Origin of the sequence: Mycobacterium sp. 852002-51613_SCH5001154 (assembly GCF_001667425.1) — a bacterium.
Classification (GTDB): Bacteria; Actinomycetota; Actinomycetes; order Mycobacteriales; family Mycobacteriaceae; genus Mycobacterium.
In genome coordinates, this window is the sequence record NZ_LZII01000006.1 from 171,150 (window position 1) to 227,937 (window position 56,788).

Consider the following 56,788-nt stretch of genomic DNA (forward strand, 5'->3'; position numbering starts at 1 on the left):
CAGTGCCACATCCCGGTCGTAGTGCCGCGGATCGGGCGGCCGTTCCGACGATGGCGAAAGCGACCAGGCCAAGCGCGAGGCGGCCACGACGGGCAACTTGTAATCCGAGAAGCGAAGGGCCAGCTCAGGTGTGGTGATGACGGCGACCGGCCGCAATGTTGCGAGCTGCGATGCCAACTCCTTATCGGCGGCCCGTGGGTTGAGCGGCGTGTAAACCCCACCGGCACGCCAGGTCCCGAACAACGCGGCCACCGTGCCGGCATCGTTGGGCAGCATCGCCGCGACGACTTGTCCGGACACCAAGCCGGCTTCGGTGAGTATCGCGGCCAGGCGATCTGCGCTCGCCACCATATCGTCGCGCGAGACATCGGCGGTCAACGTGTGCACGGCCGTGTCGGGCAGGTCGGCCAGCAGTTCGGCGAGACTCACGAGTCCGCTTCCAGTGGTTGCCAATCCGGTGTGCGCTTGTCTGCGAACGCCCGTGGCCCCTCGTTCTGGTCGGGATGGCCCCACATCGACGTCAAGTGCTTGGCGCCCGCTCGGCACGCATCCGTCAAGCCGTATTCGAGCGCGCCCCACAACGCGCGCTTGGTCGCCCGCATCGCGGCGGGCGAGTTCAACGCGATCTTCTCGGCGAGTTCCTGCGCGACGTCGCGGAGCTTGTCGGGAGGGTCGACGATCTGGCTGATCATGCCGAGCTGGTACGCGCGTTGGGCCGTCAGGCGTTCGTGGCTGCCGACGAGCGCCATCCTCAACACCGCCTCGGCGGGCATCTTTCGCATCAGGGCGATTGTCTCCAGCGCGCTGACCTGGCCGATGGAGACGTGCGGGTCGACGAAGGTCGCATCGGACGACGCGATGACGATGTCGGCGTCGGCGACCCAATGCAGTCCGCCACCCGCGCACACCCCGTTGACGGCCGTGATGACGGGCTTTCCCACGTTGCAATGCCAGCCCGTCAACTTCAGGTCGAGCGTGCGCATCGACTCCTGGAACTGCCGCACCGCCTCGCCGTCGAGGTCCTCGACGTCGGCGCCAACCTGAAACGCCCGGCCGTTGCCGGTGTGCACGATGACGCGGACAGCGGGATCCGCGTCCAATTCTGCCCACGCCTTGGGGAATTCCTCACGCATCGTCGCGTCGTACGCATTGAGTCGGTCGGGCCGGTTGTTGATGATCCAGCCCACCGGGCCGCGCCGCTCGACGATCAACCTTCGATAGCTCATGAAACCTCCGCGGGGTCCAGCGGCCGCCAGCGCGCGGATCGCTTGTCACGCCAGGCGCGTGCGCCCTCGGCGTGGTCGGGGTGACTGCGAAGCCGCCAAATCTCCTCGCTGGCAGCGTGTTTGGCTGCGGACAGGCCCACTTCGAGGGAATGCCACAATGCCTTCTTGGTGGCGCGCATCGCGGTGGGGGAGTTCGTTGCGACAGCGGCGGCCAGCCGGCCGGCGGTCGCCCGAAGCTGATCGGCTGGCACGACATCCGAGACGATGCCCAATTCGTATGCCCGTTGGGCCAAGATGCGCTCGCCCGTACCGCTCAACGCCATTCGGGTGATCGCCTCCATCGGCGATTTACGTAGCAGTGTGATTGCTTCGTATGCAACTGCTTGCCCGACCGAGACATGCGGGTCGACGAACGAAGCCTCCTCGGCGGCGATGACGATGTCGGCGTCGGCAACCAAGTGCAGACCCCCGCCCGCACACACCCCATTGACCGCCGCGATCACCGGCTTCCATACCCCGCAATGCCACGACGAAATCTTCAGCTCGGCGTCCCTGGTCCGGCGCGAGTGTCGCCGCATGGCCTCCTTGTCGCGAGCCACCTGCACGACGTCCATACCGGTGCAGAACGCCTTGCCGTTGGCGGCATTGACGATCACATACACGTCGCGGTCGGCATCCAACTCGGCCCACGCGGCCTCGAGTTCGTCGAGCATCAGCGCGTCGAACGCGTTGCCGGCATCCGGCCGGTTCAGGATCAGCCAGCCGACGCCGTCGGACTTCTCGACGATCAACCGCTCGTAGCCGGTCACGAGCGTGGAATTTCCTTCCAGGGCTTACCCTTCCACGGATCCGGCTCCTTGGCCAGACCGAGCACGCGCTCGCCGAGGATGTTTTTGTTGATGTCGCTCGTGCCGCCCTCGGTGGCGTTGGCCAGGCTGCGCAGCATGCCCTGCACCTCTCGGGGCAACGCGTCGGGATCGCCGGTGGCAGGCCAGGCCACCGCAGCGGTACCCAGCAAATCGGCCATCAAATTTTGGATCTGTTGGTTGAGCGTGGCCTGATGGACCTTGCCGATCGAGGACGCCGCACCGGGCGACTGGCCCGCTGAAAGCGCCTCGCGCACTCGGGCATTGGTCCAACCGCGGATCTGCTCCTGCGCCCACAGGCGCATAACCTTGTTTCGCACGACGGGGTCGGCCCAGCGCCCGGTTTCTCGGGCCAGGGAGATCAGGCGCTCAGCGCCAGAACCACCGAGGCGCCCCATACCGCCCGATCCCGATCCGGAAACCATCTGCCGTTCACTGGACAGGGTCGACGCGCTGACCCGCCAGCCGTCATTGATCTCCCCGACCCGATGCTCGTCGGGCACCCGCGCGCCATCGAGGAAGACTTCGTTGAACTCCGCTTCGCCGGTGACCTGGCGCAGCGGTCGCACGTCGACGCCCGGTTGGTGCATGTCGAGCAGGAAGTACGTGATGCCCTTGTGCTTGGGCTGGTCCGGATCGGTGCGCGCCAGTAGGATCGCGAAGTCCGCCTCGTCGGCCCACGTGGTCCACACCTTCTGTCCGGAGATCACCCATTGATCGCCGTCGCGTTCGGCTCGGGTCGCCAATGACGCGAGATCGGAGCCCGCGCCAGGTTCGCTGAAAAGCTGACACCACTTCTCTTCGTTGCGGACGATGGGCGGAAGGAAGCGCAGCCGCTGTTCCTCGGTGCCGTGACTGAACAATGCCGCCGCGGCGTTGTTGAGCCCCAACGGATTCAACCGGGTGAGTCGGAGCGGAGCCAGGACCATCTCAATCGCACGTGCAATGTCGTTGCCGACGCCCAGGCCACCGTGCTCCGGAAGCCAGGTCGGTGCGACCAGTCCCGATTCGGCGAATGTCGGATACCAATCCCGGTAGTCGGCCGCGGTGCGGACGGCCCGCAGGGCCGCGGGCCCTTCGGCGGCGGCCGAGCGCCACGCCGCGGGCACCTCCGCGGCAATCCACTGCCGCACCACCTCGACGGCGTCGATCGCGGAGGTGTCGGGGGTGATCGGCAAACGCATCATGAGCCCGTCAACGGCCTTGGAACTTCGCGTCGCGTTTGTCACGGAAGGCCGCCAGACCCTCCTTGAAATCGTCGCTGCGGCTTGATAACTCCAGCGCCATGGCCTCGTTCTGGAGATGGCGGTCGAGGTCGAGTCCGTTGCCGCTGTGCAGCAGCCACTTGGTGAGCCCTAGGGCAACCGTGGGCGCCTCACCGAGTTTGGTGACAAGTTCCTCTGCGGCAGCGTCCAATTGAAAGGGCGCGCACGTGTGGTGGATGATGCCCCAGTCGGCCGCGGTGGCGCCGGAGATCTCCTCGCCGAGCATCAGCAGCTGTCGGGTGCGCACCATCCCGATCAAGCGGGGCAGCAGCCAGGCGGCGCCACTGTCGGGTGTGAAGCCGCGGGCCATGAACGGTTCCCAGAAGCGAGCGTCATCGGCGGCCACGCAGAAGTCGCAAGCTACTGCGATGTGGAACCCCAGGCCGGCCGCCCAGCCGCGGACCACGGCGACGATCGGCACCTGGGTCTCCAGCATCAGCGGGATGAGCCGGTTGGCCTTGTTGGGGAGTCGGCGCTGCGTACTGCCCACTCGCGGTTTGCGCTCGGATTTCGTGTTGTTCGCGATGAGATCCGAGCCCGCGCAGAAGTCCGGACCATCGGCGTCGATGCGGATGACGCGCACCGCCTCATCGACGCCTGCGGCGGCGAGATGTCCGATCAGTGCGTCCAGCATGGTGTCATCGACTGCGTTGCGCCGCTCGGCGCGGTCCAGGGTGAGGCACAGAACCGGGCCTTGCCGCTCGGCCCGCAGTCCGGGAACGCTCGCATATGTCACGGCAGCTGTCATCGTCCTGCGAATTCAGCTGATACGACCGTGAGCAGATCCGCCAGGTTCGCCGCTCCGCCGGGCGGGTCGGGCAGCCGGACCGGGCCGCGGTCCCGGCTGGGTAACAGGATGGTCGCGTGTCCCGGTGCCGTGACCTCGTTGCGGTGGTTGGTCGCCGCGAGTTCGACATCGACCGCGGGGCGCTCGCCTTCGGCAAGGTACTTTCGAGTCACGGTGCCGGTGATGGTGTGCAGATCGCCCACGTAGTTGAACAACCGGAACTCACAGTCCAGCTTCCACAACCAGGCGTCGTCCCCCATCCAGTCCGTACACAGATGGATCAACCACGTCTCACGCATCCGGCCGTAATCGAAAGTGGTCGGGTTGCCGGCATTTCGGGCCGCATCCGGTTCCCAGTGCACACGCTGCTGCGCATCGGGCACGCCGTGGTCGTTCGGGGTGTAGAAGCGGGGAATGCGTTGCCGGTTGCGCCACGCCAACCGCAGGGGACGCACCCCGTACATGCCTGTGCCCATGCCGACATGCCAGCAAACCATGTCGGTGACGGTGAGCGGCCCCTTGGTCAATGTGCCGATTGCTTCGCCCTCGTTGAGGTCTTCCCACCACCGCGGTTCGGCACCACGCGGGCATTCGCGCGCGTAGCTTTCGTCGATCTCGGCGATCTCCTCGGCAGTCCAGTTCTTGAGTTCGATCGACTCGTATTTCTTGCGGCCCCGGGCCTTGCTGCGCTCGGTGCGGATCATGTTGCGGTATTGGCCGCCGAGGATGGTGCCCTCGTCGTCCCGGAAGACTTGCGCCGACCACTCGTGAATCGCCCGTCCGGCGAACTCACTGCTTTTGTCGAGCGCGGCGACCAGCGCATTGCGCCTAAACACTCGGTGGTTGGCGCGCAGCGGAGCCCACCACTCTCGTGCGGACGACGCGTAAAACGCATGCACCCCGCGCAGCGGGTCGCCCTTGGTCAGGGCCCGATCCTCCTCGGAGAGCTCGGTGACTTCGTCTTCGCCGATCAACGTGTCACCACCGACCAGTGCCGGCGGCGCGATCGACTCACCCCACACCGACTTCGCGGCGTAGTCCGGATCAGCCCACATGGGATTGGCGTCGCCGTAGGCCTCGGCGACGTGGCGGAAAGTGTCCTCGTTGGGGCGGACGTAGTGCGGTGGCTGGGTGTGCGGAACGGCGATGCCGATGGTGGCACGCAACCTGGACAGCCCCTCATCGGTGATTTGGCCCGATTGAGAGGAGCGGGTCATGGCACGCCTCCTCAGTTCTGGCGAATATCGTGGCCCGGTACGAGTATGGAAATTAAGATACCCGAAAAGCGGAAACGCCGTTAACGGCAGGGGTGAGTGAGTTGAGCGAGGAGCAGCCAGGGATCCTGGAGGCCGTTGGTGCGGACGGTGTTTGCCGCATCACCATCGATCGCCCCAATGTGGGAAATTCGTTGTCACCGTTGGCTCGTGACGCGCTGATCGACGCGTTCCAACGCGCCGGCGAAAATCCAGCGGTGCGTGCGGTGTTACTGGGCGCGACGGGGCAGCGGCACTTCTGCGCCGGGGCCGGCTTGCCTGGATCGGCACCCCGGCCACCGGCGGGCGACAAGCGGTCAGGGGACGTCGCTCGGATGCTGCAGAACGGCTGGCAGCGCTTGGTCTCATCGATCCTCGATTGCGATAAGCCCGTGGTCGCTGCGGTGAAGGGCACCGCGGCTGGCGCAGGAATCAGCCTGGTTCTCGCCTGCGATCTCGTCGTGATGTCCACGGAGGCAAAGCTTGTCGCGGCATTCGTGCACCGCGGTGTGCTTCCCGATTCCGGCGCCATTCATCTGCTGACGAGGATCGTGGGGCTGCGCAAGGCCACGGAGCTGTTGATGCTCGGCGAGCCCGTCGACGCCGCCAGCAGTGAGCGGCTGGGGCTGGTCAACCGCGTGGTCGGACCGGACGCTACCGATGAGGTCGCCGGGGAGCTGGCCGCCCGGCTTGCGGCCGGACCGACAGTGATGCTCGGGCACACCAAGCGACTGCTCTTGGTGTCCTCGGAGTCCGGCCGTGACCGAGCTTTCGAGCAGGAGGCATGGGCACAGGAGGCGGTGTCGCGCACCACCGACCTTCAGGAGGGCCTGCGGTCGTTCGCGGAGCGCCGCGAACCGCGATTCTTGGGCCGCTGATTCTCACTCCTTGACTGGCCCACCGCGGATCGTGAACGTCGCGGCGTCATCGATCTCGTCGATCGCCTCGGCCACGGATTCTGCAGTGAGCGAGGTGTTCTCGATCCCTTTGGTCACGCCGATGAAGACCCGTGAGACCTTGCCCGCCCCGACCGAATAGATGTGGGCGGTGCGGTCGCAGTCGCGGTGCGACAGGTAAACCACGACCGGAGTCACCAACTCAGGGTCCATCGCCTTACCGGCTTCGCCCATAATGGTCTCGGTCATGCGCGTCCGTGCGATGGGGGCGACAGCGTTGATCGCGATGCCGTTTCGCGCTCCCTCGATGGCGAGCACGTGCATCATGCCGACGAGCCCCATCTTGGCCGCACCGTAATTGGCCTGCCCGAAGTTTCCGAACAAGCCGGTACCCGAGGTCGTTTGGACTATTCGTCCATAGTTCTGCTCGCGCATGACCGGCCATACCGCGCGGGTGACGTGGAACGCCCCGGACAGGTGAACGGAAATGACCGCTTCCACCTGTTCGGCGGTCATGTTCTTGAATGCCGCGTCACGCAGGATTCCCGCGTTGTTGATGAGAATGTCGACCCGTCCGAATGTGTCCGTCGCCGCCGCCACGATGGCCGCGCCGCCCTCCTCGGTAGCGACCGAGTCACCGCTGGCGATCGCCGTGCCGCCCGCCGACGTGATCTCGTCAACCACTGCCTGCGCGGCCGATATCGATGCACCGGTGCCGTCCACTGCGCTGCCCAGGTCGTTGACCACCACGCGCGCCCCCCGGCGGGCGAGTTCGAGGGCGTGACAGCGGCCGAGGCCTCCGCCTGCACCGGTGACGATGGCAACCTGATTATCGAAATTCATTGACGGCATGGTGAGAGGTTACATTTACTCTCAGTGAGAACCATCGTTTGCATCGGAGGACATCCATGAGCGGCGCGCCCGCGCTGCTGCAGTGTGCGCAGCGGCGAGCCGTGGCATTGCGGGACCGATACCGCGAGGCGGGGTTCTGGTCGGACCAGCCCGCCGACGTCGTTCGTGCCGCCGCGGCACGACATCCGGAGAAGCTGGCTCTGCGCGCCCGGGGGGCGGAGCTCAGCTATGCCGAACTCGACGCGCGCATCGATGCGGCCTGTGGCGCTTTGGCGGCTTCGGGCGTCGGAGCGTCGACACCGACCGTTGTGGTCGTGGGTAACGACGTGGATTCAGTGGTTGCCGTCCATGCGACGTTGCGCCTCGACGCCGTCGTCCTGCTGGTCGCTCGTAGCGCCGGCGAGGCGCAGGTGGCCGACATCATCGCGCGCACGGGAGCGCAGTTCGGTGTCGCGCCGAATTGGCCTGCGGCCCCGCGGAAGGGGATGTCCGCGCAATTGGCCTGGATCTCTTTGGACGCCGATTGCACACCGCAGACTGCGTACGCATCCCGGCGTGCGGCCGACGAGCCCTGCCTGGTGCTCTACACGTCGGGAACCACCTCGGCGCCCAAGGGGGTCATCCACTCGCAGAGCACGCTGATGAAGGCGTCGTCAAATTACATCGCGGCGGCCGGACTCGGCCCGGCCGACCGGATCTTTCTCATCAGTCCGCTCGCGTCGGTGACCGGAGCGCTGCAGGCGTTAATCATCGCGCCGATGCTCTGCGCGCCCGTCATCCTCGAGGACAACTGGGATGCCGCCGAAACCTGCGAGCTGCTGGTCTCGTCGGGCGCGACGTGGTACGGCGGACCCGATCGCTTGCTGGACCGGCTGCTCGACGAGTCGGTGACGCGCGGGCTGGACGTGCCGCTGCAAGCGGTTTATTTGGGCGGGACAGTGCTGGATCGGCGGATCGTCACGCGCATCGAAGACGATTTCGGGATCATTGTGATGCGCGCCTACGGTTCGTCCGAAGTGCCAGTGAGCACCTCTGGTCTGCGGTCGGAGACTGCGGGCGTGCGTCACGCCGACGACGGTGTCGCGCTGCAAGACGTCGAGGTGAGGATTGGATCCCCGGGGGATCCGACCGAGTGCTGCATTCGGGGCCCGCACACGTTCCTCGGGTACACCGACGCCGACGACGACGCGCGGGCGTTCGATGGCGACTGGTTCCGTACCGGCGACGTGGCCGAAATCTCCGAAGGCCGGGTGCGCATCGTCGGGCGCCTGAAGGACATCATCATTCGCAACGGTCTGAAGATCGCGGCTGTCGAGGTGGAGGAGGCCGTCGCCCGGATCGCCGGGGTCCGCGAGTGCGCGGCATACTCGGTGGCTGACGCCACGACCGGCGAGCGACTCGCCGTCGCCATGGTGCTCGACGCCGACGTCGACATGTCGCTCGCGAAGGTCACCGACGCGCTGATCTCGGCGGGACTGCCCAAGTACAAGTTGCCCGAGGAACTGGTGTTCTGGAACGAGCCGCTGCCGGTCAATGCCAGCGGCAAGGTCCAGCGCAACACGCTCGCTGCGCGCTCGGCGGGGCGGACGCGGGTGCTTGCAGACCGCCTCGCCGAAACTGGTTGAGCGTCAGCCGTCTGATTTGCCAGTCGTGTTCATGGTCAGCTTGCTCAAGTGAGCCTGCCAGTCAGACCCCTTGCCGTGGTCGTGCTTGGACAGCGCCCGGATGGAGACGTCGTGCCCTTCGGCGGACTTCCGCAGGGCGCCCACGGTGGCCTGTTCCCTAGCGATGTGAGAGGTGAACGGATCCCAGTGATACCAGCGCATCGCGTTCTGGTAGGTCATCTTGTTGACCTCGTCGTCGGGCACGTTGTTGCGCTGCAGCACCTCGTGCAGCTGTTCGGGGGCGCCGGGCCACATGCTGTCGCTGTGCGGGTAATCGGCTTCCCAGCAGATGTTGTCGATCCCGATCTCGTTGCGCAGCGCCACTCCGGTGTGGTCGGAGATGAAACAGGTCAGGAAGTGATCGCGAAAGACCTCGGACGGCTTCTGCTTACCGAAGTCCTGACCGGTCCAGGTGGAGTGCATCTCGTAGGTGCGGTCGGCACGCTCGAGAAAGTAGGGAATCCAGCCCGTCCCGCCCTCCGACAGCGCGATCTTGAGGTCCTTGTACTTCTTGATCGGCTTGGACCACAACAGATCCGCCGCGGCCTGCACGATGTTCATCGGCTGCAACGTGATCATCACATCCATCGGCGCGTCCGGGGCGGTGATCGCCAACTTGCCGGATGACCCGATATGGACGTTCATCACGGTGTCGGTGTCGACCAATGCTTCCCACATCGGTGTCCAGTAGTCGTCGTGAAAGCTCGGATATCCCATGGCCGCCGGGTTTTCCGTGAACGTCAATGCGTGCACACCGCGTTCGGCATTGCGGCGGATCTCCCTGGCGCACAGTTCGGCATCCCAAATCACCGGCAGCGTCATCGGAATGAATCGGGCCGGGTAGGCCGCGCACCACTCCTCGACGTGCCAGTCGTTATACCCCTGGAGGAGGGCCAGGCTGAATTCAGGATCCTCGGTGACGAACAGTCGGCCGGCGAACCCGGGGAACGACGGGAAGCAGATCGAGCCGAGAATACCGCCGGCATTCATATCTTTGATGCGCTCGTCGACCTGCCAGCAGCCGGGCCGAATCTCATCGAGACCCTGCGGCTCGATCCCGTATTCCTCCTTCGGCCTGCCCGCCACCGCGTTGAGCGCCACGTTTGGGATCACCACGTCGCGGAATCGCCAGGTGTCTGAACCATCGGGGTTGTGTACCAACCGCGGCGCCTCGTCCAGGTACTTCTGGGGCAGATGGTTTTTGAACATGTCGGGCGGCTCAACGATATGGTCGTCGACACTGATCAGGATCATGTCTTCTTTGTTCATCCCTATTCCTTTCCAACACCTGCTGCGACCGGCCGGAAGACCGGGACAATGAAGCCGTCACCGTCATCGCGAAAGGCGATGGTGAGTTCCATATCGGCGCAGAGGCTTTCGGCCGGGCAGTCTTCGAGGACCGTCATCAGCCGGGGCCCCTCGGTGAGATCCACCATTGCCACCACGTACGGCGTGTGCGTATCGAAGGGTGCCGCATTCTGGTGCACCACGGTCCACGTGTAGAGCCGTGCCCGCCCGGACGCCGGTGCCAGCGCGACGTCCTCGCTCCAGCAGTGCGGGCAGAACGGACGTACGTACAACGAGTTCCGGCCACACCCCGAACAGGCGTTGATCATCAGTCGGCGATCCTGGATGGCCTGCCACCAGGGTTGGCTGTCGCAGTCGATGGTGGGCCGGTTCGCGGCCACCGGCACGTCCATCATTGCCTCCCGAGGATCATCGTGGCGCTGTGGGTGAAGAATCCGCCCATCGCATGCACGCATGCCAGACGCGCGTGGTCAACCTGTCTGGGCCCGCATTCCCCGCGAAGCTGTCGAGTCGCTTCGACCATGAGGAACATTCCCCGCATACCCGGGTGGCAGGAGGCCAGACCGCCGCCGTCGGTGTTGGTCGGTAACGCCCCACCCGGACGCAGCGCACCCGATGCGATGAACTGTCCGCCGTCGCCCTTGGCGCAGAAGCCCAAGTCCTCCACCGTGAGTAGCACGGTGGAGGTGAACGAGTCATAAAGCTGACACACGTCGATGTCGGCTGGGTCGACGCCGGCTTGCGCGAACGCACGTGGGCCAGACAACGCGGCGGCCGACGTGGTGAAGTCGGCCCACTCGCTCATGCTGACATGTGATGTCGCGTCGGCGGCTCCGAGAATCCAGACGGGCTCCTTGGCGCAATCCTTCGCCACCCGCTCGCTCGCCAGCACGACAGCGCCGCCACCGTCGGTGCGCAGACACACGTGCTTGGAGGTGAAGGGATCGGCCAGCATCGGTGCTGCGGCGACATCGTCGGCCGTTATCCGGTCGCGCTCGAAAGCATCGTCGTTCATCGCTGCCCACTCGTGGGCCGCGACCGCGACTTCGGCTAATTGTTCTGCGGTGGTGCCGTATTCGATCATGTGTCGCCTGGCGGCCATCGCGTACTTTGCGATAAGGGTGGCCCCGTACGGAGCCTCGTACTGCATGGCGCCGCCGCTGCTCATTGCCGCCGCTGATGCTCGTAGGCGACGTTTCACGTCGGAGCGCGCCGTTGATCCGTACGTCAGCAGTGCCACGTCGATCGCGCCGGTGGCAATGGCATCGGCGGCGTGCCCCGCCATTACCTCCCAGGACGATCCGCCTACGTTGGTCGCGTCGACCCAGGACGGCCGCAGGCCAAGGTACTCGCTCACCTCGACGGGCGGCAGCAAAGTCCCATGGCCGCCGAAGCCGTCGATGTCGTCTTTCGTCAAACCGGCGTCGGCGATGGCGCGGCGCGAGGATTGAGCCATCAACGCCATCGCGGTCTTGTCGGGCGCCCGTCCACAATCCGACAGGCCGGCGCCCACGATAGCGACCCGCTTTGCTGACATACGTAATGGTTACCACATTGATAATGCCATTAACGACATGATGGAATGAACGTTCTCAGTGGGCTACCGTGAGCGTGTGCGGGAACCACTGCGGGAGGCGTTACGGGGCGACGGACTGGTACTTTGCCTGGCGCTGCTGAACGCGCGAACCCCCGATGTTCCGGCGATCGCGGCAGCATGCGGATACGACGCGGTCTACGTCGACCTCGAGCACACCTCCACGTCGCTGGAGACGGCGGCGATGCTTTGCGCCAGCGCATTGGGAGCAGGCATCTCGGGGCTGGTCCGGGTGCCGTCTCACGATCCGAGTGTCATCGCTCGCGTCATCGACAATGGCGCAATCGGAATCATTGTGCCGCACGTTAATTCGAGCGATGAAGCGGCAGCCATCGTCGATGCGGCTCGGTTTCCTCCCATCGGACACCGCTCCATCTCCGGGCCGAACGCAGTCAGCGGCTACCAACCGAGGTCACCGGCCGAACTCACCGATGTACTCGAGCGTCGTACGGTGGTCGCGGTCATGATCGAGACGCCGAAAGCGGTGGACGCCGCAGACGCGATCGCCGCTGTTGAGGGTATCGACATGATACTTCTCGGTCCGAGCGATCTGACGGCTGAAATGGGCATCCATGGCGACTATGAGAATGCCCATTTCCGCCATGCAGTAGAATCGGTCGCGGCGGCTTGTCGTGCACGCGGCGTGGCGCTGGGAATAGCCGGCATCAAGTCCGTTGACCTGCTGAAACGCTTCACAGATCTTGGTCTGCGTTTCATTTCGGCCGGTACAGACATCGGGATGATGACCGACGCGGCGACGGCCCGCGCACGCGCGTTGCGAGAGCTCGACAGCCGCCCCGCAGGTAGTAACCAAGGACAACGCCGATAGCCGAAAGCCTCGCCACCACAACAGGAGGACGGATGCCCACCGCGATCTACACCGAGCAAGTTGCCGACCCGATGTCCTGGACTGGCGACGACTTCTCGAGCAAGGATGATTTCGCTTTCGACCTATCGGCCCGCAATGTCGCTGCCTTGGAATCGATCTTGGCCAAGACGTCGAAAAAGGACCGCGACGACATTACCCCCCAGGATGCCCGCCACCCCGATCTTGACGACGATTTGGCGCGGCTATACCGGGATCTGATGTTCGGTAAAGGCCTGGCGTGCGTGCGCGGATTTCCGGTCGAACAACACTCGATCGAGGACCTCGAGCGCATCTACTGGGCGTTCTGTACCCATCTCGGCTACCTGGTGTCCAACAACTCGTTTGGGCACCGAATGGTTCGGGTCCAGGAGGAGGTGCTGCCGAACGGTGTGCAGCCGGCCCGGGGCACCAAGTCACGTGCGGAGCTGGCCATGCACAACGACGCCGCCGATATCCTGTCGCTTCTGTGCGTCTACCCGGCGGCCGCGGGCGGTGAAAGCCAGTTCGCGAGCGGTCCGGCCGCGCACAACCGGATTCTCCAGGAGCGACCCGACCTGCTTCCAGTGCTCTATCAGGGGTTTCCGCACCACCGGCGCAGCGAGCAGCCCGATGACCAACCGGACGTGACACCGTACGACGTCCCGGTGTTCTCGCAGATCGACGGCAGGATCTGCATCAACTTCACCTACAGCAGCATCCTGCCGGCGATGCACGCACTCGGCCGGGAGTTCACCCCCGAACAGACCGAGGCGATCGAACTGCTGCGCAACATTCTGATCGAGCAGCAGGTCGAGTTCCGACTCGAGTCGGGCGAGGCGGCCGTCGCCAACAACTTCGCCATGTGCCATTCGCGTTCCGACTTCGTCAGCAGCAACGATCCCAAGAAGGCCCGCTGCTTCTTGCGCGCATGGATGGAGGTGCCGCGCGAAGATCGGCGACTGCCGATCGGCCGTGAGTACTTCCATATGGAGAACAAGGACCTGCGCCTGGGATATGACATAGTCCCGGGCCGGGACGGCTCGATCGCGCGCAACGATTACAAGAACGTCAACCCCGAACTCGCCGACATGTTCAAGGCGGCACAGGCGAAGCCCAAGCTCAAGCAATGAGCGAAAGACCAACTGCGAAGCTCGTCTACGAGCGATGGACCGACCCCGTCGCCGGGGACATCCTCGAGGCGGGCGACATTGACGTCATCAAACTCGACCTGACGGCCTCAACCGAAGACAATTGGGCAACAATGGAATCCGCCCAGGGATATCAGGTCGCCACGCGCACCGATGTGGCGTCCGTTCCCGAAGGTGAACAGTGGTTGGTGGGGCCTGCTCTGGTCGAACGCTGCGAGCAGCTGCTGGCCGTCTGCTCGGCGGGCGCCGGCTATGACGTGATCGACGTCGAGGCGTGCACCCGGGCCGGAATCGCGGTGTGCAACAACTCCGGGCCCGGCGCAGAGGCCGTCGCCGAGCACGCGCTCGGCTTCATGCTCGATCTTGCCAAGAAGATCACCGTCGCCGACCGTGCGCTACGCAGCGGACCGCTCGGCGACCGCCTGGCCTTGCGGGGCAGTCAGCTGCTGGGAAAGACGCTCGGGGTGGTCGGTCTGGGCGCCATCGGCGGGCGCCTGGTGGAGTTGTGCGCGCCCTTCGGGATGGAGATCCTGGTCCACGATCCCTATGTCGACGAAGCGACCGCTCAGCAGCGGGGTGTGACCCTGGTGGAGCTCGGCGAACTGGTCGAGCGCTCCGACTTCGTTCAGGTCACCTGCCCGCTCACGGCAGAGACACGCGGCTTGTTCAGATCCGAACAGTTCGCCGCGATGAAGTCCTCCGCGTTCTTCATCACCACCGCCCGCGGCGCCGTTCACGACGAAGCCGCGCTGTATGACGCCCTGGTCACCGGAGGCATTGCAGGGGCGGCCCTTGATGTCTTCCATGAAGAGCCGCCGCGCCCGGACAATCCGTTGCTAGGCCTCGACAATGTCATCGCCACACCCCACGTTGCAGGCATCACCGTGGAAGCCGCCCATGACATCGCCGTCGCCACAGCGACCCAATGGCAAGCGATCTTCGCGGGCGGGATGCCGCCCAGGCTGCTGAATCCCGATGTCTGGCCGCGCTACTGTGAGAGATTCAACGAGATATTCGGATTTCGTCCCAGCGCCGCAACGGCTTTGGAGAAAGAGAGCCACAGCAGGTGACGGATTACGACACCCTTGAATTCGAGCGGCGGGGTCACACGGCGTGCGTGACGCTTAACCGACCCGAGGTACTCAACGCCATCAACGACGAGATGATCGCGGAGCTCGCCGAGGTGTACGCCGAAATCGAACGCTCCCAGGAGATCTGGACGGTCATCATCACCGGCGCCGGCCGCGCGCTGTGCGTTGGGGCTGACGTCAACAAGGCTGCCGACCACGACATGGAGAACGCAGCGGGGATCGACAACCAGGGGGAGCCCATCCTCAGCTCGATGCGGCAGTGGGATGCGCCGCAGGAGGCGACGCCACCCTGGCTTCAGATGACCAAACCGATCATCTGTGCGGTAAACGGCATCGCCTGTGGCGCAGGGATGGACTTGGTTACCACCGCCGACATCACGATCGCGTCCGAGCGTGCGACGTTGATGGATCCTCATGTCAGCATCGGCGTGAGCTCCGGACGCGAAGGAGTCAGGCTCGCCCGGATCCTGCCGCTGCCGGTGGCGATGCGGCTGATCTTGATGGGCAAGCACGAGCAACTCGACGCGCGGCGGGCGTACGACTTGGGAGTCTTCACCGAAGTGGTGGCCCACGACAAGCTCATGGATCGGGCGTGGGAGATCGCCAACATCGTGAATTCGAATGCGCCCCTGGCGGTGCGAGGTTCGCGCATGGCCGTGCGCAAGGGGTTGACACTGCCCATCTATGAAGCCGAGCTGCTCGCCGAGAACTACCGAATGAAGGTGGCCCTGACGAAGGACGCAATCGAGGGGCCGCGTGCCTTCCTAGAGAAGCGTCAGCCGGACTGGAAGGCACTGTAGCGCAACAATTACAGAGTGCTTACACCATGCCGAAAAATGTTTTGGCGTTGGTGGAAAGCACCTTTCGCTTGGTCTCCTCGTCCAGACCCTCCGTCGCCTTATTGGCGACGTCCATGCTATGCGGCCAGTTGGTGTCGTTGTGCGGGTAGTCCGTCTCGAACATGAGCTGGTCCTCACCGACTAGGTCGAGGATGCGGAAGGCGACCGGATCGCCGAACGTGGAGAACCAGACGCGGCCGGGCACTTGAGTGCTCGGTGGTTCGGTCAGCAGGGGGTGGATCCCGCCCCACGCCCGCCGGTCCTCCCAGACCTCGTCGACGCGCTGCAGGTAGTAGGGGATCCAGCCCGCTTGCGCCTCGGCGAACGCCAGCTTGAGATTCGGGAATTGCCTGAGCTTGCCGGAGAACAGCCAGTCCACCATGGCAATGGTGCAGTTGACGGCCATCAGCGCGCTGGTGACGACGTGCGGCGAGTCGGGAGAGGACTTCGTCAGTGATGAACTTGACCCGATGTGGAGCATGATGCCCACCTGGTTTCGCTCGCACGCGGCGAAGAACGGGTCCCAGTAGCCGCTGTGAATGGACGGCAGGTCCAGACGTGCGGGCAGTTCGGAGAAGCACACTGCGTGCATGCCGCGGGCGGCCACCCTGTCCACCTCCTTCGCGGCCAGCTCGACGTCCCACAGGGGAATGATGCCAAGCGGGATCAGCCGACCGTTCGAACTGCCGCCCCACTCATCGATCTGAAAGTCGTTATAAGCCTCGACGCAGAGCTTGGCGAGCTCCTTGTCCTTGCCGTACAGGAAGCGTTGGCCGCAGAAGCGGACCAGCGTGTTGGGGAAGCATGCCGAAGCCTCGATGCCGGCGATGTCCATATCGGCGAGCCGGTCAGCCGGACGAAAGCAACCCGGTCGCATCTCGTCATAGGTGATCGGGTCGGTGGTGAGCTCGTCGAGTTCATAGCCGGCCGCCGCGCTGATGAGCGGGATCGGGATCACCGCATCCTCGTAGCGCCAGATATCCGCGTCGCGACCCTCGTCGTCCTCGACGAAAGCGACATCGGATGTGACAGTTGGATCCATCCGCCCGCGGGTACGAACGATCCGCGGTCCGATATCGCGATAGCGCTCGGGCAGCCGGCTGGTCCACAGATCGGCAGGCTCAACCAAATGGTCGTCTGGCGAGACAATTCGGATGTCTGTGCTCAACGCTGACTCCTTCGAGGGCTGGGGCCTGCACCTGCGAAACCCTGATTGCCAAAGACGAGAATCGCCGTTTCCACAGTACCGCATGGCCACACCTCCACCAGCCCGGCACCGCAACGCTCCAACGAACGGATCAACATGCCGGTGTAGGTAGATTGGGCGAATCTGGCTGGTAACGCGTATTCTCAACCCATCATGACCGCTAAGAAGCGCCCCGGACAGGGCACCGATGCCAGCCTAGAGATCGTCGACGCCCACCTCGACGAGATGCCGACGAGCTGGCAAGAGCGAACGATAGAGCGGCGTCTCTCCGCCGCCCGGGCCCGTGCGCTGGCACGAAGCTCGAGATTCCTTGCCACTGCGCTGGAGCTGGTCGAGGAGTCTGGGCGCGCCGATTTCACCATCCAGACTTTGATCGATCGCTCCAATCTGAGCCTGCGTGCGTTCTACCAACACTTCGCCGGCAAGGAAGAACTCCTGCTCGCGCTTTACGAGAACGCCACGAGTCAATTCATCGAAGCGATCCGCCATGAGGTTGACATGGCAGATGGCCCGATGGAACAACTCGAGGCGTTCTGTCGCGGATTCCTGTCCCGGGCGGAGTCGTCCGAGGCGATCGGCGGCCGGGTGATGACGATCTACAACCTTAGCCTGGAGATTGAGCGGCCTGCCGACTTCGCGAAGATCTGGGAACCGCACCAGAAGCTGCTCACGAAGATCCTCACCGCATGCTCGCGTGCCGGACTGATCCGAAAAGACTTGACACCAGCGCAGTTGACCACGCTGCTGAACTCGACGCTCATTGCACTCGCCCAAATAGGAGTGTTCCACCTGGGGGTCAAGGGCGCCGAGCTTGCCGAGGACCAGTTATGGGCCTGGTGCAAGCAAGCCCTCACACCCCCGGCAGATTCCGCCAAGCCGAAGACCGTGGCCGCTAAGACCGCGGCGAAGCGAAGCACGGCCCGCAAGCCTCGGAAGCTAACGGGGTAGGCCCAGTCCGCGCTGGGCGATGATAGAGCGCTGCACCTCGCTTGTGCCCGCATAGATTGTGGTGCCCAACGCGAACCGCATGAGGTATTCGAACCGGCCTCGCTCCGGGGCCGTCGGCTCGAAGTAGCTCCGCGCCGCGTCCGGCCCCACCAGCTCCATGATGTCCTGGCTGGCGCGCACCAGTGCTTCGGTGCTGAACACTTTGGACATCGGTCCCTCTGCTATCGGGGTCTGGTCGGTCTCGGTCATCCAGACGCACCGACGCAGGAGGAGCCGCGAAACTTCGTCTTCCATTGCCACCCTCGCGATTCGACGCCGCACATCGGTCTTGGCGAGCTGAAGCCTACCGTCGTCAGCTTCAGTGGTCGCGGCCCACTGCTCGACGTGCTGCAGCAGCCGAGAAAGATGCGGACCCCACCCGGATGCGTGCTCATCCTGCAGCGACAGCCCCATCACCTGCCAGCCGGCGTCGACATCGCCGACCCGCCACTCGTCTGAAACTCGGACGTCGCTGTAGAACGTGATGTTCGTGCGTTCGCCCGAAAGTGTCCATACTGCTTGAGCTTCGAATCCCTCGGAGTTGCGCGGGACGAGGAACATGGTGAGTCCCTTGTGCTTGGGCTTGTCGGGACTCGTGCGTGCCAGCAGGAACAGGTAGTCGGCGATGTGGCCGTTTGTGGTGAACATCTTGGAGCCGTTGATGACCCATTCGTCGCCCTCGCGCACGGCCTTTGTCGTCGCCGCCGCGACATCCGAGCCGCATTCGGGTTCGGTGAACCCAAGTGCAATCGTGATATCGCCCTTCATAGCACCGCCGAGAATGCGGTCCTTCATCTGCGGTGTACCAACTTCGCGGATGATCGACGCCACCATTCGAGTGGTCTCCGACAGGTACATGGGTGCTTCCGCTCGCATGAGTTCTTCTCGGAGGACCTGCTCGTCCCACGCATCGCGGTTCTGGCCGCCGAATTCGGTCGGCCAGCTCGGGGCGAAATAACCTTCGTCTACCAGCCCCTTGGCGAAATCGTCGTCATGTGAAACGCCGCTGCGGTAGATCCGCTCCTCTGACTCGGGTGTCATCACTTTCGCAAGGTAGCCGCGAACTCCGTCGCGGTATGCCTCGGTGTTGGTGTCGAGCTGAAAGTGCATGGATCAGAACCAATCTGTCTCACAGTGGGCAGGGGCGGCCCGCGGCGATAATGCTACTCTCATTTGTGAGAGTAACGATATCCGCACGTGACGGGACCTGAGCGTGGACTTGAGCCTTTCCGGCGAACAGCGCCAGCTCGTCGACTCGTTTGCCGCGATGTATGCGCGCGAGTCGACGTCTGAGCGCGTCCGGGCCGCGGAGCCCTTGGGTTTCGATTCCCGGTTGTGGAAAGCACTGCTAGAGACTGGTGCTGTGCAGATGGCCGTCGGCGAAGCCGCCGACGGGTGGGGTGCATCCGAACTCGAATTGGCCTTGATCGCTGAGCAGTACGGTCGGGCGGTCGCCTCCGCCCCGGTCATCGAGACCCAAGTCGCAGCCAGGCTGCTCGCCAGATCAGGTGATACCGGCGCTGATCTGCTGGCTGAAGCGATCGCGGGTGACAAGCTGGTCAGCTTTGCGCCGCGCGTCGCACGGGACCACCTACTGGGCCTCGCACCCGCCGGGGCCGTCGCGGACAGGGTGGTGGCGCTTGTGGGCGAGCGTCTGATCGCGTTGGCGCTCGGGGAGAACCGTCGACTCGTGCAGAACATCGGGTCGCTTCCCCTGGCCGATATCACGGTCGAGGACGACGTCGTCGTTCTTGCCGAGGGAGTCGCTGCACGGCGGATGTTCTCCGATGCACTTGATCTGTGGCTCGCCCTGACCGCTTCGGCGCTCGCCGGCGCGGCGAAGAAGGCCGTCGAACTGGGTGTGCAGTACGCCAAGCAACGACGCGCATTCGGGAACCCCATCGGATCCTTTCAGGCGGTGTCTCATCCGTTGGCGGACAGTGCCACTGCGGCCGATGGTGCGCTGTTGCTGGCGCGCGAGGCGGCGTGCGCGTTCACCGACGAGCCGGGGCGCGTAACCGAGCTGGCAGCTATGGCATTCGCATTCGCATACGAGACTGCCCGCGACGCGACACAGCGCAGCCTGCATATCCATGGGGGATACGGATTCAGCATGGAAGGTGACATCCAGCTGTACTACCGCCGGGTCCGGGGTTGGGCGATGGTGTACGGCGAATCGGCCGTCGCCCTCGACCGCGTCGCCAACGCCCGCTACGGAGCCGTGGTGAACTGAACCGGCTATTTCGCCTCGGCTCGGACTCGGTCTTTGACCGACAGGACAATCGGGGGAGCGGTTCGCCAATCCGGCACCCCCTGCTCCTCGCCGGCGACGGCACGCTTGTCATCCCGTACGCCGACCCAGTGCGAGTGGTTCAGCTGGTGCAGGGAGAAGCAGGACTGCAGGGCGTTGTAAAAGCCCATGTTGTCCACGGACTGATTGACCGACTCCTTGATGAGCAGAGCGGCCATCGTCGGCACCGTGGCGATGCGCCGGGCCATTTCGAGTGTGCGGTCGGATAGCTCCTCTCTTTTGAAGATCTTGCTGACCATGCCAAGTCGGTAAGCCTCCTCGATGTCGATCGCATCGCCGGTCAGCATCAGTTCCTTGGTACGGCGGGGGCCGAACTCCCAGGGGTGGCCGAAGTACTCCATGCCGCACATACCGAGCCGGGTACCGACGACATCCGCGAAGCGCACCTCTTCACTTCCCACGATCAAATCGCACGCCCAGATCAGCATCAGTCCCGCAGAGAACACGTCTCCGTGGACCTGCGCGATCGTGATCTTGCGCAGGTTTCGCCAGCGCAGGTTGTTCTGGAAGAAGTAATGCCACTCCTGCAGCATGATCTTCTCCGCGCCCTCCCGGGTCCCGCCGTTGATAGCCGCTGTCGGGTGCTGGCCCGGTCCAGGAGTGAACTCGGCACGGGCCTGCTTGGAGCCGATGTCATGGCCAGAGGAGAACATGGGCCCCTCGCCGGCGAGGATGACGACGCGGACGTTGTCGTCAGCCTCAGCGCGCGAGAAGGCCGCGTCGAGTTCGACCAACATGCCGCGGTTTTGCGCGTTGCGCTGCTCCGGACGGTTCAACGAGATTCGGACGATCTGGCCATCGTCGAACGTCTCCCACTTCAAGAACTCGTAATCCTGCATGGTCTCCTCCATGGTTCTTGGCATGCGGCAATGGTGTTATCAATATCTGAGAAGGTATGTTCTCACAGGTTGGGCGGGGCCAACCGGGAAGGGCGCGCATGACGGACTGCCAAGCTAAGCCGCGGGTGATTCTGTGGGGTCCCGGTCAAGTGGGGATCGGCGCGTTACGCGCGGTGATCGCGCATCCGGGATTGGACCTCGTCGGCGTGGTCGTGCACGCCGAGGCCAAGGACGCCAAGGATGCGGGCGATCTGTGCGGGATGCCCGTGACGGGCGTCATCGCGACCCGCGACATCGATGCCGCACTGGCTCTTGACGCCGACGTGGTCGCCTACTTCGCGTCGGGGGACTACCGGTATCACGACGCAGCCCAGGACATCGCGCGTTGCCTGCGCGCCGGGAAGAACGTCGTATGTACCTCGCTGGTGCCGCTGTGTTATCCGCCCGCCGCTGACAAGCAGACAGTCGATCTCATTTCGGCGGCGTGCGCGGACGGCGGCACGAGTTTCTTCAACAGTGGCGTGGATCCCGGCTGGGCCAACGATGTCATGGCGTTGACCATGACGGGATTCAGCAGCCGCGTCGACACCATCACCATGCTCGAGATACTCGACTACGGCCCCATCGACCAACCAGAAATCATGTTCGACTTCATGGGATTCGGCCACCCGCCAGACCATCCGGCGCCGCTGTTCGACACCGCGCGCCTGGCCGCGTTGTGGGCGCCGATCGTACATTTAGTTGCCGATGGCGTCGGCTTGCCGCTCGATCGCGTCGACACAACCATCGAAAAGTGGTTGGCGACAGAGCGTTACGAAGTCGCATCGGGCTGGGTTGAGCCGGGGACGATGGGCGGAATGCGGTTCAAGCTCGCAGGAAAGGTCGACGGTGAGGAGCGGGTGGTGCTCGAGCACATCACCCGCATGGGCGAAGGGTCGGCTCCCGAGTGGCCGCGGCATCCGTCGCCGCACGGTGGTTACCGCGTCATCGTCGATGGTCTACCCACGTACACGGTCGACATTGAGATGCACGGACGGGGAAACAATATGCGGGGTTTGACGTATGCGACGGTGATGCGGGAACTCAATGCGATTCCGGCGGTCATCGCAGCCCCACCGGGTCTCTTGTCGACGCTGGATCTACCGGTTATTACCGGCCCGGTCCGCGGCGGGACTTGGCGAGGCGTGCTGCCCGCGGCGGCGAAGCCGTGAGCGAGCACGCGGTCCCGCGGACATCGGCGGACCTGTGGGAGGTCATGCACACCGCGTCGACCGTACGGCGCTATCGCGACGAGCCCGTCTCCGACGAGGTGATCGACACATGTCTACGCGCGGCGAGCTGGGCTCCGTCCGGAGGCAATCAGCAGCCGTGGAAGTTTGTCGTGCTGCGATCGCAGAGCTTGCGTGACGTGGTCACGGCCGCGGCCCACAAGACGTGGGACGTGATGACCGAGTTTTATTCGATCTCGATTGACGATCACGACGCTGACGACCCCAAATCGCGCGTACTGCGAACAATGGCCGAACACATGAGAGTTGGTGGCGCGGCGCCCGTGCTGGTGCTGTTCTGTGTCCAGCCGCAGCGAGGAACCACCGAACTACAGCAGGGGGGCTCAATCTTTCCTGCTGTGCAGAACTTCCTCCTGGCCGCCCGCGCGCAAGGACTTGGCGCGGCGATCACACTGTGGCACGGGTCCTGCGAGGACGAGCTGCGCTCGATGGTCGGAATTCCTGACGACTGGAAGATCGCGTCACTGCTGACGGTGGGCTGGCCGCGCGGCCGACACCACACCGTGCGCCGCAAGCCGCTATCGGAGGTGGCGACGATAGATCGCTGGGACTCGTCCTGGCAGCTGGGGAGCGAATGACGTGCGCTTAAGCGACGCCCGCATAGACCTGCGCGATCACGCCGCGTCCACGAAACGCGCTGTGATACTTCACCCGTCTGGGGTGACGGTGCGGTTCGGCGAACTCGAGGTCAGCGCAAATCGGCTGGCCCATTATTTGCGCCGACAAGGTCTCGCGGCAGGGGACACGATCGCCGTCGTGATGGAGAACAACGAACACATACACGCCGTGATGTGGGCTGCGAGGAGAAGCGGTCTGTACTACACGCTGATCAATACGCAACTGCGCGCTGCCGAAATTTCCTTCGTTGTGGGCGACAGCGGCGCGAAGGCGATCATTTCGTCAGTGGCGATGCGCGCTGTGTGCCAACAGCTGTCGGAATCACTCCCGCGTGGATTGCCATCCGTGGCGCTTATCGCCGACGGTGAACTAGAAGGGTGGCGACGCTATCCGGACTGCGTGGCCGCCATGCCAGCGGCGCCCATTGGAGATGAATGCGATGGGCAGCTTCTCCAGTACTCAGCCGGAAGTACCGGACGCCCAAAGGGAATCCGGCGCCCATTGAAGCCCGCCAGCTCTGTTCGATCGAGTCTTTCGACGCCCGTCTTCGAAGCGCTCGGGGTGACAAGCGATTCCGTGTACATGAGTCCGGCACCGACGTATCACACCGCACCGGCGATGTGGACGATGGCTGCCCAGGCCGCTGGCGCAACCACGGTCATGATGGAAACGTTCGACGCCGAGGGCGCGCTGGACTGCATCGAGCGGTACGGCGTCACCCATGCGCAGTTCGTCCCGACGATGTTCGTCAGGATGCTCCGGCTCCCCAGGGCGACGCGAATGCGGTTCGACCTGTCGACCCTTCAGGGTGTGGTCCATGCCGCCGCGCCGTGTCCACCCGAGATCAAGCGGCAGATGATCGATTGGTGGGGTCCGATCGTCGATGAGTACTACGGGTCCTCAGAAGGCGCGGGAATCTCATTCATCCGCGCCGAAGACTGGCTCCGCCACCCCGGTTCGGTTGGCAAGCCAATGCTGGGAGTGCCGCACATCCTCGACGAGAACGGCAACGAGGTCGCAGAGGGGCAGGTCGGCGACATCTATTACGAAGGCGGCTATCCGTTCGAATACCTCAACGATGCAGAGAAGACCGCTGCGGCCCGCAATTCAAAGGGCTGGGTGACCGTGGGCGACGTTGGTTACCTGGACGACGACGGCTACCTGTACCTCACTGACCGTCGTCATCACATGATCATCTCGGGAGGCGTCAACATCTATCCGCAGGAAACCGAGGATGTGCTGGTGTGCCATCCGCTGGTTGTCGACGCCGCGGTGTTCGGCGTACCGGACGAGGTGATGGGGCAGTCGGTCGTGGCGGTAGTTCAACTAGTCGATCCGACGCGGGCCACACCACAGTTCGCCGACGAGTTGACCGAGTGGCTCCGAAGTCGGCTGGCTCGTTACAAGTGTCCGCGATCGCTGTACTTCGAACCACGGTTGCCGCGCAGCGACGCCGGGAAGTTGTACAAACAGGAGCTGATTAGCAAGTACTCACGGCGTTAAGCTCGGCCGGCCTGACTTCGGCGAGCGAATGAGGCGATGGCGGTTTCTAGTTGGCGATGCGCTGATCACGAATCACGCCCGAGGCAGCCGACGACCCGCGAACTGCCCGGGACGACGGTGGTGATTGGCACGGCGGATGCTGGCCCGGGCGTGGTGCGGAAGCGACCCGCCACCTGAGATACGACCGAGTGCACCCCGACACAGCCTTATCGTCGCTTCGGGGGTGTCGGCCACGGAGTCCCAATCCTCGATGAATGCCGCGTGCTCATCCCGGTGACATACCAATGACTTGGCCAGCGTCGGCGTGGGCGCTCTTGGCCGGCACTTGGGTAGTGCCACCCTCACGGGTACCCGCTGTCGCGCCTGCGGCGATGGTGGAGCTACGCGTGGCCGTCACGCCGAGCCCTTTCTCGCTGTTGAGTTCAGCAATGCGCGACGTGCGCCAACTGAGCGCATAGTTCGCGGGGTGCGTAACCGTCACGCCTGCAACGGTTCCGCCAACGCCGACGATCGCTCCCCAGCCAGGGGTGTAGAACACTAGATCGACAAGTCGCGGCGAAGCTTGGCCACATGCCCTGTGGCCTTGACGTTGTATTGGGCGACCTCGATCTTGCCCTTCTCGTCGACCACGAAGGTCGAACGGATCACGCCCTGCACGGTCTTGCCGTACATCTGTTTCTCGCCGTAGGCGCCCCAGGCCGTCAGCACCTTGCGGTCGGGATCCGACAGCAGCGGGAACGTCAGCTTTTCGGCGTCGCGGAACTTGGCGAGCTTCTCCGGCTTGTCGGGGGAGATGCCGATGACGTCGAGGCCGGCGTCGCTGAGTTCGTGCAGGTTGTCGCGGAAGTCGCAGGCCTGCTTGGTGCAGCCGGGAGTCGAGGCCGCGGGGTAGAAGTACACGATGACGCGCCGCCCCTTGTAATCGGCCAGCGACACTTGGTTGCCGTCGGCGTCGGGCAGACTGAAGGTGGGCGCTTTACCGCCCGGCGCAAGCCGCGTGCTATCGGCCAATTTCTGGGCCCCTTTCTGTTCACCGGAGCGTTGGGGTTATCACCAGCTGATCTAGGGTAGTGCCTCAGGTGCATCAGGCCGACTGGGAGGACAGACACGTGGCGGACCGGGACCCCGAGGCCATCAAGCGCGACATCGACGTCGCCCGCGACCAGCTGGCGGCCACCGTCGACTCGCTCGCTGTGCGGGCCAACCCCCGCCGCCTCGCCGACGACCTGAAGGCGAAGGCGGTCGAGTTCGTCAAGAAGCCCGCGGTGGCGGTGTCACTGGCCGGCGTCGGTGTCCTCGTCGTCGTGGTTGTGGTGCACCGGGTGCGCAACCGCTGACGCGTCACGCCATGCCGGCACCTGTGCCGCTCTGCACGTGCACCGGAATGTCGTCGGCCCAGGGCTGCGTCGTGACCATGTCCTCGACGTCGACATAGCCGCGCTCGAATTCGCCGGTCGCCGCGTCGACGAGCCGGTACTCCTGCCGCTGGATGTGGATGGGCTGCGCGTCGAGGATGACCACCCGCACGTCGCCCGGCTGGAAATTGCACCGCTGCTGTAGCGCCTCGATGAGGCATTCGTTGTGCATGTGCCCGTCGCCGAAGTTCCACCCGAGCACCATCGAGCACAGCACCTCGCCCTCGCAGAGGTTGTAGTCGTCCTCGTCGTAGCCGGCCAGCGCGCGGTGCACCAGGGTGAACAGCGCGCGCCCGTGGGTGTTCATCCCGCGGAACGCCATGGCCAGGTGAAGCGGGACCAGGGTGTCCTCTTTGGAGCCGTAGAGGCGCTCGAGCTGCAGGTGTTGCATCGGCCCGAGCGCGCGCGAGCCGGTGCGGAACTTCTCGTCGACCGACGGCTTGACGCACCACACGGTGGTGTCCCAGTTGCCCGCGTAGTACCGCATGCCCGGCAGGAAGGACACCTTGCGCGGGTAGAGGTTGCCGACGACGACGATGCCGGCGATGACCACGAACAGGATCGCCACCGGCAACGGGTTGGCCAGGTCGGACAGGCCGAGGCGGGCATGCGCGACGAACAGCGACAGCACCCCGAAGATCATGAAGACGTTCCACTCCAAGGGGACACCCATCGGGAAGGCCAGCAGGATGTTCAGGTGGAAGACGATCATCACGAATGCGGCGATCGCTGTCGGCCAGCCGCCGTGGGAGAAGAGCAGGACCAGCGGCACCAGGCCTTCCACGGCGGTGGAGAAATGGGCGATGAAACCCGCCAGCGCGCTGGGCCGCAGGTCGTCCGGATAGTGCTTGAACATCGACCGTTTCAGCGGACCAGACGGGATGAATGGGTTGTTCGCGAGCATCGTCGAAATCACGAACGGGAAGTGCCGGTTGAGTTTTGAGGTGGCGGCCCCCAGCCAGATCACCATGAAGACCACCTTGGCCCCGATGATGGAGTCCGCCCCGGCGAACAGGAAGGCGAGCGCCAGCGGCGCATAGACCTCGCCACGCGCGGCCAGGAAGATCACCTTGTCGCGCAGCCCGACGACGGCCAGGACCGCCAGGATCGCGACGGTGTGCCAGGGCGCCAGCACGCCAATCTCGGTGTGCAAGGCGGGGATTGGGCCGGTGCCGTCGGACACGAGCGCGATGGCAAGCAACACCAGCAGCGCGGCGTAGAGCACCGCGTCGATGGGGCCGCGGACGCTGCCCTTCGTCAACGGCACCCGATCGGGCCACGGCGGCAACCGGATGGTGCCGGGCCGCAGCCAGTACAGGATCGATCCCATCGGCGGGAAGTAGCGGCCGGCCAGCGGCCCGAAGCAACAACCCAGGCCGATGACTTCGAACAGCATCGTGTACAGCACGGCCTTCTCGAAGACGATCGGTTCCGACCACCAGGCTGCGACGCCGGTGAAGCTGCCGATGCCGGTCGTGCACCACCCGAACACCCAGCCGCCCAGGATGTACAGCGCGATCTTCACGCCGTACATCACATGCATCACCAGCGGGGTGCCGAAACCGTTCTCGGCGATGTGGCGCACCATCGGCACGATCCGCTGCGCGCGGCTCTGCTTGCTCCATTCGGCCACGTCGACGACGGGCAGATTCGGCTGGATGAACCCCATTGCGGCTCCTTCGGCGCAGCTTGACGGCGGTCCTGACCACATGGCGTGAGGAAGAAATTACAGCGAGCACTTCTGGCGAGTAGGCAAATGCGGCAAAGGCATGCCAAATTCCGCCAGCCCGCCGCCACGTTCGGGCCGTGGTCGTCAGAGGACGTGCGGCGATAGGGACTCCAGCGGGGGCGGACAGATCACACGGGCGTGACCGCCCTGGACCAAGCCAGTGGGTTGAGTTCGCGAAACGGGTCGTGTGCGCGGACGGCCAACAGCTCGGTCAGTATCGCTTCGAGCGACTGTTGAGTGCTCCTTCTGACCGAGGCAACCCAATCCTCCGGATTCGCGCGGCTGGGCTTGGTGGTATCGATCGGTTCCCCGAAGCGCAGATACATCCGTTGCGGGCGCGGGATGAGGGTGGGGCCCAAGCCGCGCAGCAAGGGCATCGCCATATCGTCGCTACCGGACAGCCTCCTGCTGATCCTCCGGGAGAGCCGACCCAGCGTGCTGTCGCGGCTGACCAGGCTTTTGTAAACGTCGTCCCCACCCACCAGGCCGACGGGGACTATTGGATAACCGCATTCCACGGCGATGCGAGCGAACCCGGTACGGCCTAGCCAGTTGAGGGTGTATTCCTCGCCTTTGAACTTTGCGATCTCGCGGCCGCCGCCGGGGAACACCAGGATGGTCTCGTCGTGCCGCATCAGCTCTCGGGCCGTCTCACGGGCGCCGACTATCCCTCCGTAGGCCGCCATTAGATCGCGGCCGAAACCGGGCTGCTGCCCGAACCTGCGATCGGCGAGTGGTCGGACCCGTCCGCCGAGCGCACGCCGCACGAAATGCGGAATCAGCAGCACCTCGCCTCCCACGAACTGGGTGTGATTGCCCACCAACAGGAATCGGCCGTCAGCCGGCAACGTCTCCACGCCACTCACATAAGGACGGGCGATGTCGATGAGCGGCGCGATGCCGTCCTGAATTCTGTCCAGCGCGTCGCTCAAGATCTGGACGCGGCGCGGGTGGTTCATCACCACCGGGGTGTCGGCTAACTCGCTCACGGGATCCTCTGGGTCGTAGGGCAACGGTGCTGCCATCAGGCTACCAGACGAACTAGTTCGTCTGGTTATGATATTGCTGTGCGCACCACCACCGAACTCCGCGAAACTATCCTCGATGCCGCGCGGACGGAGTTCGCCCAATATGGGCTGGCCGGCGCCCGTATCGACCGCATAGCCGGTGCCGCTCAGGCCAGCAAGGAGCGGCTTTACGCGCACTTCAAGGACAAAGAGGCATTGTTTCGAAGCGTGGTCGCCGCAGACTCGGCGGAGTTCTTCGCCGCGGTCACGCTGCGGCCGGACGCCGTGCCCGAGTTCGCCGGCGACGTCTACGACCTGGCCTGTCGAAGGCCCGAGCATCTGCGCATGATCACCTGGGCCAGCCTGGAGGGGCTCTCGCTGGACCCGCCTCCCGTGGGTGAGTGGGATTCGGTCCCGGCGCGCGACATTGCAGTGATCGAGGCCGCCCAGGCGGCCGGCTACGTCGACGAGATCTGGCATCCGATGGATCTGTTGGTGCTCTTGTTCGGCATCGGCCTGGCGTGGGCGCAGTCGCCGCATCCTGACGCCGTCGCCACCGATCCCGCCATTAGCGCTGCACGACGCGCAGCGGCCGTGGAGGCCGCGCGCCGGGTCGTGCTGCCGGCACATGAGTCAGGACGCGCCGCCGGGGTCTCGACCCCCGGGCGCGCGGCCCGTCACGTCTCTATGCCGTAGCCCCCGCGCAGGTCGGTATGGGCGGCTTTCAACAACCGGTTGCACAGCACCACTAGGGCATCGACGTCAAGGTCCGACTCATCGCCGAGTTCCTTTAGGAACGATGCTTCTTCGTCCTTCAGCGCAGTCCACTTTTGCTTCCGTTCGATCATCGCCTCATCGCTGTTATGAGGGATGTCGACCGTTGCTTGGAGCTGTTGCTTGCACTCATCCAGCTGCGTCAGCGAGTAGCCGTGCTCACGGAATTGGCGGTCCCATTCGTCGAGGATCAATTCGGTGAGGTCGCGAACCGGCTCTGCGGCGTAAATCATCAGCTCGGCGACTCCGTCGTCGAGGCCCAGCCGGCCGCGGAATTCGTACAGCTCCCTGGTGGCCGCCGCGCGCCTTCGGCTGATGCTCTCTTCAGTGACTTCGGTGCCCGCGAGTGGTTCTGCGCCGCGCTTGAGATGAAGGGTCGCGGAGATGAGACGCTTCAGCACCGCCTTCTTGTCCTCGCCGGCCCGCTTCTCGTAGTCGAGCACCAGTGCGTGGTCTCGGTCTTCGCGCTTGGTTCTGGCGTCGATCCGCTTGGTCCAGATCGCCACCGTCGCGGTTGACACCACGGACGCGACCGGCACAAGGGTGGTCGTGAGCAAGGTCTCCCAACTCATAGTGTTACTGCCAGTGTTGCCGGCGCTTGTGCTGACGCGCTCTCCGAGCGTGCACGGACGTGCTCATATCCACGGGGCTCAGTCTGCCTGACTGGGCCGTGGTGCACGAGGGTTTGCCATGGTCACCGAAGTGGACGTCGCGCCGCGGACATGCGCCTAGAGTCGAACGGCCGGCCGCGTATCCACGACTGGCCCAATTTTTGCATCCCACCTGGTTTTTCGGGGTGGTGCTCTCGAGGAGCGTGGCTTATGAGTGGTTGGATCGTGAGCAATGTCCCGTCGTGGTTGCTGTTAGTCGGGCTCAACGCCCTCATCGCGGGCGCGGCAATGCTCGCCCTGGCGTATGTCCGGCATCGATTCCCCGGTCTGAGGGGGGACGAGCGCAGCGAGGTCACGCAATTCGCCTTCTTGTTGGTCGGGTTCGTGTACGCGTTTTTCACAGGTTTCATCGTTACCGCCATGTGGGGTCAGAACAATAATGCGGACGACGCGATGCGGGCCGAGGGCACCACGGGGGTACAGATGGCCAACGGCCTCACCGTGTTCGACAAGGCTGACAGCGACCGAATCCGCCAAGCGCTGCTGGACTATGAACGCGCGGCCGTAACTGAGTGGCCGATGGCCGCCAACGGCCACGCCTACCCTGCGGCCGCCCAGGCCCTGCAGCGCCTGGGCAGCGCGTATCAGGTAGTTCAGCCGCGCACCGATGCCCAAAAGGCTTCTCTCGCTACGTCTTTCGACTCCCTTGACAAGATCAGTCAGGCGCGCACAGACCGGCTAATCCGGGCTCGCACCGCAAACGGGCTGCCCTCGTCGATGTGGATAGTCTTCTTCCTGCTCAGCGGGCTGGTTCTTGGCTGCGTCATCGTCTACAGCGCCGAGAACCCCATCATTCACTACTCGTTGGTCGCGACCGTGGCCGTGCTGCTGGCCACCGATCTGTTCCTTGTCTTGGAACTCGCCCACCCGTATATCGGCGACACTGCGACGTCGCCGGAGCCGCTGAACGCGGTCGTCCAGGCCCTCTCGGCCCCACCGGCGTAGTCGCTATGGGCGGGCTGGAGTCGCACGGTGTCCGGACCAGCGCGACTGACACAGATACCGCCACGGGGTTTGCTGTGGCATGCTGCGATTTGTTAGCGCCCTGATTGGTTCACGCGCCCAAATCTCGTCCTCGGCAAGAAGCACGGCAAGCTCGCCCGTTTGGTCGGGTTCCTCTACGTCAGACAGTCGGCGCATCGACCGGATGTCGACATCGCCCACGGGAGGTATGCATGTCCATGCTGCGGTCAACCCAGCGCGCCGCGTTCGCGGTGGTTGCTTTAGCGGCGGTGGCGACCGTAGCGGGCGGCTGCCATAGCGAATCCAAAGCCAGCCCCGACCCGACCCCCACAAGCAACGCCCCGCGAAACTGCGCTGCCCTGTATAACGGGGACCCGCAAAACCCCGATTGGAGACGATGCATGGGAATGCCGTCCGACTGAGGTCGATTGGCGCTGCCCCCATCCCGCCTGCGGCGGGTACGACGGGAGAACTATCCCTGTCCTCGGGTTATGGGTGGTGCGCCGTCAGGGTTTCGAACCCCGGACCCGCTGATTAAGAGTCAGCTGCTCTACCAACTGAGCTAACGGCGCTTTCGACGGCCGAGACCGCGTACGCGACAATAACAGGCGTCCTGCCGCGGAGTGAAATTCTCAGAATCCTCTCCAGCGTAGCCACCGGGGGATGGTAGGCCCCGCCCGGACGCCGCGGTGACCTCGATCGACGAAATGGCCTGCAGTGCAGCGCACTGTGATCCAGACGGCGTTCCGGGCCTGCCCCTTGACCGCGTCGATGCCCACGCTGGAGGTGTCGCAACCGGTCGTGGGGGCGGTGCTGGGCGTGGTTGTGCTCGACGAGACGCTGGACGCGGGCCGCGCCGGGATGATCGCCTTGGCGGCGGCGGTCCTGGTGATGCCATCGTCAAGCTCGCGCGTGTCGGCGCCGCCTCGACCCGCGATCGGGTCGAGGTTGAACTCGACGACGCGGTCGATCAACCGGCCTGAAGACCCCGCGAAATGGCCTGACGGCGCGATTCGTCACGATCGCGTGACACCGGGTCGGGACCGGCCGATGGCGGCACGCGCGCACGCAAAAACCCATTACAATTCATGCACTGTTTCTGGTCAGCGGTGACCAACTACATCGAATTCCATGGAAGGTCACTCGATGACGCCTTTGCGCAAACGACGATCGTGGCTGGCTGCCGCGATCGCTTCGGTTGCTGTGTTCGGCGTTGCCTGCGGTGGCGGCAACACCGCGGCCCCGCAGAAGGTGATCTTCGACAAGGGCACTCCGTTTGCCGATCTGCTCGTCCCGAAGCTCACCGCCTCGGTGACCGACGGCGCCGTCGGCGTCACCGTCGATTCACCGGTGACAGTGAGTGTCGCGGACGGCGTCCTTGCATCGGTCACCATGGTCAACGAGAACGGCAGGTCGATCAGCGGCCAACTCAGCCCCGACGGGCTGCGCTGGTCGACCACCGAGCAGCTCGGCTACAACCGGCGCTACACGCTGAGCGCGAAAGCGCTGGGCATGGGCGGGGCGGCGAATCGCCAGATGACCTTCCAGACCAGCTCACCCGCCCACCTGACCATGCCGTACGTCAACCCGGGCGACGGCGATGTGGTCGGCGTCGGCGAGCCCGTGGCGATCCGCTTCGACGAGAACATCGCCAACCGCGCCGCGGCGCAGAAGGCCATCACGATCACCACCAACCCACCCGTAGAGGGCGCGTTCTACTGGCTCAACAACCGTGAAGTACGTTGGCGCCCAGAGCACTTCTGGAAATCGGGAACGACCGTCGATGTGGCGGTCAACACCTACGGCGTCGACCTCGGTGACGGCATGTTCGGCGAGGACAGCGTCAAGACCCACTTCACCATTGGCGACGAGGTCATTTCGACGGCCGACGACACCACCAAGACGGTGACCGTGCGCGTCAACGGCGAAGTGGTCAAGACGATGCCGACGTCGATGGGCAAGGACAGCACGCCCACTGCCAACGGGTTCTACATCATTGGCGGGCGGTTCAAGCACATCATCATGGATTCGTCGACGTACGGCGTTCCGGTCAACTCGCCCAACGGATATCGCACCGAAGTCGACTGGGCCACCCAGATGTCCTACAGCGGCGTATTCGTGCACTCCGCGCCGTGGTCGGTCGGCGCCCAGGGACACACCAACACCAGCCACGGGTGCCTGAACGTGAGTCCCAGCAATGCGGAGTGGTTCTACGACCACAGCAAGAGCGGCGACATCGTCGAGGTCATCAACACCGTGGGGCCGACGCTGCCTGGCACCGAGGGGCTGGGTGACTGGAACGTGCCCTGGCCGCAGTGGAAAGCGGGCAACGCCAACACCTGACCCGCGTCAGCCGACCTTCTGCCAGGCCGCGCAGTTCCTGGTCATGAACGCGCGATCGGTCGGCAGAATCTGCACCGCCTGCGGACCGTCGTTGACGTTGTTGTCGATGATGTCGCCGGTGTCCAGGCTGCGCAGCCTCGCCCAATAGCATCCGTAATTTCCGGCGCTGCGGTAGGTGCCCGGTGCGATGTCGCTGCCAACGATGAACGTGCCATTGGCCTCGATGGTCGTTTTGGCCCCCGGCGGTGGTGGCGGCGCGACGGTCACGGTCACCGTCTTGGTCGCTGCGGGCATCGTCGAGGTGACGGTGGTCGCCGTGTGGCTCGACCCGCCGCAGCCGGCCAGAAGGAGGGCGCAGCCCGCGATGACTGCTCGCGGGGCAAGGGGGCGGCGTATCCGGCGACGATTCGGCGGCACGGCCCGCTGTCCCTTCCGCGTCGAGTGCGATCGCGTTGCGCTGGGACGGTAATGCTGCCCAGGCGGTCGGGAAGCGAGAACGCCTCCCAACCGATTGGGGTGAGTGACGGGACTCGAACCCGCGACATTCAGGATCACAACCTGACGCTCTACCAACTGAACTACACCCACCATGCCCGCCCGCCGGGCCGGGGCCCTACGAGCAGCGACTGTCGATATTAGCGGTTCGGTGGCTCGGTCGCCGAATCAATTGCTCCGGTTGGGCCCGGCGTGCCGTCCAGATCGGCGACCACGGCCTCGATCTCGCTGGTAGACGGCCCCGGCGGGGCGACGAACGCCGTCCGGCGGTAGAACTTCAGCTCGCGGATCGATTCGTGAATGTCGGCCAGCGCCCGGTGGGTGAGTCCCTTGACCGGCTGGCCGAAGTAGATCCGCGGATACCAGCGCCGGCAGAGCTCCTTGATCGAGCTCACGTCGATCATCCGGTAGTGCAGGAACGAGTCGAGCGCGGGCATGTCGCGGGCGATGAATGCGCGATCGGTGGCGATGGAATTGCCCGCCAGCGGCGCCGTCTTGGGTTGCTTGACGTGCTCGCCGATGTAGTCGAGCACCATGGCCTCGGCGGTCGCCAGGTCGACGGTGGACGCCCGCACCTCGTCGATCAACCCTGAACGCGAGTGCATTTCGGTGACGACCTCGATCATCGAAGACAGTGCCGCATCGTCGGCGTGGATCACCACGTCGACGCCGTCACCCAGAACGTTCAAATCGGCGTCGGTGACCAGGGCCGCGATCTCGATCAACTTGTCCGAGCCGAGGTTCAGCCCGGTCATCTCGCAGTCGATCCACACCAACTCGTCTCGCACAGCGCTCAGACTAGGCCCAACTGGCGCTCACGTTGTCCGTCGCCCCCAACTCCGCCGGAGAAGTAGTGTGAGCGTTGCCGGACCGCATGCCGAACCACTGGAGAACAGGGGGGCGCAGCACGATGAGCACCGAATCAGCGGAGACACCCGCACGCCGGATTGCCGACGGCTATGCCGTCGACGGACAGGCACTCGAACTGGGCACGGTCGTCGTTGACGGCGCAGCCGACCCGACGGCACAGATCCGCATACCGCTCTCCACAATCAATCGGCACGGCCTGGTGGCCGGCGCGACCGGAACCGGCAAAACCAAGACGCTGCAGCTGATCGCCGAACAACTCAGCGCGGCGGGCGTTGCGGTGATGATGGCCGACGTCAAGGGTGACCTTTCGGGCCTGGTTCGGCCGGGCCAGGGCAACGACAAGACCGCCGCCCGGGCCAAAGACACTGGCGACGACTGGGCGGCGACCGGATTCCCGGTCGAGTTCCTGTCGCTGGGCACCGGGGGAGTGGGCGTACCGGTACGCGCGACCGTCGCCAGCTTCGGTCCGGTTCTGCTGTCGAAAGTGTTGGGGCTCAACGCCACTCAAGAGTCGACGCTGGGACTGATCTTTCACTGGGCCAAGGAGAACAATCGTCCGCTGGTGACGCTGGACGATCTGCGCGGCGTCATCAGCCACCTGGCCAGCGACGAGGGTAAGACCGACCTGAAAGACCTCGGCGGGGTGTCGTCGACGACGGCGGGCGTCATCCTGCGGGCACTGGTGAACCTGGGCGGCGAGGGCGGGGACACGTTCTTCGGAGAGCCGAAGCTTGACCCCAACGATCTGCTGCGCGTCGACGGGCAGGGGCGCGGCATCATTTCGTTGCTGGAGTTCAGCGGTCAGTCGTTGCGCCCCGTCATCTTCTCCACCTTCCTGATGTGGCTGCTGACCGACCTGTTCGCGGTGCTGCCGGAGGTCGGTGACGTCGACAAGCCCAAGCTGGTCTTCTTCTTCGACGAGGCCCACCTGTTGTTCGCCGATGCCTCCAAGGCCTTCCTCGAACAGGTCGAACAGACAGTCAAGCTGATCCGCTCCAAGGGCGTGGGGGTGTTCTTCTGCACCCAGCTCCCCACCGACGTGCCCAACGACGTGCTCTCCCAGCTGGGCGCCCGCATCCAGCACGCGCTGCGGGCATTCACTCCGGACGACCAGAAAGCGCTCAGCAAGACCGTCCGCACCTACCCGAAAACCGATGTGTACGACCTGGAGTCGGCGTTGACGTCGCTGGGAATCGGTGAGGCCGTTGTCACCGTGCTGTCGGAGAAGGGCGCACCGACACCCGTTGCGTGGACCCGGATGCGGGTGCCTCGGTCGATGATGGCCTCGATCGGCACCGACGATATCGCGCAGGCGGCGAAAGACAGTCCGCTGCAGGCGAAGTACGGCCAGAAGGTTCAGCAGCCGGCGCGGCCGCAGCCCGGCCCGCAAGCCCAATCGGGGCCGCAGCCGCCGCAGGTCCAGTCCGGTTACCCGCCAGTGCCGGCGAACGAGCCGGTGCCGCCGATGCCGGAGCCGGCGGAGCCCAAAGGGCCCGGCTTGCTGGAAAGGCTCTGGCACGACCGGGAAGTGCAAAGTGCGGTGAACACCGGCATCCGCGAACTTATCCGCATCAAATTCGGCAACGGCCGCCGGCGGCGGAAGTAACGGCTAGCTGCCGCCCAGTTTCTTGTAGAAGCTGCCCACGATCGGCGCCACGATCGCGCGCGGCGCGTAACCGCTCGCCACCGACATCGCCTTCGACGTCAGACCGGGGACGACCCGCATCTTGTTGCGCGCCAACGCATCCAGTGACACCTGGGCGGTGTGCTCGGTGGAGATCCACAGGAATTCCGGCACCAGTCGCTCGACCAGCGACCGTTCGGCGTCGTCGGGCAGGTCGGTGCGCACCGGTCCCGGTGCGAGCAGCGTGACGTGCACACCGGAGTGGCGCAGCTCGCCACGCAGCGATTCGCTGAAGGTGTTCGCGAACGCCTTGGTGGCCGCATAGGTCGCGTTGTAGGGAATCGGCGAATTGCCCGCCGCCGAACCGGAAATGAGGATGCCGCCGGACTTGCGCTCGACCATGCCCGGCAGCACCGCCAACGTAAGGTCGTGCACGCCCAGCACATTCAGCTGCAGCTGCGCCTTCTCGGTCGCCGGGTCCAGCGTCGCCACCGGGCCGAAGGTCGCGGTGCCGGCGTTGGCGCACAGGATGGAGATGGGTCGGGCGGCCAGTTCGTCGCACAGTTTCGCCCGTTCCCCGGGATCGGCGAGGTCGGCGGGCCGCACCTCGACCGCGACGCGGTACTTGTCGCTCAGGCGGGCGGCCAGCTCGTTGAGCAGGTCTTCGCGTCGTGCGGTGACGATCAGGCTGTGTCCGCGCGCTGCCAGTTCGGTGGCCAGCGCTTCGCCGATGTTCTGCGAAGCTCCGGTCACCACGGCACGCGCGTCTGGGCTGGGCGCGGGGATCGGCATGAGCCAATCGTAGACAGGCGCCGCGGCGTGGCCGGGCGCGGCGGGTCGGCCGCGAAACACGTAAACACATAGAGTGCCGAGCATGGGCCAGCCGTCGTCGGGTTCACTCGCGCCCACGCCCTCCCGGGTGGTGGCGTGGGCGCTCTGGGACTGCGGCTCCACCGGACTGAACGCCATAGTGGCTACCTTCGTCTTCTCCGTGTATTTGACCAGCAGCGTGGGGGTGGGCATATCGGGCGGCACCTCGCCGGCGAGCTGGCTGGGGCGGGCGGCGGCCATTGCCGGGTTGACCGTCGCCCTGTTGGCGCCGGCCGTCGGAGTCTGGGTGGAGTCCCCGCATCGCAGGCGGGTGGCCCTGAGCGTGTTGACCGCTCTGGCCGTCGCGCTGACATGCGGGATGTTCTTCATCCATGACCGCCCCGGCTACCTATGGGCGGGGCTGGTGCTGATGGGAGCGACCGCGGCCTGCGGCGATCTGGCCAGCGTCCCGTATAACGCGATGCTGCGCCAACTTTCGACGCCGCTGACCGCCGGCCGGATTTCGGGGTTGGGCTGGGCGGCCGGTTATGTCGGCAGCGTCCTGCTCCTGCTCGTGGTCTACACCGGATTCATCTCCGGGAAGGGCTCCGGGCCGGATGCGACGCGCGGGCTGTTTCGGACACCTTTGCACGACGGCCTGTACGTTCGGGAGGCGATGCTGGTGGCGGCGGCATGGCTGGCCATTTTTGCGCTGCCATTGCTGTTGGTCGCGCACCGGCTCCCCGACTCGACCGAGGTGCACGAGCCGACGAGCATGCTCGGCGGCTATCGCAAGCTGTTTACGGAGGTCGTTGCCGAATGGCGGCGCGACCGCAACCTGGTCTACTTCCTGTTCGCCAGCGGGCTCTTCCGGGATGGGCTGGCGGCGATCTTCGCCTTCGGCGCCGTGCTCGGCGTCAACGTGTACGGCATCTCCCAGGGCGACGTGCTCATCTTCGGGGTGGTGGCCAGCGTGGTGGCGGCGGTGGGCGCGGTGGCGGGTGGGTTCGTCGATCACCGCATCGGGTCGAAACCCGTCATCGTCGGGTCACTGGCCGCGATCGTCGTCCTGGGAATCACTCTCATGCTGCTGTCCGGCTCGGTGGCCTTCTGGATTTGCGGGCTGCTGCTGTGCATGTTCATCGGGCCGTCGCAGTCGTCCTCACGTGCGCTGCTGCTGCAGATGGCCAAGCACGGCAGGGAAGGCGTCGCGTTCGGCCTGTACACCATGACCGGGCGGGCGGTGGCGTTCGTCGCCCCGTGGCTGTTCTCGGTGTTCGTGGACGTATTCGGCGCCGTGCGCGCCGGTCTGGGCGGCATCTCGCTGGTGCTGATCGCCGGGCTGCTCGCCATGCTGGCGGTCCGGGTGCCGGCCCGGGGCGCCCTCGCGGGCGAACCGTCGTAGAGCGCTCAGCCCCGGGCGTCGCAGATGGTCAGGCCGACGCCGACGCGCTTGCTCATCTGAGCGCCGTCGACGGTGACCGAGCAGGTGACGTTGTGACCGATGTTGACGATCGTGACGTTGGCCGGGTGTGCCGCCGACTTGGCGAGGCTGACCTCTTTGGTCCAGGGCAGCTCGACGTTGAATTCGGTTTGGATCAGGCCCCCGGTGTCGATGTACATGATGCTGATGGCGCGGCCCTCGCCGGCCACGCTGTAGACGACGTCCTGCAGGGCGGCCGGGCCGGTCGACTCGGTGGGCGTCGGCAACCCGCCGGTGGGGGGCACCGGGGCGGGGATGCGCGGCGAAGACGTGCGTGTCGACGGGCTCGGCATCGGGGGCGTCGTCTCCGGCATCGCGGGCAGCGGCGGGACGGCGGTCTGGGTCTTGATCGCGTTGTTCACCAGCACCAGAGCGATGACCAAGGCAACCACCAGCAGCACGGCCGCGCCGGCGACGATCCAGAGCCATCGCGGTGGAGGCTTCGGGCCTTCGGGCGGCGGGGGAGCCGAGCCCTGCTGCAGCTGCCCCGACGGAGGAAGCTCCTGCTGCCAGTACGCCGGCAGTTGCTTGGTCGTGTTGGTGTCGTTCATCCCGGGCGCCCACGGCGGAGCTTGCGCGCCATAGGCCGGCGCATAGGGCGCCTGATCGGCGTAAGCCGGGTCGACGGGTGGCGGGTACCAGGCGCGCTGCTGGCCCGATCCCGGCAAAGAGTCAGTGAACCGATCGGTGGGACGTGAATCGTTCATGTCCACCTCATAGCTTGCAAGAGTACCTGCGCCGGGCGCTCGGACGGCGAATCACCTCATGGGCGGCGACTCAGGGGCAATCGTTCCCCGCGGCGAGAGCCGCGACCGTCATCGCGCGCATTACCGCGCGGGACCGTGCGGCGCGCGCGTGCTTGCCGCGCGAGGCGTCGGTGGATTTCATGCTGTGGGGCGTCGAATTGAGCAAGCCGAAAACCGCGTGGGCGGTCAGCCGCGCATCGGCCTCGGCGAGGTCGGGATTGAGCTCGCGCAGCACGCCGACCCAGACCTCAACGTATTGGCGTTGCGCCTTGCGTACCTGCTTCTCAGCCGCCTCGGGCAGGTGCGCGAGGTCGCGGTCCTGGATGCGGATCAGGTCCGGTTCGCCGAGCGCGAAGTCCAGGTGAAAGTCGATCAGACCGTCGAGCGTTGCGGACGGGTCGTCGGAGTTGAGAGCCCGCACGTCGCGGGCGCCGGCAAGCAGTCGGGCGCTGATGCCCACCAGCAACTCGACGAGCAGCGACTCCTTGTTGGGAAAGTGCCGGTAGATCGCCGGGCCGCTGACGCCGGCGGCGGCGCCGATGTCTTCCAGGCGTACGGCGAGAAAGCCGCGTTCTGCGAACAGCCGCTCGGCGGCCGATAGCAGCTGTTGACGACGGTCGGATTTCAACTGGCTGCGTCGATTTGGAGCATCGGCGGGCCCGGGCTGGCCGTCGGAGGTGGACGTTGTCATGACGAACCCCCGTCCAGTTGGTTAATCGCCACTAACTTAGCACGAGTTATTCACGATTAACCTGCGGTAACGGACGGCGACCTCCGGTGTCCTCGTCCCTGGACCAGCGGGATCGACGATGGTATTGTCGCTCTGAGTTAATGAGGATTAACTCAAAACGCCCCGCCCGACGGCAAGGAGGCTGCTGCGGCGATGGACAAGGTGGTGGCGACGGCCGCTGAGGCGGTTGCCGACATAACCGACGGGTCTTCCCTGGCGGTCGGGGGCTTCGGGTTCTGTGGCATCCCCGAGGCTTTGATCGCCGCGCTGGTGGCCACCGGGGTGCGTGACTTGGAGACGGTGTCCAACAACTGCGGCGGAAACGGTGTCGGGCTGGTGCACCTGTTGGTGCACAAGCGGATTCGCCGAGCCGTCGCCTCCTACGTCGGTGACAACAAGGAATTCGCCCGCCAATTCCTCGCCGGTGAGCTCGAGGTGGAACTCACCCCGCAGGGCACGCTGGCGGAGCGACTGCGTGCCGGTGGCATGGGAATCCCGGCCTTCTATACCCCGGCGGGAGTGGGTACTCCCGTCGCCGACGGTGGGCTCCCGTGGCGCTACGACGCCTCGGGAGCGGTGGCCGTCGTGTCGCCGCCCAAGGAGACCCGCGAATTCGACGGTGTCACCTACGTTCTCGAACGGGCGATCCGCACGGACTTCGCGCTGGTGCACGCCTGGAAGGGCGACCGGCACGGCAACCTCGTCTACCACCGCGCCGCTGCCAACTTCAACCCGGACTGCGCGCAGGCCGGCAGGATCACCATCGCCGAGGTGGAACACCTCGTCGAGCCGGGAGAGATCGACCCCGCTGCGGTGCACACCCCCGGTGTCTTCGTGCAACGAGTCGTGCATGCGCCCGATCCCGCCAAGCCGATCGAGAAGCTGACGGTGCGCTGATGCCATGGAGTAGAGAGGGTTTGGCCGCGCGGGTGGCCGCCGAATTGGAGGACGGTCAATACGTCAACCTCGGTATCGGGATGCCCACCCTGGTCCCCAATCACATCCCGGCCGGCATCACCGTGGTCGTGCATTCGGAGAACGGCATCCTGGGCGTGGGACCTTATCCCCGGCCCGAGGACGTCGATGCGGACCTGATCAACGCGGGCAAGGAGACGGTCACCACGTTGCCCGGCGCGGCCTTCTTCGGTTCCTCGACCTCGTTCGGGATCATTCGCGGTGCGCACCTAGACGTCGCCGTGCTTGGGGCGATGCAGGTCTCGGCCACCGGTGATCTGGCCAACTGGATGATTCCCGGAAAGATGGTCAAGGGCATGGGCGGTGCGATGGACCTGGTCCACGGCGCCCGCAAGGTGATCGCGATGATGGAGCACACCGCGCGCGACGGGAGCCCGAAAATCGTTGAGCGATGCACGCTTCCGCTGACCGGCGCGGGCTGTGTCGACCGCATCATCACCGATCTGGCGGTCATCGATGTCCGTGACGACGGTTTGCACTTGGTCGAGACGGCGCCGGGCGTCTCGACCGACGAGGTGATCGACAAGACCGAACCGCCGCTTGTGCTGGCGACAACCGGGAGGCTTTCGTGAGTTCATCCGTGATGACCGCTCCATCGTTCGCCGATGAGCACCGCCGGTTGGTCGGCGAGTTGAACGCCAGGCTGGCGGCTGCGGCACTGGGGGGCAACGAACGCGCGCGGGAGCGCCACGTCAGCCGCGGCAAGCTGCTGCCGCGCGAACGGGTGGATCGACTGCTCGACCCGGGCAGCCCGTTCTTGGAGCTCGCCCCGCTGGCCGCCAACGGCATGTACGACGACGAGTCCCCGGGGGCTGGGATCATCACCGGGATCGGCCGGGTGTCGGGACGCGAGTGTGTGATCGTCGCCAACGACGCCACGGTCAAGGGCGGCACCTACTACCCGATGACGGTCAAAAAGCACCTGCGCGCACAGGAAGTCGCACTGCAGAATCGCTTGCCCTGCATCTACCTGGTGGACTCCGGCGGCGCCTTCCTGCCGCGCCAGGACGAGGTGTTTCCCGACCGCGAGCACTTCGGCCGAATCTTTTACAACCAGGCGACCATGAGCGCCAAGGAAATTCCGCAGGTGGCCGCCGTCCTCGGATCGTGCACGGCCGGCGGCGCCTATGTGCCGGCCATGAGCGATGAGGCCGTCATCGTCCGCGAACAGGGCACCATCTTTCTCGGCGGTCCGCCGCTGGTGAAGGCTGCGACCGGTGAGATCGTCTCGGCCGAAGACCTCGGCGGTGGCGACCTGCATTCGCGGGTCTCCGGGGTCACCGACCATCTTGCCGACGACGACGAGCACGCGTTGCGGATCGTCCGCGCGATCGCGGCAACCTTCGGACCGCGCGAGCCCAGCCAATGGGACGTGCTGCCTTCGGTCGAGCCCAAGCACGCGCAGAGCGAGCTCTACGATATGGTACCGCCGGATCCGCGCGTGCCCTACGACGTGCACGAGGTCATCATGCGCCTGGTCGACGGCAGCGAATTCAGCGAATTCAAGGCCAACTACGGCAAGACGCTGGTGACCGCCTTCGCGCGCATCCACGGGCATCCCGTCGGCATCATCGCCAACAACGGCGTGCTGTTCAGCGAATCCGCTTTGAAGGGCGCCCATTTCATCGAGCTGTGCGACAAGCGCAAAATTCCGCTGCTGTTTCTGCAGAACATCGCCGGGTTCATGGTCGGCCGCGACTACGAGGCCGGCGGCATCGCCAAACACGGCGCCAAGATGGTGACCGCCGTGGCCTGTGCCCGGGTACCCAAGCTGACCGTCGTGATCGGCGGATCGTATGGAGCGGGCAACTATTCGATGTGCGGACGGGCGTACTCCCCGCGCTTCCTGTGGATGTGGCCCAATGCGCGCATATCGGTCATGGGCGGCGAGCAGGCCGCCTCGGTGCTGGCCACGGTGCGCGGTGAGCAACTCGCCGCGGCCGGCAAACCGTGGCCGCCCGATGAGGAAGAGGCGTTCAAGGCGCCGATCCGCGCGCAATACGAGGACCAGGGCAACCCGTACTATTCGACCGCGCGCCTGTGGGACGACGGCATCATCGACCCGGCCGACACCAGAACGGTTGTCGGGCTGGCGCTTTCGGTATGTGCCCATGCCCCGTTGGAGCCGGTCTCCTACGGCGTCTTCCGGATGTGATGAATATGTTTGAAACCGTATTGGTAGCCAACCGCGGCGAGATCGCCGTCCGGGTAATGCGGACGCTGCGCCGGCTGGGCATCCGGTCGGTGGCGGTATACAGCGACCCCGACGCCAACGCCCGTCATGTCCTGGAGGCCGACACGGCCGTCCGCCTGGGTCCCGCCCCGGCCCGCGAGAGCTACCTCGACATCGGCAAGGTGCTGGATGCGGCGGCACGCACCGGAGCTCAGGCTATCCATCCCGGCTACGGATTTCTTTCCGAGAACGCCGAATTCGCCGCCTCCTGCGAGCGTGCCGGCGTGGTGTTCCTGGGCCCGCCGGCACGGGCAATCCAGGTGATGGGCGACAAGATCACCGCCAAGAACGCGGTCGCCGCCTTCGACGTGCCGGTGGTGCCCGGTGTGGCCAAGCCCGGACTGAGCGACGACGAGTTGGTCGCGGCGGCCGAAGAAGTCGGATATCCGGTGTTGATCAAGCCGTCGGCGGGCGGTGGTGGCAAGGGCATGCGCCTGGTCGACGATCCGAGCCGGCTGCGCGATGCCCTGCTCGGCGCCCGGCGGGAGGCCGCCTCGTCGTTCGGCGACGACACCCTGTTCCTCGAGCGATTCGTATTGCGCCCCAGGCACATCGAAGTGCAGGTTCTCGCCGATACCCACGGCAACGTGGTGCACCTCGGCGAGCGCGAGTGCAGCCTGCAACGCCGCCACCAGAAGGTGATCGAAGAGGCGCCCTCGCCGTTGCTCGACCCGCAGACCCGCGCCCGCATCGGAGCGGCTGCCTGCAACACGGCCCGCAGTGTCGATTACGTCGGCGCGGGCACGGTGGAGTTCATCGTGTCCGCCGACCGGCCGGACGAATTCTTCTTCATGGAGATGAACACCCGGCTCCAGGTGGAACATCCGGTCACCGAAGCGGTTGCCGGCCTGGACCTGGTGGAGTGGCAGCTCCGGGTGGCCGCGGGCGAGAAGCTGGGGTTCGCGCAGGACGACATCGAACTGCGGGGCCACGCGGTCGAGGCCCGGGTGTACGCCGAGGATCCCGCGCGGGGGTTCCTTCCCACCGGCGGCCGGGTCCTGCACGTCGCCGAACCCTCCGGCGCCGGCGTGCGGGTCGACTCCTCACTGCTGGCGGGCACGCACGTCGGCAGCGACTACGACCCGATGCTGAGCAAGGTGATCGCCCACGGGGAGGACCGCGACGAAGCGCTGGCCAAACTCGACGGGGCGCTGGCGCGGACCGCAATCCTGGGTGTGCAGACCAACATCGAATTCCTCCGGTTCCTGCTCGCCGACGAGCGGGTGCAGGCCGGTGACCTGGACACGGCGCTGCTGGACGAACGCGTGGCGGACTTCGCGCCGATGCCGGCGCCCGACGACGTACTCGCCGCCGGCGGCCTCTACCGTCAGTGGGCGCTGGACCGTCGTGCCGCGGGCAACCCGTGGGCGGCGCCGACCGGATGGCGGGTCGGGGGCGCGCCGGCGCCCGTACGCACCGAGATGCAGACCCCGCTGCGCAGCGAGACCGTGTCAGTATGGGGACCACCTAAGGACGCCCGGGTACAGGTCGGTGTGGGTGAGATCCATTCCGCGAGCGCGCAAGTCGACGGGGCGCGGATGGACGTCACGCTGGACGGGGTGCGCCGCGAATACCGCTGGGCCGAGGCCGACCGTCACCTGTGGATCGCCGACGAGCGGGGGGCGTGGCACCTGCGCGAGGCCGAGGAGCACAAGATCCACCGCGCGGCCGGTGCGCAGCAGGCCGAGATCCTCAGCCCCATGCCCGGCAGTGTGATCGCGGTGCAGGCCGCCTCCGGCGCCGAGGTAGCCGAGGGCGACGTGGTGGTGGTCGTGGAGGCGATGAAGATGGAACACTCGCTCCCCGCGCCGGTTTCGGGACGAGTGGAGCTCTTGGTGTCTGTCGGCGATCAGGTCACGGTCGACCAGGTGCTGGCCCGGCTGGTTCCCGAAGAGCCTGAAGCAGCAGCCGATTCGAGTAAGGACGAAACATGACGACATCGATTACCGCGGGAACGCTACCCAAGGAATATCAGGATCTTCGCGACACGGTGGCCGAGTTCGCGCGCGCCGTCGTCGCCCCCGTATCGGCCAAACACGACGAAGAGCACAGCTTCCCGTACGAGGTCGTCGCCAAGATGGGCGAGATGGGGTTGTTCGGCCTGCCATTCCCCGAGGAGTACGGCGGCATGGGCGGTGACTACTTCGCGCTATCGCTGGCGCTCGAGGAACTCGGCAAGTTCGACCAGTCGGTGGCGATCACCCTCGAGGCCGGCGTCAGCCTCGGCGCGATGCCGATCTACCGCTTCGGCTCCGAGGAACAGAAAGCCAAATGGCTGCCGGACCTGACGGCCGGCCGGGCCCTGGCCGCCTTCGGGCTCACCGAGCCGGGCGCCGGTTCCGACGCGGGCGCCACCCGGACCACGGCCCGGCTCGACGGCGGCGAGTGGGTGATCAACGGCAGCAAGCAGTTCATCACCAATTCCGGTACCGACATCACGAAGCTGGTCACCGTCACCGCGGTCACCGGCACCGTTGCCGATGGCAAAAAGGAGATCTCGACGATCATCGTGCCCAACGGCACACCGGGATTCACCGTCGAGCCGGTCTACAGCAAGGTCGGCTGGAACGCCTCGGACACCCACCCGTTGAGCTTCGCCGACGCGCGCGTCCCGGAGGAGAACCTCCTGGGCCCCCGCGGCACCGGCTACGCAAACTTCCTGTCCATCCTGGACGAGGGCCGCATTGCGATCGCCGCGCTGTCGACCGGCGCCGCGCAGGGCTGCGTCGACGAGAGCGTGAACTACGCCAAGGAACGCCAGTCCTTCGGGCAGCCGATAGGCTCGTATCAGGCGATCAGCTTCAAGATCGCGCGGATGGAAGCACGCGCTCACGTCGCGCGGACGGCCTACTACGACGCGGCCGCGAAGATGTTGGCCGGCAAGCCATTCAAGAAGGAGGCGGCCATCGCGAAGATGATCGCGTCGGAAGCGGCGATGGACAATGCGCGTGACGCCACGCAAATCCACGGCGGGTACGGCTTCATGAACGAGTATCCCGTGGCGCGTCACTACCGCGACAGCAAGATCCTCGAAATCGGTGAGGGGACCACCGAGGTCCAGCTGATGCTCATCGCTCGATCGCTGGGGCTGTCATGACGGACCGCAAGTCGATCATCCAGCGGGGCCTGTGGTTCGAGGAATTCGAGATCGGCACGACGTATCTACACCGGCCCGGCCGGACCATCACCGAGGCCGACAACGTCTTGTTCACCACGCTGACCATGAACACCCAGTCGCTGCACCTGGATGCGGCGTGGGCCGCCGAGCAGCCCGGCTTTCGGGGCGAGCGGCTGGTGAACTCGATGTTCACCCTGTCCACGCTGGTCGGACTGTCGGTCTCGCAGCTGACGCTGGGCACCATCGTCGCCAACCTCGGCTTCTCCGAGGTGTCGTTCCCCAAGCCGGTCTTCCACGGCGACACTCTCTACGCGGAGACCGTGTGCACCGCCAAGCGGGAGTCGAAGAGCCGGCCCGGCGAAGGGATCGTCACCCTCGAGCACACCGGGCGCAACCAGCATGGCGACATAGTCGCGCGAGCCGCGCGCACAACTCTGGTCCAGAAACGCCCGAGCGACGAGGAGGCCGAGTGAACCTGCAAGCCGCCGGCCCGGGTTGGTTGTTCTGCCCCGCGGACCGCCCCGAGCGGTTCGCGAAGGCCGCCGCCGCGGCCGACGTGGTGATCCTCGACCTCGAGGACGGCGTGGCCCAAGCGGACAAGCCGGCCGCGCGCAAGGCGCTGCGGGAGACCCCGCTGGATCCCGAGCGCACCGTGGTGCGCGTCAACGCGGCCGGCACCCAGGAGCACGGCCGCGACCTGGATGCCCTGGCCGAGACCCCCTACACGACGGTGATGCTGTCGAAGACGGAGTCGGCCGCGCAGGTGTCGGCGCTGGCGCCGCGCGACGTCATCGCGCTGATCGAGACCCCCCGTGGGGCGGTCTTCAGCACCGAGATCGCCGCCGCCGAGGGGACCGTCGCAATGATGTGGGGCGCCGAGGATCTCGTCGCGGCCCTCGGCGGCAGCTCCAGCCGCCTGGCCGACGGCACCTACCGCGACTTCGCCCGCCACGTCCGGTCCACGGTCCTGCTGGCGGCGTCCACCTTCGGCCGGGCCGCGCTCGACGCGGTGCATCTGGACATCCGCGACGTCGACGGGTTACGCGCGGAAGCCGACGATGCCGTCGCGGTGGGCTTCCACGGGACCGTCTGCATCCACCCCACCCAAATTTCCGTCGTGCGAGACGCCTATCGCCCCAGTGAGGAGAAAGTCGACTGGGCCCGAAGGGTATTGGACGCGGCGCGGACCGAACGCGGCGTTTTCGCGTTCGAGGGACAGATGGTGGACTCGCCGGTGCTCAAGCATGCGGGAATGCTGGTGCGCCGGGCGGAGCAGTCCGCCGCGGGGTGACCGTCGAAAGCCGCCCGGCCCGCGGCGCCACTGGGCGCGACACGTGCGCGATCACCGCGGTCTCTTCACATTTGAGCGCATAATGGTGAGTACGCCAGTGTCGCGGCGAGCGGAGCCTTTCGTGTAGCTGGCGATCGACTTCGGCTCGCGGTGGGTCCCGGCTGTGGCTGTGACCCCTGCGGCACCGAGGTAGGGAGACGGTATGGCGACGGTGCCTCAACTGCCGATGACCGTCGACCTCGAGCCGGTGCAACTCGTCGCCGCGGACGGGACACCGACGCCCGAGCCCCGCTATGGCCGTGACCTTCCCGTCGAGACACTGTGCTGGCTCTACGAGATGATGGTCGTCACCCGCGAGCTGGACACCGAGTTCATCAACCTGAAGCGCCAGGGAGAGCTGGCGTTGTTCGCGTCGTGCCGCGGTCAGGAAGCCGCCCAGGTGGGCGCGGCCGCCTGTCTGCGTAAGACGGACTGGCTGTTTCCGCAATACCGTGAGCTTGGCGTCTACCTCGTGCGCGGCATCCCGCCCGGCCACGTCGGCGCGGTGTGGCGTGGAACCTGGCATGGCGGACTGGAATTCACCAAGAAGTGCTGCGCCCCGACCTCGATCCCGATCGGCACCCAGACCCTGCACGCCGTCGGGGCGGCGATGGCCGCGCAACGCCTCGGCGAGGATTCGGTCACGGTGGCCTTCCTCGGCGACGGCGCGACCAGCGTGGGCGACGTACATGAGGCGCTGAACTTCGCGGCCGTGTTCGCCACGCCGTGTGTGTTCTTCGTGCAGAACAACCAATGGGCAATCTCGGTGCCGATCCACAAACAAACCGCGGCACCATCCATCGCGCACAAGGCAATCGGCTACGGCATGCCCGGGATACGAGTGGACGGCAACGACGTGCTGGCCTGCTACGCGGTGATGGCCGAGGCCGCCGCGCGCGCCCGGGCCGGCGGTGGTCCGACCCTGATCGAGGCGGTCACCTACCGGCTCGGCCCGCACACCACCTCGGATGATCCCAGCCGCTACCGGACCCAGGAGGAGGTGGACCGCTGGTCGGCGCTCGACCCGATCCCGCGCTACCGCACTTACCTGCAAGGTCAGGGATTGTGGTCGAACCGCCTCGAGGACCGCGTCGCCGCCCGCTCGAAGCGGATGCGCACCGAACTGCGCGACGCGGTGTTCGGTGCACCCGATTTCGACATCGACGAGGTGTTCACCACGGTGTACGCCGAGATCACGCCGGGGCTGCAGGCGCAACGCCAAGCGCTGCGGGCCGAACTCGACCGAAGCGATGGGGAGGCCTGAATGACTCAGCTCGCTGATCGCCCGGCGAGCCCCGGTGACACCCTCACCGCCACAACGGAGAACGCCGGCGCGCAGTCGCTGACCATGGTGCAGGCGCTCAACCGTGCCCTGGTTGACGCGATGGCCGCCGACGACCGGGTGCTGGTGTTCGGCGAAGACGTCTCGGTCGAGGGCGGGGTGTTCCGGGTAACCGAAGGGCTGGCCCAAACGTTCGGCGAGCAGCGCTGTTTCGACACGCCGCTGGCGGAGTCCGCCATCATCGGGATCGCGGTGGGACTGGCGCTACGCGGGTTTGTGCCGGTTCCGGAAATTCAGTTCGACGGCTTTTCCTACCCGGCCTTCGATCAGGTGGTCAGCCATCTGGCGAAGTACCGCACCCGCACCCGCGGCGAGATCAACATGCCGGTGACGGTGCGGATCCCGTCGTTCGGCGGAATCGGTGCCGCCGAACATCATTCGGATTCCACCGAATCGTATTGGGCGCATACCGCGGGCCTGAAAGTTGTGGTTCCGTCCAGCCCGGCCGACGCGTACTGGCTGCTTCGCCACGCGATCTCTTGCCCGGATCCGGTGATGTATCTCGAGCCGAAGCGGCGCTATCAGGTCCGCGGCGATGTCGACACCGAGCGGCCCGAACCGCCGATCGGACGGGCGGCGGTGCGCCGGCCCGGCTCCGACGTCACCGTCGTGACCTACGGCAGCTTGGTCAGCACCGCGGTCGGCGCCGCGGAAGAGGCGCAGCGGCAACGTGGTTGGAGCCTGGAGGTCATTGACCTGCGGTCACTGGTCCCGTTGGATTTCGATACGGTGGCGGAGTCGATTCACCGGACCGGACGTTGTGTGGTGATGCACGAGGGGCCGCGCAGCCTGGGATACGGCGCCGGGTTGGCCGCCCGCATCCAAGAGGAGATGTTCTACGAACTGGAGGCGCCAGTGTTGCGCGCCTGCGGGTTTGACACTCCCTACCCGCCCGCGCGACTGGAGCGATTGTGGCTACCGGGGCCCGACCGGCTGCTGGACTGCGTCGAGCGTGCGTTGGGACAGCCATGAGCACCGACGAGCGGGTCAAGTCGTTCCGGGTTCCCGACCTCGGGGAGGGATTGCAGGAAGTGACGGTGACCCACTGGAACGTCGCCGCGGGCGACGACGTCGAGCTCAACCAGGTGCTTTGCTCCGTCGAGACCGCCAAGGCGGAGGTGGAACTGCCCAGCCCGTATGCGGGGCGCATCGTCGAAACCCACGGTGGCGAAGGCGATGTGCTCCCGGTGGGCGCGGTGCTGGTGCGCATCGACACCGCGCCGCTGAACGGCGACGTCCCCGCGGCCTCCGAGCAGCTGCCCACGTTGGTCGGCTACGGCGCCGACGCCGGCATCGACGTCAGCCGGCGGAGCGGCCGCCCGCGCGCGGCCCCGCCGACCCGCAAATTGGCCAAGGAACTGATGGTCGACCTACGCTCGCTGCAGCGCGATCCCGACGACATCATCACCCGCGCGGACGTGCTGGCGGCGGCTGACCAGAACGGGGCCGACGTTCGACCCGTCCGCGGCGTGCACGCCCGGATGGCCGACAAAATGACGGCGTCGCACCGGGAGATCCCGGCCGCCAAAGTCAGCGTCGCGGTTGACTGTACCGAGTTGTTGAGGCTGTCCGACCTGGCGTCGGCAGAGCAGCGGATCACGCCGTTCGTCCTGACAATGCGAATGCTGGTAATTGCGCTGCGCCACAACGAAATCCTCAACTCGTCGTGGGTCGACTCGCCCGAGGGTCCGCAGATTCGCATAGATCAGCGAGTGCACCTGGGATTCGGAGTGGCCACCACACGCGGGCTCCTGGTCCCCGTGATCACCGACGCGCACAACATGACCACCCGCCAATTGGCCATGCGGGCAGCCGAATTGATCACCGGCGCGCGGGAAGGCACGCTCACGCCGGGGGAGCTGCGCGGCTCCACCTTCACCGTGTCGAACTTCGGGGCCCTGGGCGCCGACGACGGCGTGCCGGTGATCAACCATCCCGAAGCGGCCATCCTGGGGATGGGGTCGATCAAGCCGCGCCCGGTGGCGATCGGGGATCAGGTCTTGGTACGCCCTACGATGACGCTGACGTGCGTGTTCGACCACCGCGTCGCCGACGGCGCGCAGGCGGCCCGGTTCGTCACCGAGCTGAGGGACTTGATCGAGTCACTAGCGACCGCGTTGATCGACCTGTAAAACCTCACGGGTGCGGCGGAACGGGGCACCAGAACAGGCCGCAGTTGAAGCTCGGCGCCCGCGAAGGCGGCGGTGGCGGATACGCGGGCGGGTTGTCGGTATCCCAGCACTGATTCCAGTACTTGTTCTCACCCCATGCCGGGTTCCACGGCTGGTTGGGGCACCAATACACCTGCGGCGCCGGGCTTGGCTGGGCGTGTGCCGTTCCGGCGACCAGCGCGAAGCCGGCCGTCGCGAGGCCGCTGGACAGAAGGACGCCGGAAACGGCGCGGGTGAGGGTACGGGTGACTTGCACGCTGCATGTCCTTTGTTCATGCGCCAGGGAGGTTGGCGTCTTCGCAGCAATCACACAATGTGTGCTCTGCTACCGATCCCAACCTGTTGACCATGATGGCACTACCGGCGTTGTGCCGCGGCCAATCGCTGAGCAAACTCCGGCGACTGGATGGAGTAGGCCTGGGGGCCGAGCTCCGTGCGCATGGCGAAGACGTGTTGCTCGTGGTCCAGCGATCCCGGGCTGACGGTGGCGCGCATGGTGGCCTTCGTCGCCAGCACCACCTCGCGCGGGGCGGCCGCGGGCCCCGCGGCGAGCTCCAGCGCTGCGGCGACCGGATCGTCGGCGACGGAAAGCGCCAGGCCGTGGCGCACGGCGGCCTCAGCGTCGAAACGCATGCCGAAGAGCAGGGCCGCGCGGGCCACCTGCGGGCCCACCGACCGCTGCAGCATCCAGGTCGCACCCCCGCCGGGATGCAGGCCGAGCTTCTGGAACCGGGCGTCGAACAGCGCCGCCGGACCGGCGATGCGCACGTCGGCCGCCAGTGCGAGATTCAGACCCGCGCCGACGGCCGCGCCGTTGACCGCGGCGATGGTGGGCAGCCGGCAGCTGCCGATGGCCATGAAGCCGTCGTAGAGCTGCTGCAGGCCCGTCTCGGCCTTGTCGCCGCCCGCGGCGCCGAGCGCGCTGAGGTCCGCGCCGGCGCAGAACGCCTTGCCGGCCCCGGTGACCACCAGGGCGTGCACGTCGGGGTCGGCCTCGGCCCGCTCCACGGCGGCGCGCAGGCGCGCGGACATCTCGGCGGTCACCGCGTTGCGCCGGTCGGGGTCGTTGACGGTGACGAGCGCGATGCGATTTTCGACGGTGAACAAGACGAGGTCGGATTGGGCCATCAGGCACCTCCGCGGCTTGGGTTTGGCGGGTCCGGGCGACGCACGATGCTGTGCCGTCGGCCGCGACTCCGGGGCAGGGTAAGGGTACTGCGCGACCTGCTCGCGGATGGCAACCGGTGTGGGCGCGGTCGCTGTGTGTTTCGCCCAATAGGCACCAGCGGGAACCGTTGCCTTCGCATTCGGTCTTGACCGGCAGGGGATTGGCTTCCCTCGGGACGCGAACGCTATTGGAGGTCGGCTGCGGGCATTTTCAAAGAATGGTTGTGAAAAAGCGAATGCGTTTGCCATTGGGCGCTCGAGGCGACCCTCAAAAGGGTGCCGAGCACGCCACGTCGTTTACTGACGGGGATGTGATTCAGGACCGAAAATGCGCGACCACGCTTGAACCGGCGCCCGAGAAGAGTCACACACTGAGCCCAAAGCCTTGACTGCTTTTGCTCACCCGCATTCGGGTCTAGCCAACTTCTTCGCCAGCTGATCGAGCGCCGCTTGGCGCCGTCTGACGGCACATGCTCGTTGATCCCGCTGCGTCCCTTGGATCACCGTGGTTGGCAACGTGTCGTAGCGGAACCTCGTGTTCGCATAGTGGATTGCCGCATCGATCATTTCGATGTAACGCTCCGCTTCGTCCACGGCGCACGTGCCCTCGATGCGCTGGACTTCATCCCAACAGGGATAGGAGGAGTACCGGGCATCGAGCCGTTGCTGCGAAACCTGGGATCCGAAGTAGCCACGCCAGTCTCGGCTTAGCCACCCCCGTGTCTTGACCTCAACTTTGATCCTGTTCCCCAGCCCGGCTACGAACTTGGGTTCTCCAACTCGCACCACCGGTTGCCAGTCGTCCGACGTCACATCGACCACCCCTCGAATAGAGACGCCCTAAGTCATAATCCCCCGGCTAGCGTCATCTGCTCGCACGACACGCCAATTGTCGTTCCCTAACCGTCAATTTGGCAAACTTTTAGCGACCGGCGGCATCGCGGCACTTGTTGGGAGCCTTTAACGCCGTCGTGTCTTGCGGCGCAGCGACGGTGCGCGAGGCCAGCAAGAAGCCTTTGAGAATCCGCAATGGCCTGCCGCTGATGTTGATGCCGGCCGCAGAGAGCGCCGGCCCAAAGGCGCCGACGGCAGGACGCTAAATGCGAATCGTGGCGGAGAACAAGACTGCGGACAAGGAAATCGGTTCCGTGCGCCTGGCGATTGGCGGTTCGCGGTTGCACGCCGACTATGAGATGGGCGACGCTTGGGCATCAATGCATTGCGGGGCTAACGAGGGGACGCGCGATGGCGAAGGTTCTGTTCGTCGTGACCGGCGCAAGTTACTGGACGCTCAAGGACGGCACGAGGCATCCGACGGGCTATTGGGCCGAGGAGTTCGCCGCCCCTTACCGCGCACTCACCGACGCCGGTCACGAGGTCGTGGTGGCCACCCCGAAAGGTGTTGTGCCGCATGTGGATGTGATGAGCCTGCGCCCGTCGATGGCCGGCAGTGAAGAGATCGCCCGGGAGCTGGAGGAGATCCTGCGCTCCGCAGAGGAATTGCGCCGGCCGATCGAGTTGGCCGACGCCCGCCTCGAGGACTATGACGCCGTCTACTACCCGGGCGGGCACGGCCCGATGGAGGACCTGTGGCAGGACGCGGACTCAGGCCGGCTGCTGACCGCGGCACTCGCGTCCGGCAAGCCGCTGGCCATCGTCTGTCACGCTCCGGTCGCCCTCATGTCGACTCGGCGAAACGGAGCTTCACCATTCGCCGGCTACCAGGTCACGGCTTACACCAACGACGAAGAGGACGCCGTCGGCCTGCGAGAAAAGGCGCGGTGGACCGCCAAGGACGAACTGGTGAAGCTGGGCGTCGACTTCTCCCGCGGCGAGGTCTGGAAGCCCTACACGGTGAAAGACCGCAATCTCTTCACGGGTCAGAATCCGGCCTCGGCGGCCCCTTTGGCGAAAGAGTTCATGAAGGAACTCCGTTAAGGGAGTGCCGCAGGCCATGCGGGTTCACACTTGTGGAATGAACCTCTGTGATTGCACCGCCTATGCGCTGAGCGCAGCGCCCCCGCGGGTGGCCTGATCGTGCCCGCCGGTGGGCCCGAGCTGGAGCCGCGCCGCCCGTTGAAAGGCCTCTCGGACATCCGCGCGTTCTTTCACACGAACAAGGTGCCGCTGTACTTCATCTCGCCGACCCCGTTCAACCTGCTAGGCGTCGACCGCTGGATACGAAACTTCTTCTACCTCACGTACTTTGACTCTTTCGAGGGCACACACTCGCGCGTGTTCGTGCCCCGGCGACGTGACCGCCGCGATTTCGACTCGATGGACGAGGTGTGCAGCCACCTCTTGTCCGATTCCGAGACGCTCGAGTTCATCGCCGGTAAAGGTCCCGGCGGCAAGTGCTGCTTTGTGATGATGAACGAGGAAATCCAGGCCCTCGCGCGGTCCGCCGGCCTCGAGGTCATGCATCCGCCGATCGAGCTGCGCAATCGCCTGGGCTCCAAGATCGTCATGACGCGCCTGGCCAGCGAGGCGGGGGTGCCGAGCGTGCCAAACACGATCGGGCGGGCCGGCTCCTACGACGAACTGCTGGCGCTCGCACAAGGCGCCGGGTTAGGGGATGACCTCGTCATCTCGATCGCGTACGGCAATGCCGGCAGCGGGACGTTCTTTGTGCACGGTCAGCGCGACTGGGACCAGCACGCCGGTAACCTGGTCGGGCAGGACCTCAAGGTCATGAAGCGCATCCGCAATGTGGAGGTGTGCCTCGAGGGTGCAGTGACCCGCCACGGCACGGTGGTCGGCCCAGCGATGACCAGTCTCGTCGGTTATTCGGAGCTGACGCCGAGCCGGGGCAGCTGGTGTGGCAATGACATCTGGCACGAGGTGCTGCCGCCCGCCCAGACGCATGCCGCGCGAGAAATGGTGACAAAGCTGGGCGACGTCATGCGCCGCGAGGGTTATCTCGGTTATTTCGAGGTGGACCTGCTGCACGACCTCGACTCCGACGAGCTCTACCTCGGCGAGGTGAATCCGCGCCTGAGCGGCGCGAGTCCGATGACGAATCTGACCACCGAGGCCTACGCCGACATGCCGCTGTTCCTCTTTCACCTGCTCGAGTACATGGACGTGGAGTACGAGCTCGACATCGACGAGATCAACTCCCGCTGGGAGCGCGGCTACGGCGAGGACGAGGTCTGGGGCCAGGTGATCCTCACCGAGACCTCGCCGGATATCGAGATCTTCACCGCGACGCCGCGCACCGGGGTATGGCGCATCGACGACGACGGTCGGGTCTCCTTTTCGCGAACCGCCAACGACTGGGCCACGCTGCTCGACGGCTCCGAGGCCTTCTACATGCGGGTCGCGGCGCCCGGCGACTTGCGTTCCGAGGGCGCCCAACTCGGCGTGCTCGTCACCCGCGCACACCTGCAGACGGACGACTATCAGCTCAGCGACCGCTGCCAGCGCTGGGTCAAGGGTATGAAAGCGAAGTTCACCTCAACGCCCCTGACGCCCGCCGCGCCGATCGTCTCGCGACTCGTCGCGCGCGCGTGAGCCGCCCGGCCGGTATCGCACTGCACAACTGGCTGTCGCCGCCGTACGCGCGGTGGTCCTTCCAGCATGTCGAAGACATGGTGCCGACCGCGGTAATCCCCCGGGGGGCCGGGCCGGTCGCGCGCCTTCCGGCCGCCCGTGCTCCCGTGGCCGAAATTTCGGTGACCAACACCAACGGGACGGCCACCACCGTCGGCGCGGTAATGGCCGCCACCGTCACCGACGGGTGGGCCGTCACCCACCGCGGCTCGACGGTGGCCGAGGAGTACCTGGACGGCATGACGGCCACGACCCGGCACCTGCTGTTCTCTGTGAGCAAGTCGATGGTGGCGGCGGTGACCGGCGGGTTGTACGGCTCCGGTGCGATCGATCTTGACGCGCCGGTCACGAGATACGTTCCCGCCCTGGCCAATTGCGGCTACGCCGGCGCGACGGTGCGCCACCTGCTGGACATGAGGTCGGGCATCGCCTTCTCCGAAAATTACGACGATCCGGCCGCCGAGATCCACCGTCTCGACCAGGCGATGGGGTGGGCACCCAAGAGCGGCCCGGACGTCCCTGCCACGCTGCACGACTTCCTGCTGACCCTGCGGCAGAAGTCGGCTCACGGCGGACCGTTCGAATATCGCTCGTGTGAAACGGACGTCCTCGGCTGGATCTGCGAGGTCGCTGCCGGCCAGCGGATGCCCGAATTGATGTCGGAACTGTTGTGGAGTCGGATCGGCGCCCAACGCGACGCCACCATTGCCGTCGACTCGGTCGGGACCGGGTTTTGCGACGGCGGCATCAGCGCCTGTCTCACCGACATGATCCGGTTCGGCTCGCTGTTCCTGCGCGACGGTGTCTCGCTGACCGGGGAGCAAGTGGTGCCGGCGGCGTGGATCGCCGA

Annotated in this window: 55 protein-coding genes, 2 tRNA genes and 1 pseudogene (2 of these 58 only partly in view); 31 read left to right on the forward strand and 27 right to left on the reverse strand. The window is 65.7% G+C overall.

Going from position 1 to position 56,788, the window contains the following annotated elements; all coding sequences use genetic code 11:
- The 6 genes in view from A5750_RS02680 to A5750_RS02705 are tightly spaced (at most 8 nt apart) and all read right to left on the reverse strand, a layout consistent with a single transcriptional unit that may run on beyond the window.
- On the reverse strand, positions 1 to 429 hold the beginning of the coding sequence (locus A5750_RS02680) for a class I adenylate-forming enzyme family protein (protein ID WP_067261062.1). Its footprint begins 1,023 nt before the window's first position; 429 of the gene's 1,452 nt are visible here — the first part of the coding sequence; the start codon lies at positions 427 to 429; its stop codon lies beyond the left edge, outside the window.
- On the reverse strand, positions 426 to 1,226 hold the full coding sequence (locus A5750_RS02685) for an enoyl-CoA hydratase/isomerase family protein (protein WP_067261065.1): 801 nt from the start codon (positions 1,224 to 1,226) through the stop codon (positions 426 to 428). Before A5750_RS02685 ends, A5750_RS02680 begins: the two co-directional genes overlap by 4 nt.
- The gene (locus A5750_RS02690) at positions 1,223 to 2,035 is read right to left on the reverse strand and encodes an enoyl-CoA hydratase/isomerase family protein (protein ID WP_066958520.1); all 813 of its coding nucleotides are present in this window, start codon (positions 2,033 to 2,035) and stop codon (positions 1,223 to 1,225) included. The genes A5750_RS02685 and A5750_RS02690 overlap by 4 nt, the downstream gene beginning before the upstream one ends.
- Positions 2,032 to 3,279 carry an acyl-CoA dehydrogenase family protein gene (locus A5750_RS02695; protein ID WP_066958518.1) on the reverse strand — a complete coding sequence of 416 codons (1,248 nt, stop codon included), beginning with the start codon at positions 3,277 to 3,279 and terminating at the stop codon, positions 2,032 to 2,034. Before A5750_RS02695 ends, A5750_RS02690 begins: the two co-directional genes overlap by 4 nt.
- A gap of 7 nt (positions 3,280 to 3,286) precedes the next feature.
- Positions 3,287 to 4,093: an enoyl-CoA hydratase/isomerase family protein gene (locus A5750_RS02700; RefSeq protein WP_066958516.1), complete on the reverse strand. Its 807-nt coding sequence runs from the start codon at positions 4,091 to 4,093 to the stop codon at positions 3,287 to 3,289.
- A gap of 8 nt (positions 4,094 to 4,101) precedes the next feature.
- Complete coding sequence (locus A5750_RS02705; RefSeq protein ID WP_066958515.1) at positions 4,102 to 5,361, reverse strand: hypothetical protein; 1,260 nt, start codon at positions 5,359 to 5,361, stop codon at positions 4,102 to 4,104.
- A gap of 92 nt (positions 5,362 to 5,453) precedes the next feature.
- Here A5750_RS02705 and A5750_RS02710 point away from each other — a divergent pair, with 92 nt between their 5' ends.
- Complete coding sequence (locus A5750_RS02710) at positions 5,454 to 6,275, forward strand: enoyl-CoA hydratase/isomerase family protein (protein WP_066958513.1); 822 nt, start codon at positions 5,454 to 5,456, stop codon at positions 6,273 to 6,275.
- Between the two features lie 3 nt (positions 6,276 to 6,278).
- On the opposite strand, the gene A5750_RS02715 is transcribed toward A5750_RS02710, so the two are convergent.
- Positions 6,279 to 7,145 (reverse strand): SDR family NAD(P)-dependent oxidoreductase, encoded by an 867-nt coding sequence (locus tag A5750_RS02715; protein ID WP_066958511.1) that lies wholly within the window; start codon positions 7,143 to 7,145, stop codon positions 6,279 to 6,281.
- A gap of 56 nt (positions 7,146 to 7,201) precedes the next feature.
- Between A5750_RS02715 and A5750_RS02720 the strand changes: the two genes are divergently transcribed.
- On the forward strand, positions 7,202 to 8,770 hold the full coding sequence (locus A5750_RS02720; RefSeq protein WP_066958509.1) for a class I adenylate-forming enzyme family protein: 1,569 nt from the start codon (positions 7,202 to 7,204) through the stop codon (positions 8,768 to 8,770).
- A gap of 3 nt (positions 8,771 to 8,773) precedes the next feature.
- On the opposite strand, the gene A5750_RS02725 is transcribed toward A5750_RS02720, so the two are convergent.
- From A5750_RS02725 to A5750_RS02735, 3 genes are read right to left on the reverse strand one after another with little or no spacing between them, the layout of a single operon-like run.
- The gene (locus tag A5750_RS02725; RefSeq protein WP_066958507.1) at positions 8,774 to 10,078 is read right to left on the reverse strand and encodes an amidohydrolase family protein; all 1,305 of its coding nucleotides are present in this window, start codon (positions 10,076 to 10,078) and stop codon (positions 8,774 to 8,776) included.
- Positions 10,079 to 10,080: 2 nt separating this feature from the next.
- On the reverse strand, positions 10,081 to 10,509 hold the full coding sequence (locus A5750_RS02730; RefSeq protein WP_066958506.1) for a Zn-ribbon domain-containing OB-fold protein: 429 nt from the start codon (positions 10,507 to 10,509) through the stop codon (positions 10,081 to 10,083).
- Positions 10,509 to 11,654 (reverse strand): acetyl-CoA acetyltransferase, encoded by a 1,146-nt coding sequence (locus tag A5750_RS02735; RefSeq protein WP_066958503.1) that lies wholly within the window; start codon positions 11,652 to 11,654, stop codon positions 10,509 to 10,511. Before A5750_RS02735 ends, A5750_RS02730 begins: the two co-directional genes overlap by 1 nt.
- Positions 11,655 to 11,730: 76 nt before the next feature.
- Here A5750_RS02735 and A5750_RS02740 point away from each other — a divergent pair, with 76 nt between their 5' ends.
- From A5750_RS02740 to A5750_RS02755, 4 genes are read left to right on the forward strand one after another with little or no spacing between them, the layout of a single operon-like run.
- A complete protein-coding gene (locus tag A5750_RS02740; RefSeq protein ID WP_156659809.1) occupies positions 11,731 to 12,540 on the forward strand; it encodes an HpcH/HpaI aldolase/citrate lyase family protein in 810 nt (269 codons plus the stop codon).
- A 32-nt stretch (positions 12,541 to 12,572) separates the two neighbouring features.
- A complete protein-coding gene (locus A5750_RS02745) occupies positions 12,573 to 13,688 on the forward strand; it encodes a TauD/TfdA family dioxygenase (protein WP_067261068.1) in 1,116 nt (371 codons plus the stop codon).
- Entirely contained in the window at positions 13,685 to 14,776 is a 1,092-nt protein-coding gene (locus A5750_RS02750) for a hydroxyacid dehydrogenase (RefSeq protein WP_066958497.1), read from the forward strand. The genes A5750_RS02745 and A5750_RS02750 overlap by 4 nt, the downstream gene beginning before the upstream one ends.
- Positions 14,773 to 15,597 (forward strand): enoyl-CoA hydratase/isomerase family protein, encoded by an 825-nt coding sequence (locus A5750_RS02755; protein WP_066958496.1) that lies wholly within the window; start codon positions 14,773 to 14,775, stop codon positions 15,595 to 15,597. Before A5750_RS02750 ends, A5750_RS02755 begins: the two co-directional genes overlap by 4 nt.
- 19 nt (positions 15,598 to 15,616) lie before the next feature.
- On the opposite strand, the gene A5750_RS02760 is transcribed toward A5750_RS02755, so the two are convergent.
- On the reverse strand, positions 15,617 to 16,804 hold the full coding sequence (locus tag A5750_RS02760) for an amidohydrolase family protein (protein ID WP_066958494.1): 1,188 nt from the start codon (positions 16,802 to 16,804) through the stop codon (positions 15,617 to 15,619).
- 192 nt (positions 16,805 to 16,996) lie between these two features.
- Here A5750_RS02760 and A5750_RS02765 point away from each other — a divergent pair, with 192 nt between their 5' ends.
- On the forward strand, positions 16,997 to 17,791 hold the full coding sequence (locus tag A5750_RS02765) for a TetR/AcrR family transcriptional regulator (RefSeq protein WP_066958492.1): 795 nt from the start codon (positions 16,997 to 16,999) through the stop codon (positions 17,789 to 17,791).
- On the opposite strand, the gene A5750_RS02770 is transcribed toward A5750_RS02765, so the two are convergent.
- On the reverse strand, positions 17,780 to 18,940 hold the full coding sequence (locus A5750_RS02770) for an acyl-CoA dehydrogenase family protein (protein WP_066958490.1): 1,161 nt from the start codon (positions 18,938 to 18,940) through the stop codon (positions 17,780 to 17,782). The two genes, A5750_RS02765 and A5750_RS02770, sit on opposite strands and share 12 nt — an antisense overlap.
- A gap of 103 nt (positions 18,941 to 19,043) precedes the next feature.
- Here A5750_RS02770 and A5750_RS02775 point away from each other — a divergent pair, with 103 nt between their 5' ends.
- A complete protein-coding gene (locus tag A5750_RS02775; protein WP_066958488.1) occupies positions 19,044 to 20,063 on the forward strand; it encodes an acyl-CoA dehydrogenase family protein in 1,020 nt (339 codons plus the stop codon).
- A gap of 5 nt (positions 20,064 to 20,068) precedes the next feature.
- On the opposite strand, the gene A5750_RS02780 is transcribed toward A5750_RS02775, so the two are convergent.
- Positions 20,069 to 20,980: an enoyl-CoA hydratase gene (locus tag A5750_RS02780; RefSeq protein WP_067261158.1), complete on the reverse strand. Its 912-nt coding sequence runs from the start codon at positions 20,978 to 20,980 to the stop codon at positions 20,069 to 20,071.
- Positions 20,981 to 21,105: 125 nt separating this feature from the next.
- Between A5750_RS02780 and A5750_RS02785 the strand changes: the two genes are divergently transcribed.
- From A5750_RS02785 to fadD4, 3 genes are read left to right on the forward strand one after another with little or no spacing between them, the layout of a single operon-like run.
- The gene (locus A5750_RS02785; protein ID WP_082948169.1) at positions 21,106 to 22,191 is read left to right on the forward strand and encodes a dihydrodipicolinate reductase; all 1,086 of its coding nucleotides are present in this window, start codon (positions 21,106 to 21,108) and stop codon (positions 22,189 to 22,191) included.
- 44 nt (positions 22,192 to 22,235) lie between these two features.
- A complete protein-coding gene (locus A5750_RS02790; protein ID WP_066958685.1) occupies positions 22,236 to 22,847 on the forward strand; it encodes a nitroreductase family protein in 612 nt (203 codons plus the stop codon).
- Positions 22,848 to 22,869: 22 nt separating this feature from the next.
- Positions 22,870 to 24,390, forward strand: a complete 1,521-nt coding sequence (gene fadD4 / locus A5750_RS02795; protein ID WP_067261160.1) for a fatty-acid--CoA ligase FadD4 — start codon at positions 22,870 to 22,872, stop codon at positions 24,388 to 24,390.
- A 537-nt stretch (positions 24,391 to 24,927) separates the two neighbouring features.
- Here the strand turns inward: fadD4 and bcp are convergent.
- A complete protein-coding gene (bcp, locus tag A5750_RS02800) occupies positions 24,928 to 25,401 on the reverse strand; it encodes a thioredoxin-dependent thiol peroxidase (RefSeq protein WP_066958484.1) in 474 nt (157 codons plus the stop codon).
- Positions 25,402 to 25,499: 98 nt separating this feature from the next.
- On the opposite strand from bcp, the gene A5750_RS02805 reads away from it, so the two are divergent.
- Entirely contained in the window at positions 25,500 to 25,727 is a 228-nt protein-coding gene (locus A5750_RS02805) for a DUF3618 domain-containing protein (protein WP_066958681.1), read from the forward strand.
- Between the two features lie 4 nt (positions 25,728 to 25,731).
- Here A5750_RS02805 and A5750_RS02810 read toward each other — a convergent pair whose 3' ends face one another.
- Positions 25,732 to 27,474 carry a DUF3556 domain-containing protein gene (locus tag A5750_RS02810; protein WP_067261070.1) on the reverse strand — a complete coding sequence of 581 codons (1,743 nt, stop codon included), beginning with the start codon at positions 27,472 to 27,474 and terminating at the stop codon, positions 25,732 to 25,734.
- A gap of 188 nt (positions 27,475 to 27,662) precedes the next feature.
- The gene (locus A5750_RS02815) at positions 27,663 to 28,559 is read right to left on the reverse strand and encodes a lysophospholipid acyltransferase family protein (RefSeq protein ID WP_067261072.1); all 897 of its coding nucleotides are present in this window, start codon (positions 28,557 to 28,559) and stop codon (positions 27,663 to 27,665) included.
- Between the two features lie 42 nt (positions 28,560 to 28,601).
- Between A5750_RS02815 and A5750_RS02820 the strand changes: the two genes are divergently transcribed.
- Complete coding sequence (locus A5750_RS02820; RefSeq protein WP_066958477.1) at positions 28,602 to 29,237, forward strand: TetR family transcriptional regulator; 636 nt, start codon at positions 28,602 to 28,604, stop codon at positions 29,235 to 29,237.
- Here the strand turns inward: A5750_RS02820 and A5750_RS02825 are convergent.
- Positions 29,219 to 29,872: a hypothetical protein gene (locus A5750_RS02825; protein WP_231989109.1), complete on the reverse strand. Its 654-nt coding sequence runs from the start codon at positions 29,870 to 29,872 to the stop codon at positions 29,219 to 29,221. The genes A5750_RS02820 and A5750_RS02825 overlap by 19 nt on opposite strands.
- 264 nt (positions 29,873 to 30,136) lie before the next feature.
- Here A5750_RS02825 and A5750_RS02830 point away from each other — a divergent pair, with 264 nt between their 5' ends.
- Complete coding sequence (locus A5750_RS02830) at positions 30,137 to 30,931, forward strand: DUF4239 domain-containing protein (RefSeq protein WP_066958473.1); 795 nt, start codon at positions 30,137 to 30,139, stop codon at positions 30,929 to 30,931.
- 514 nt (positions 30,932 to 31,445) lie between these two features.
- Here the strand turns inward: A5750_RS02830 and A5750_RS02835 are convergent.
- A tRNA-Lys gene (locus tag A5750_RS02835) sits at positions 31,446 to 31,521 on the reverse strand.
- 163 nt (positions 31,522 to 31,684) lie between these two features.
- Here A5750_RS02835 and A5750_RS25110 point away from each other — a divergent pair.
- A pseudogene (locus tag A5750_RS25110) lies at positions 31,685 to 31,932 on the forward strand (DMT family transporter); the annotation flags it as partial.
- A gap of 148 nt (positions 31,933 to 32,080) precedes the next feature.
- A complete protein-coding gene (locus A5750_RS02845; protein ID WP_066958469.1) occupies positions 32,081 to 33,292 on the forward strand; it encodes an Ig-like domain-containing protein in 1,212 nt (403 codons plus the stop codon).
- Between the two features lie 6 nt (positions 33,293 to 33,298).
- Here A5750_RS02845 and A5750_RS02850 read toward each other — a convergent pair whose 3' ends face one another.
- The 3 genes from A5750_RS02850 to orn form a co-directional block, all read right to left on the reverse strand.
- Positions 33,299 to 33,637, reverse strand: a complete 339-nt coding sequence (locus A5750_RS02850) for a hypothetical protein (RefSeq protein ID WP_067261162.1) — start codon at positions 33,635 to 33,637, stop codon at positions 33,299 to 33,301.
- 167 nt (positions 33,638 to 33,804) lie between these two features.
- A tRNA-His gene (locus A5750_RS02855) sits at positions 33,805 to 33,880 on the reverse strand.
- Positions 33,881 to 33,927: 47 nt separating this feature from the next.
- Positions 33,928 to 34,575, reverse strand: coding sequence for an oligoribonuclease (gene orn / locus A5750_RS02860; RefSeq protein ID WP_067261076.1), 648 nt, complete (start codon positions 34,573 to 34,575; stop codon positions 33,928 to 33,930).
- A 122-nt stretch (positions 34,576 to 34,697) separates the two neighbouring features.
- Between orn and A5750_RS02865 the strand changes: the two genes are divergently transcribed.
- On the forward strand, positions 34,698 to 36,263 hold the full coding sequence (locus A5750_RS02865; protein WP_066958464.1) for a helicase HerA-like domain-containing protein: 1,566 nt from the start codon (positions 34,698 to 34,700) through the stop codon (positions 36,261 to 36,263).
- A gap of 3 nt (positions 36,264 to 36,266) precedes the next feature.
- On the opposite strand, the gene cmrA is transcribed toward A5750_RS02865, so the two are convergent.
- Entirely contained in the window at positions 36,267 to 37,073 is an 807-nt protein-coding gene (gene cmrA, locus A5750_RS02870) for a mycolate reductase (RefSeq protein ID WP_066958462.1), read from the reverse strand.
- Positions 37,074 to 37,155: 82 nt separating this feature from the next.
- On the opposite strand from cmrA, the gene A5750_RS02875 reads away from it, so the two are divergent.
- Complete coding sequence (locus A5750_RS02875; RefSeq protein WP_066958459.1) at positions 37,156 to 38,496, forward strand: MFS transporter; 1,341 nt, start codon at positions 37,156 to 37,158, stop codon at positions 38,494 to 38,496.
- A gap of 5 nt (positions 38,497 to 38,501) precedes the next feature.
- Here the strand turns inward: A5750_RS02875 and A5750_RS02880 are convergent, their stop codons facing one another.
- Both A5750_RS02880 and A5750_RS02885 read right to left on the reverse strand, forming a co-directional pair.
- Positions 38,502 to 39,287 carry an MmpS family transport accessory protein gene (locus tag A5750_RS02880; RefSeq protein ID WP_197505332.1) on the reverse strand — a complete coding sequence of 262 codons (786 nt, stop codon included), beginning with the start codon at positions 39,285 to 39,287 and terminating at the stop codon, positions 38,502 to 38,504.
- A gap of 64 nt (positions 39,288 to 39,351) precedes the next feature.
- Entirely contained in the window at positions 39,352 to 40,011 is a 660-nt protein-coding gene (locus tag A5750_RS02885; RefSeq protein WP_082948171.1) for a TetR/AcrR family transcriptional regulator, read from the reverse strand.
- A gap of 192 nt (positions 40,012 to 40,203) precedes the next feature.
- Here A5750_RS02885 and A5750_RS02890 point away from each other — a divergent pair, with 192 nt between their 5' ends.
- The 10 genes from A5750_RS02890 (at position 40,204) to A5750_RS02935 (ending at position 51,180) form a co-directional block, all read left to right on the forward strand.
- Positions 40,204 to 40,947 (forward strand): CoA transferase subunit A, encoded by a 744-nt coding sequence (locus tag A5750_RS02890; RefSeq protein WP_066958454.1) that lies wholly within the window; start codon positions 40,204 to 40,206, stop codon positions 40,945 to 40,947.
- Positions 40,947 to 41,597, forward strand: coding sequence for a CoA transferase subunit B (locus A5750_RS02895; protein WP_067261078.1), 651 nt, complete (start codon positions 40,947 to 40,949; stop codon positions 41,595 to 41,597). The genes A5750_RS02890 and A5750_RS02895 overlap by 1 nt, the downstream gene beginning before the upstream one ends.
- Positions 41,598 to 41,608: 11 nt before the next feature.
- On the forward strand, positions 41,609 to 43,180 hold the full coding sequence (locus tag A5750_RS02900; RefSeq protein ID WP_066958449.1) for a carboxyl transferase domain-containing protein: 1,572 nt from the start codon (positions 41,609 to 41,611) through the stop codon (positions 43,178 to 43,180).
- Positions 43,181 to 43,185: 5 nt separating this feature from the next.
- Positions 43,186 to 45,192: an acetyl/propionyl/methylcrotonyl-CoA carboxylase subunit alpha gene (locus A5750_RS02905; RefSeq protein WP_067261163.1), complete on the forward strand. Its 2,007-nt coding sequence runs from the start codon at positions 43,186 to 43,188 to the stop codon at positions 45,190 to 45,192.
- Positions 45,189 to 46,355 carry an acyl-CoA dehydrogenase family protein gene (locus A5750_RS02910; RefSeq protein WP_066958446.1) on the forward strand — a complete coding sequence of 389 codons (1,167 nt, stop codon included), beginning with the start codon at positions 45,189 to 45,191 and terminating at the stop codon, positions 46,353 to 46,355. Before A5750_RS02905 ends, A5750_RS02910 begins: the two co-directional genes overlap by 4 nt.
- Positions 46,352 to 46,849: a MaoC family dehydratase gene (locus tag A5750_RS02915; protein WP_066958444.1), complete on the forward strand. Its 498-nt coding sequence runs from the start codon at positions 46,352 to 46,354 to the stop codon at positions 46,847 to 46,849. Before A5750_RS02910 ends, A5750_RS02915 begins: the two co-directional genes overlap by 4 nt.
- Positions 46,846 to 47,667 (forward strand): CoA ester lyase, encoded by an 822-nt coding sequence (locus tag A5750_RS02920; RefSeq protein ID WP_067261080.1) that lies wholly within the window; start codon positions 46,846 to 46,848, stop codon positions 47,665 to 47,667. The genes A5750_RS02915 and A5750_RS02920 overlap by 4 nt, the downstream gene beginning before the upstream one ends.
- Positions 47,668 to 47,869: 202 nt before the next feature.
- On the forward strand, positions 47,870 to 48,970 hold the full coding sequence (gene pdhA, locus A5750_RS02925; RefSeq protein ID WP_067261082.1) for a pyruvate dehydrogenase (acetyl-transferring) E1 component subunit alpha: 1,101 nt from the start codon (positions 47,870 to 47,872) through the stop codon (positions 48,968 to 48,970).
- Positions 48,971 to 50,020: a 3-methyl-2-oxobutanoate dehydrogenase subunit beta gene (bkdB, locus tag A5750_RS02930; RefSeq protein WP_066958437.1), complete on the forward strand. Its 1,050-nt coding sequence runs from the start codon at positions 48,971 to 48,973 to the stop codon at positions 50,018 to 50,020.
- A complete protein-coding gene (locus tag A5750_RS02935) occupies positions 50,017 to 51,180 on the forward strand; it encodes a dihydrolipoamide acetyltransferase family protein (RefSeq protein ID WP_067261084.1) in 1,164 nt (387 codons plus the stop codon). Before bkdB ends, A5750_RS02935 begins: the two co-directional genes overlap by 4 nt.
- Before the next feature lie 4 nt (positions 51,181 to 51,184).
- Here the strand turns inward: A5750_RS02935 and A5750_RS25700 are convergent, their stop codons facing one another.
- The 3 genes from A5750_RS25700 to A5750_RS02945 form a co-directional block, all read right to left on the reverse strand.
- Positions 51,185 to 51,475, reverse strand: a complete 291-nt coding sequence (locus A5750_RS25700; protein ID WP_156659805.1) for a hypothetical protein — start codon at positions 51,473 to 51,475, stop codon at positions 51,185 to 51,187.
- 101 nt (positions 51,476 to 51,576) lie between these two features.
- Positions 51,577 to 52,347 (reverse strand): enoyl-CoA hydratase, encoded by a 771-nt coding sequence (locus A5750_RS02940; protein ID WP_066958433.1) that lies wholly within the window; start codon positions 52,345 to 52,347, stop codon positions 51,577 to 51,579.
- A 438-nt stretch (positions 52,348 to 52,785) separates the two neighbouring features.
- Entirely contained in the window at positions 52,786 to 53,199 is a 414-nt protein-coding gene (locus A5750_RS02945) for a hypothetical protein (RefSeq protein ID WP_066958673.1), read from the reverse strand.
- Positions 53,200 to 53,631: 432 nt separating this feature from the next.
- Here A5750_RS02945 and A5750_RS02950 point away from each other — a divergent pair, with 432 nt between their 5' ends.
- The 3 genes from A5750_RS02950 to A5750_RS02960 form a co-directional block, all read left to right on the forward strand.
- Positions 53,632 to 54,324: a type 1 glutamine amidotransferase domain-containing protein gene (locus A5750_RS02950; protein ID WP_067261086.1), complete on the forward strand. Its 693-nt coding sequence runs from the start codon at positions 53,632 to 53,634 to the stop codon at positions 54,322 to 54,324.
- A 93-nt stretch (positions 54,325 to 54,417) separates the two neighbouring features.
- Complete coding sequence (locus A5750_RS02955) at positions 54,418 to 55,899, forward strand: biotin carboxylase (protein ID WP_156664252.1); 1,482 nt, start codon at positions 54,418 to 54,420, stop codon at positions 55,897 to 55,899.
- Positions 55,896 to 56,788 carry the 5' portion of a serine hydrolase domain-containing protein gene (locus A5750_RS02960; RefSeq protein ID WP_067261090.1) on the forward strand. It continues 286 nt past the right edge of the window, so the window shows 893 of its 1,179 coding nt (coding positions 1-893); it begins with the start codon at positions 55,896 to 55,898; the stop codon falls past the right edge of the window. The genes A5750_RS02955 and A5750_RS02960 overlap by 4 nt, the downstream gene beginning before the upstream one ends.

Coding starts and splice junctions, on each gene's coding strand:
- A5750_RS02685 (WP_067261065.1), bottom strand. CDS start 1,226: ATGAGCTATCGAAGGTTGATCGTCGAGCGGCGCGGCCCGGTGGGCTGG.
- A5750_RS02695 (WP_066958518.1), bottom strand. CDS start 3,279: ATGATGCGTTTGCCGATCACCCCCGACACCTCCGCGATCGACGCCGTC.
- A5750_RS02705 (WP_066958515.1), bottom strand. CDS start 5,361: ATGACCCGCTCCTCTCAATCGGGCCAAATCACCGATGAGGGGCTGTCC.
- A5750_RS02715 (WP_066958511.1), bottom strand. CDS start 7,145: ATGCCGTCAATGAATTTCGATAATCAGGTTGCCATCGTCACCGGTGCA.
- A5750_RS02720 (WP_066958509.1), top strand. CDS start 7,202: ATGAGCGGCGCGCCCGCGCTGCTGCAGTGTGCGCAGCGGCGAGCCGTG.
- A5750_RS02725 (WP_066958507.1), bottom strand. CDS start 10,078: ATGAACAAAGAAGACATGATCCTGATCAGTGTCGACGACCATATCGTT.
- A5750_RS02730 (WP_066958506.1), bottom strand. CDS start 10,509: ATGGACGTGCCGGTGGCCGCGAACCGGCCCACCATCGACTGCGACAGC.
- A5750_RS02735 (WP_066958503.1), bottom strand. CDS start 11,654: ATGTCAGCAAAGCGGGTCGCTATCGTGGGCGCCGGCCTGTCGGATTGT.
- A5750_RS02745 (WP_067261068.1), top strand. CDS start 12,573: ATGCCCACCGCGATCTACACCGAGCAAGTTGCCGACCCGATGTCCTGG.
- A5750_RS02750 (WP_066958497.1), top strand. CDS start 13,685: ATGAGCGAAAGACCAACTGCGAAGCTCGTCTACGAGCGATGGACCGAC.
- A5750_RS02765 (WP_066958492.1), top strand. CDS start 16,997: ATGACCGCTAAGAAGCGCCCCGGACAGGGCACCGATGCCAGCCTAGAG.
- A5750_RS02770 (WP_066958490.1), bottom strand. CDS start 18,940: ATGCACTTTCAGCTCGACACCAACACCGAGGCATACCGCGACGGAGTT.
- A5750_RS02780 (WP_067261158.1), bottom strand. CDS start 20,980: ATGCAGGATTACGAGTTCTTGAAGTGGGAGACGTTCGACGATGGCCAG.
- A5750_RS02790 (WP_066958685.1), top strand. CDS start 22,236: ATGCACACCGCGTCGACCGTACGGCGCTATCGCGACGAGCCCGTCTCC.
- A5750_RS02810 (WP_067261070.1), bottom strand. CDS start 27,474: ATGGGGTTCATCCAGCCGAATCTGCCCGTCGTCGACGTGGCCGAATGG.
- A5750_RS02815 (WP_067261072.1), bottom strand. CDS start 28,559: ATGGCAGCACCGTTGCCCTACGACCCAGAGGATCCCGTGAGCGAGTTA.
- A5750_RS02830 (WP_066958473.1), top strand. CDS start 30,137: ATGAGTGGTTGGATCGTGAGCAATGTCCCGTCGTGGTTGCTGTTAGTC.
- A5750_RS02845 (WP_066958469.1), top strand. CDS start 32,081: ATGGAAGGTCACTCGATGACGCCTTTGCGCAAACGACGATCGTGGCTG.
- A5750_RS02865 (WP_066958464.1), top strand. CDS start 34,698: ATGAGCACCGAATCAGCGGAGACACCCGCACGCCGGATTGCCGACGGC.
- cmrA (WP_066958462.1), bottom strand. CDS start 37,073: ATGCCGATCCCCGCGCCCAGCCCAGACGCGCGTGCCGTGGTGACCGGA.
- A5750_RS02875 (WP_066958459.1), top strand. CDS start 37,156: ATGGGCCAGCCGTCGTCGGGTTCACTCGCGCCCACGCCCTCCCGGGTG.
- A5750_RS02885 (WP_082948171.1), bottom strand. CDS start 40,011: ATGACAACGTCCACCTCCGACGGCCAGCCCGGGCCCGCCGATGCTCCA.
- A5750_RS02890 (WP_066958454.1), top strand. CDS start 40,204: ATGGACAAGGTGGTGGCGACGGCCGCTGAGGCGGTTGCCGACATAACC.
- A5750_RS02895 (WP_067261078.1), top strand. CDS start 40,947: ATGCCATGGAGTAGAGAGGGTTTGGCCGCGCGGGTGGCCGCCGAATTG.
- A5750_RS02900 (WP_066958449.1), top strand. CDS start 41,609: ATGACCGCTCCATCGTTCGCCGATGAGCACCGCCGGTTGGTCGGCGAG.
- A5750_RS02905 (WP_067261163.1), top strand. CDS start 43,186: ATGTTTGAAACCGTATTGGTAGCCAACCGCGGCGAGATCGCCGTCCGG.
- A5750_RS02910 (WP_066958446.1), top strand. CDS start 45,189: ATGACGACATCGATTACCGCGGGAACGCTACCCAAGGAATATCAGGAT.
- A5750_RS02915 (WP_066958444.1), top strand. CDS start 46,352: ATGACGGACCGCAAGTCGATCATCCAGCGGGGCCTGTGGTTCGAGGAA.
- pdhA (WP_067261082.1), top strand. CDS start 47,870: ATGGCGACGGTGCCTCAACTGCCGATGACCGTCGACCTCGAGCCGGTG.
- bkdB (WP_066958437.1), top strand. CDS start 48,971: ATGACTCAGCTCGCTGATCGCCCGGCGAGCCCCGGTGACACCCTCACC.
- A5750_RS02935 (WP_067261084.1), top strand. CDS start 50,017: ATGAGCACCGACGAGCGGGTCAAGTCGTTCCGGGTTCCCGACCTCGGG.
- A5750_RS02940 (WP_066958433.1), bottom strand. CDS start 52,347: ATGGCCCAATCCGACCTCGTCTTGTTCACCGTCGAAAATCGCATCGCG.
- A5750_RS02950 (WP_067261086.1), top strand. CDS start 53,632: ATGGCGAAGGTTCTGTTCGTCGTGACCGGCGCAAGTTACTGGACGCTC.